The sequence below is a fragment of the Paenimyroides baculatum genome, assembly GCF_008629655.1.
GTDB classification, from domain to species: Bacteria; Bacteroidota; Bacteroidia; order Flavobacteriales; family Flavobacteriaceae; genus Flavobacterium; species Flavobacterium baculatum.
Window position 1 is genome coordinate 273,380 of the sequence record NZ_VWSG01000003.1, and the last position, 57,671, is coordinate 331,050.

Below are 57,671 nucleotides of genomic sequence, written 5' to 3' on the forward strand. Positions count from 1 at the left end.
GCACGAAAAGTATCTGCTGCACCTAAAACCACGTTATGACCTGCTTTTTTGAACTGATACGCCAGTTTACCAATAGTTGTTGTTTTACCAACACCATTTACACCGACAACCATGATAACGTAAGGTTTTTTATCTTTAGGAACATCGAATTCTGTAGCTTCGCCCGATTTTGTTTCAGAAAGTAATCCTGAAATTTCTTCGCGCAAAATTTTGTTCAGCTCGTCGGTTCCCAAATATTTATCTTCGGCTACACGCTTTTCAATACGGTTGATAATCTTCAAAGTGGTATTCACACCTACGTCTGAGGTGATTAAGATATCTTCCAGATTATCTAAAACATCGTCATCTACTTTTGATTTTCCGGCAACTGCTTTTGACAGTTTATCAAAAAAAGATTCTTTTGACTTTTCAAGCCCTTTATCAAGTGTTTCTTTCTTTTCTGATGAAAATAAACGCTTAAAAAAACTCATATCTACAATTTTTAAGTAACAAATATACTGATATTAATTTTAGAATTTCTGATAAAAATCATTCCCTCTAAAATAAAAAAAAGCTACCTAATAATTTAGATAGCTTTTATGTGTATTTGGTGGATGATTATTTTTTTGCTAAAAATTCATCTACTAATTCAGGAGCCATAACTGACTCAACGAATGTGTAAGCACCTGTTTTTGGAGACTTAACCATTTTAATTGCTTTGGTTAATTTTTTTGAACTCCCCTGTAATGTTGCTACGGTTTTCTTTGCCATGACTAACTAAATTATTTAATTTCTTTATGAACTGTTACTTTCTTTAAGATAGGATTGAATTTTTTGATTTCCATTCTATCTGGAGTATTTTTCTTGTTTTTTGTAGTAATATAACGTGATGTACCTGGTAATCCAGTTGCTTTATGCTCAGTACATTCTAAAATCACTTGAATTCTATTTCCTTTTGCTTTCTTTGCCATTGTGATGGAATTTTAATGGTGAACTGAATTACTTTAATAATCCGTTTGCTTTAGCTTCTTTCAAAACTGCTGCAATACCTTTTTTGTTAATTGTTTTTAATGCAGATGTAGATACTTTTAAAGTTACCCATCTGTCTTCTTCAACTATGTAGAAACGTTTCTTTACTAAATTCACAGAAAACTTTCTCTTAGTTTTGTTCATAGCGTGAGACACGTTGTTTCCAACCATGGCTCTTTTACCTGTAATTTGACAAACTCTTGACATTATTTCTTACTTTTAAAATCAGTGTGCAAAATAACAAATTAAAATTTATTAAAACAAATGTTATTGGTTATTTTTTAAATATTTATACAGAATTAACCATGTTTTTTCTACCGCTGCCTGTATTACCTTATTTCTTGGCTGACCAAAATTAAAAGTGAAGGACTCTACTTTATCGTTAAAAACAAATGCCATGCAAACAGTTCCTACTTCTGCATCGCCATCGCCTTTTAACGGACCTGCATTTCCAGTAGTTGAAATAGCCAAATCGGTTTTGAAAATTCTTTTTGCACCAAGAGCCATTTCGCGCGCAACTTCTTCGCTTACTACACTAAATGTATCAATAGTTTGCTGCTGAATACCTAAAATATTTACTTTAGATTCGGTTGCATAGGTTACGGCACTTCCTTTAAAATATCCTGAAGATCCTTCTACCGATGTTAATTTTTGAGCAATGCTTCCACCTGTACAACTTTCGGCAGTTGCAATTGTCAAGCCGCTTTGTTTTAAAAGCAACACAACTTCGTTAAACAGCGAATCGGCATTTGTTATTCCGATAAAAAATTCAGGAATCAATAGTTGCAATTCTGAAGTTTTATTGATGATCTCGGCTTCAATTTCATCAACAGAACTTCCGGTTTTACTTAATCGTAAACGCACCAAACCAAATTGAGGCAAATACGCCAAATGGATGTTTAAAAGCTGTAAACTATCTTCCCATTTTTCAATCTTTTCTGCCAATAAACTTTCGCCGATTCCAACAGTTAAAACAGTTTTATGAACGATTGCTTCTAACTTAAACTGTTCTTTTATATAAGGAAGTAATTTTTCGGTAACCAGATATTTCATTTCGTAAGGCACACCCGGTAACGACACAAAAGTTGTTTGTTCTTTTACCATTAACATTCCCGGAGCTGTACCAACTTCGTTAAACAAAACCGTACAATTAGACGGAACATAAGCCTGCTGACGGTTCATTTCGGTAATTGGGCGGTTGTAATAACCTTCGATCAGCTTTTTTACGTGAAGATAGACCTCATCGTTAAAAACCAATTCATCATTAAAATAATGTGCTAACGTTTTTTTGGTAACATCATCTTTTGTCGGACCCAAACCGCCGGTAAGTACAACCAGATCAACCTGATTTTGATACCTATTTATTGTATTGGTAATAACTTCAATGGTATCAGAAATTGCTACTTTTTCTAAAACTGAACAACCAATTGCCTCTAATTCCTGACCTATAAAAACACTGTTGGTATCAATTACCTGTCCAATTAACAGCTCATCTCCTATTGTTACAATTACCGCTTTCATTATAAAACTTTAAAGCCAAACATTTTTTTATCTTCTAAGAAACCTTCCAACACATCGCCGCTGTTCACTTTTGATACACCGCTTGGTGTTCCCGTAAAAATAATATCGCCTATTTTCAACGTAAAAAACTGCGATATGTACGAAATTAATTCATCAATCTGCCACAACATATCCTGCGTGTTTCCGTTTTGAACAACTTCATCATTTTTCATTAATTGAAAAGATATATTCTGAACATTATCAAACTGATCTTTATCAACAAATTCACCTATAACCGTTGCGCCATCAAATCCCTTTGCAATTTCCCAAGGCAAACCTTTTTCTTTTAGTTTAGATTGAACATCGCGCGCGGTAAAATCAACGCCCAACCCAATTTGATTATAATATTTATGAGCGAATTTTGGACTGATGCTTTTACCCACCTTGCATATTTTAACCAAAACTTCTACTTCGTGATGTACATCGTTTGAAAAATCGGGAATAACAAACGGAAACGTTTTTAGTAAAACCGATGTATCAGGCTTCATAAAAAGTACCGGTTCTGTCGGTTTTTGGTTAGAAAGCTCATTGATATGATCAATATAATTTCTGCCTACACAAATAATTTTCATATTAAAACTTATTGGTTAGTTTGCGCAATTTTATTCCTGTCAGTACTTTTTTGGTGTATAATGGAAAATCGGCGTTTTGTATCCAGCCAAAATAACCTGGTTCGCGATCTAAAACATCATCAACCAAAGCACCTTTATGCTTACCGAATGTAAAAATTTCTTCTCCGTTATCATTCAAGGCGATAAATCCTGCAAAATCGACCGATTTTTTACGAGTAGTAAATACAGAAAGTGCTTTCATATCGTTCTCTAAATCTTCGTAACGATCTAACTGCGCCTTTAAAATTTCATATGTAGCTTCGGTATCGGCTGCTGCAGAGTGTGCATTTTCAAGCGACTGATTACAATAAAACTTTAAAGCTGCACTTAATGTACGTTCTTCCTTTTTATGAAAGATCGTTTGCACATCAACAGAAACTCGATTTTTCATATCGAAATCAACTTCTGCGCGCAATAATTCTTCAGCCAATAAAGGAATATCAAATCTATCTGAATTGTATCCGGCCAAATCGGCATCTTTAATCATGTTGTAAACCTGACCTGCCAATTCTTTAAAAGTTGGCTCGTTTGCTACTTTTTCATTGGTAATTCCGTGAACAGCCGTTGCATGCGCAGGAATTGAAACCGTTGGGTTTACGAGCCACGTTTTACTTTCTTTGTTTCCGTTTGGGAAAATTTTTAATATCGATATTTCTACAATCCTGTCTTTTGCTACATCAATTCCCGTTGTTTCTAAATCGAAAAAACAAATAGGACGGTTTAATTTTAATTCCATATTTTTTGTTTAAGGTTTAATGTTTCAAGTTAAAATCAATCTTAAAACACTTACTTTAATTATTTAATTTCTATAACCAAAAATCTGTTCGGCACATTTAATTGCGCATTTTTCTCCATCGATTGCTGCAGAAATAATTCCGCCCGCATAACCTGCGCCTTCGCCACAAGGATACAGTCCTTTTATTTGCAAATGCTCCAACGTATCGTCGCTTCTTGGGATACGAACCGGCGATGATGTTCTACTTTCTGGCGCATGTAAAATAGCATCATTCGTAAAATAACCTTTCATGCTTTTACCGAATTCCTGAAAACCCTGACGCATGATTCCTGTTAGAAACTTTGGAAAAACATCGCCTAATTCTGAAGAAACAACTCCGGGAACATACGATGTTTTAGGTAACGATTCGGAAACTTTTTTGTTTGAAAAATCGACCATTCGCTGTGCCGGAACTTCTTGCGTTTTACCTGCAACTTTCCATGCGGTGTTTTCAATTTCTTTCTGAAAATACATTCCTGCCAACGCACCGTGTTTTTCGTACGGTTTAAAATCCTCTAGCTTTAATTCTACTACAATTCCCGAATTTGCTGTGATTTGATCTCGTTTTGAAGGCGACCAACCGTTTGTAACAACTTCTTCAACATCGGTAGCACAAGGCGCAATAACTCCACCCGGACACATACAAAACGAATACATACCGCGACCGTTTACCTGTTTTACAATAGAATACGGCGCTGGCGGAAGAAAATCGCCACGGAAATCGCATGAATACTGAATACTGTCTATCAAAGACTGCGGATGTTCTGCACGAACGCCCAATGCAAAAGGCTTGGCTTCTATAAAAATATTTTTTCGATCTAATAATTCAAAAATATCGCGAGCCGAATGTCCGGTTGCCAAAATAACCTGATTTGCCGCAATGGTTTCGCCTGTGTGCAACACCGCACCTTTTATTTCGTTGCTTTTAACATCAAAATCAACCACACGTTTATCAAACAAAACCTCCCCACCAAATTCGGTAATTTTATGACGCATATCTTCCATGATTTTCGGCAGTTTGTTGGTACCTATATGCGGATGCGCTTCAACCAAAATATCTTGCGATGCACCAAAAGCAACTAAAAGTTCTAAAATACGGTTTACATCGCCCCGTTTTTTCGATCGTGTGTATAACTTTCCATCTGAATACGTTCCTGCACCACCTTCGCCAAAACAGTAATTGGAATCGGGATTTACAATATGATCTACATTAATTGCCTTTAAATCTCTACGGCGACCACGAACATCTTTTCCACGTTCCACAACAATAGGTTTTACGCCTAACTCTATCAGTTGCAATGCCGCGAAATATCCTGCAGGTCCTGCCCCAACTACAATTGCTACCGGTGCATCTTTCACATTTTTATAATCTGGAAACGACACCGATCTGTGCTGCACATCTTCTCCTTGAAAGAAAACTTGAACTTTAAGATTGATCTTCACTTGTTTTTGTCGGGCATCGATCGATCTTTTTAAAATGGTAACATGCTGAATTTCGTTTGAAGGCGTGTGCGTTAATTTGGCAACGTAATCTACCAGCAAATGATTTGTAGCTGCAATTTCCGGAAGGACTTGTAATTGTATTTCTTGAGGCATTTTGTTATAAAGCAAATTTGAAACTACAAAAATACATTAATTATAGATTTGTTTAAAAGGATGTTTTAAATTTACTGAAATTTGACAAAATGGAACGACAGATAAAATTAATCTGGGATTTTAGAGGTCCCGATGCTTTAAAAACAGCCGAACATCAGGAAATTCATTTAAAAGAATTTATTGTTATTGAACAACTACCGATCTCGATTTCGGGTTTTCAGCAGATAAATGAGTTTCATTCGATTGCTTTTATTGTGGTAAACGACGAAATGATGCGAAAACTGCGCGATGTTTTAAAACCGCACCGTGGTGAGTTATATTCTGATATTGCATAAAAAAACTCCTTAGTAATTAAGGAGTTTTTTTTAATTCGCTACTTCGCTGATAAACTTTATACGCATTAATCGAAGTTCTTCTATATCATAATCGCCATCGAATTCTTTTAAAGCTGCTTTTATAGAATCGTTTTCGGCATCCATAAAATATTCTTTGATTTCTTCCTGCTGATCTTCATCCAAAACATCATCAACCCAATAATTGATATTCAGTTTAGTTCCAGAATACACAATCTGCTCCATTTCTTTCAACAAAGAATCCATATTCATACTTTTGGCAGCCGCAATATCTTCTAGCGATAATTTACGATCCACACTTTGAATAATAAACAGTTTTAAGGCAGAATTTGCTCCGGTTGATTTTACAACCAAATCATCTGGGCGAATAATATCGTTTTCTTCAACATACCTTGTAATTAAATTGATAAAATCTTTACCGTATTTTTTTGCCTTACCTTCACTTACACCATGAACATTTGCCAGTTCATCTAACTTAACAGGATATTTCAACGCCATATCTTCTAAAGACGGATCTTGAAAAACTACAAACGGCGGAACATCCATTTTCTTGGCAACTTTTCTGCGTAAATCTTTCAACATACTAACCAAAACTTCGTCGGCAACATTAGATGCTTTTGCATTTGTAATGATGGTTTCGTCGTTGGTATTTTCGTAATTATGATCTTCGGTCATCATAAAAGAAGTAGGATTTTGCAGAAAATCTTTTCCTTCTTTTGCCATTTTCAATACACCGTAACTTTCGATATCTTTAGATATTAAGTTTGATACCAAAACCTGACGAATCAATGCCATCCAGAATTTATCGTTAAACTCTTTTCCTGCACCAAAAACGCTTTGTGCATCGGTTTTGTAGGATTTTATAACGGCATTTATTTTACCCAATAAGGTAAGTACAATTTCTTTTGATTTATAAATCTGCTTGGTATCCTGAATGGTTTTCAACAATAGTTCCACCTGATCTTTCGCTTCTTTTTTGGATTTCGGATTACGTGAATTATCATCCATATCGGCACCGTCGCCATTCACTTCATCAAATTCTTCGCCAAAATAATGCAATAAAAATTTACGTCGCGAAACCGATGTTTCTGCATACGCAACCACTTCCTGTAACAAAGCAAAACCTATTTCCTGCTCTGCCAACGGTTTGCCAGCCATGAATTTCTCCAGCTTTTCAATATCTTTATAAGAATAGTAAGCCAAACAATATCCTTCGCCACCATCGCGACCAGCACGACCGGTTTCCTGATAATAGCTTTCTAAAGATTTTGGTATATCGTGATGAATCACAAAACGCACATCGGGCTTATCAATTCCCATTCCAAAGGCAATAGTAGCCACAACCACATCTACATCTTCCATTAAAAACATATCTTGATGTTTGGCGCGTGTTTTAGCATCTAAACCTGCATGATATGCCACTGCCGAAACTCCGTTTACCTGTAAAACCTGTGTTATTTCTTCAACCTTTTTACGGCTTAAACAGTAAATAACACCCGATTTTCCTTTAAACAGATTGATGAATTTGATAATGTCCGATTCTACATTCTTGGTTTTCGGACGAATTTCGTAATATAAGTTAGCTCGGTTAAACGAAGCTTTAAAAGTATTTGCATTGGCAATTTCCAAGTTTTTAAGAATATCTTCCTGAACTTTTGGTGTTGCAGTTGCCGTTAAACCTATGATTGGAATATCACCTAATTTTCTGATGATGTTTCGCAGGTTTCTGTATTCGGGTCTAAAATCGTGTCCCCATTCAGAAATACAATGCGCTTCATCGATCGCAATAAAAGACAAAGGCACAGAATTTAAAAATTCTACATATTCGTCTTTTGTTAAAGATTCTGGTGCAACGTACAAAAGTTTGGTAACACCTCTTTTGATATCTTCTTTAACCTGTGTAATCTCTGTTTTTGTCAATGACGAATTCAATACGTGTGCCACACCAATTTCGCTTGAAAGTGCACGAATGGCATCAACCTGATTTTTCATTAAAGCAATTAAAGGCGATACTACGATTGCGGTTCCTTCCAAAACTAATGCCGGCAACTGGTAACATAAAGATTTACCGCCGCCTGTAGGCATAATTACAAAAGTGTTGTTACCATAAATAATACTGTTTACAACCTGCTCTTGCAATCCTTTGAACTGACTGAATCCGAAATATTTTTTTAATTCTTTATATAAGTCAATTTCGATTGATTTCATGTTTTTAATAATGCTATTTTATCTAAATTTGCAATTATAAAGATATACAAATCTTTTAGTTTTATCAAAATTTACATAACACGTTTGTATTTTGGACATTAATTTTAACATATTAGCAGCTGCAAAAAGCACTTTAAAAGCTGAAAGCGATGCGATTACAAAGGCTATTGATTTTTTAAACGATGATTTTTTAAGATCGGCACAAGCCATATTTAACACAAAAGGAAGGCTGGTTATTACCGGAATTGGCAAGAGTGCACATATTGGTCAGAAAATAGTTGCTACTTTAAACTCTACCGGAACGCCGTCTTTGTTTATGCACGCTGCCGAAGCCGTTCATGGCGACTTGGGTATGATTACGAAAGACGACGTTGTTTTGTGTATATCGAAAAGTGGAAACAGTCCGGAAATTAAAGTCTTGGCTCCGTTATTAAAACGCGATGGAAATATTTTAATTGGAATGACCGGTAACGATTCTTCTTTTTTAGGAAAAAATTCAGACTTTGTTATTAATGCCTATGTTGAAAAAGAAGCCGACCCTAACAATTTGGCTCCTACAACAAGTACAACCGTTCAATTAGCTTTAGGCGATGCTTTGGCTGTTGCGTTAATTGAAATGAGAAACTTTACTGCAAACGATTTTGCTAAATTTCATCCCGGTGGTGCTTTAGGCAAGAAGCTGCTCCTTAAAATAAAAGATATTTTAGACGCTAAAAACAAGCCTGCGGTTACTGTAGAATCAACTATACAGCAAGTTATTTTTGAAATATCGAACAAGCGTTTAGGCGTTACTGCTGTTTTAGATGGATCAGAAATTAAAGGAATTATTACCGATGGCGACATAAGACGAATGTTAGAAAAAACAACCGATTTATCAGCAATCAAGGCAAAAGATATTATGACGGTGAATCCGAAATCAATAGAAATAAATTCAAAAGTAGAAGATGCTTTAAACATTATGGAATCGTTTGAAATTACGCAATTGGTAGTTACAGATAACAATCTATATGCCGGAATCATTCACCTACACGACATTTTAAAGGAAGGAATTGTATCGTGAAAAATAAAAACACCAACAAAGAAATGTCGTTCTTAAACCATTTAGAAGAATTAAGATGGCTTTTAGTACGCAGCTGTATTGCAATTTTAATAACATCGGTAGTAGCTGTTTTTTTTAATGAATTTATTTTCGATGTAATTATTTTCGGTCCAAAACAAGGCGATTTTGTTACCTATCAGTTTTTTTGTGATGTTGCAACAAAATTTGATTTGAACAAATCGTTCTGTGATAATGAACTACCTTTTGTAATTCAGAACCGAACAATGGACGGACAATTATCTGTAATGATATGGACGTGTATTACAGCTGGTTTTATTATGGCATTTCCTGTTATTTTATGGGAATTCTGGAAATTTATACGTCCGGCATTATATGAAAACGAACGTAAATACGCGAAATTGTTCATATTTATATCAAGCATTTTGTTCTTTTTAGGTGTAGTTTTCGGATATTTTGTATTGGTTCCATTATCAATCAATTTTTTAGCTAATTTTACCATAAGTAGTGTAGTTGAAAATCAAATAGATATCAATTCATATATCAGTCTGGTTAAAACAACATCGTTGGCAACTGGTTTGGTTTTTGAACTACCTATCATCATTTTCTTTTTAACTTACTTAGGTTTAATTACCGATAGTTTTTTAAGAGAATATAGAAGATATGCTTACGTTTTGATTTTGATTGTGGCAGCAGTTGTAACTCCACCCGATGTAATCAGTCAGCTAATTGTATCATTTCCGTTAGTAATTCTGTACGAATGCAGTATTGTTGTTGCTAAAGTAATTACAAAGCGTAATCTACAAAAAGAGAAAAATGCAGCTTTAACAAACAAATAAGCTATGAAGTTAAGAGCAGAAAATTTAATTAAAACATATAAAGGTCGAAAAGTTGTAAAAGGTATTTCGGTTGAAGTAAACCAAGGAGAGATTGTGGGTTTGCTGGGACCGAATGGTGCCGGAAAAACCACCTCTTTTTACATGATTGTTGGGTTGGTAAAACCTAATTCAGGAAATATTTTTCTAGATAATTTAAATATTACCAATTATCCAATGTACAAACGTGCACAAAATGGCATTGGTTATTTGGCACAAGAAGCATCGGTTTTTAGAAAGTTAAGCATAGAAGACAATATACTATCGGTTCTACAGCTTACAACATTATCAAAAAAAGAACAAGAAGCTAAAATGGAATCTTTGATTGATGAGTTCAGTCTACAGCATATCCGTACCAACCGTGGCGATTTACTATCGGGAGGCGAACGCAGAAGAACAGAAATCGCACGCGCTTTGGCAACAGATCCAAAGTTTATTTTGTTAGATGAACCCTTTGCAGGTGTAGACCCCGTTGCGGTAGAAGACATTCAGCGCATTGTGGCACAGCTGAAAAACAAAAACATTGGTATTTTAATTACCGATCACAATGTTCAGGAAACCTTGGCTATCACCGACAAGACCTATCTGATGTTCGAAGGAGGAATACTTAAAGCAGGTATTCCGGAAGATTTGGCTGAAGATGAAATGGTTAGAAAAGTATATCTTGGACAAAATTTTGAATTACGAAAAAAGAAATTAGAATTTTAGCATTAAATTTCGATTTAAAACTAAAAAACAATACTTTTGCGAAGCTAAAAGAAAATCTTATTTAAAATTGTTATGACTGTGTCAAAAAAAATACAGAAGAATTTTTCTCACTTGAAAACAATTCAATATCTGCCTCGATGGATTATTCTTTCTATTGATATTGCTATTGTAATTTTTTCTGCTGTTATAACACACTTTATCTTAAAAGGAATTGGTATTGATTTTCAACCAATTATACAAGCTCCTTTTGTATTTGCCCTTTTTCTTTTAGCTCATACCTCTCTATTTTGGTACTTTAAAACATACACCGGAATTGTTAGGCACACTACTTTAAACGATGCAGCGAAATTGTTTTTTGTTGAATTACTATGTTTTCTGTGCCTTTATATTATAAACACCGTTGTTGATCTAATTTACGACGGACGCTTATTTTTAAACACCCAACTGTTAATTAGTATTGCCATTACTTATGGTTTGCTCCTAATTTTCAGATTACTTGTAAAAATATGTTTCGATTTCTTTTCAGAGTACTCTAACGATAGTAACCAATACATAAAAACAGTAATTTACGGAAGTGACGACCGTGCCATTGCTGTAGCAAATGCAATTATTGCAGAAATACCAAAAAAATACAAATTGCAAGGATTCATAAATCCGCATGCAAAGAATTCGCACAACCGTATTTTAAATGTGCCTGTAATAGCTAAAACACGTAAAGTACCTGTTTTGGTTAGACTCTTAGGAGCAAAAACTTTAATTATTGCCGATGAAAATCTTACTAAAGACGAAAAGATAGAGATTATTGAAGACTGTTTAAATTACAACATTAAAGTTTACAATTTACCGCGTTTAACTGATATTAACGATCAGAAAAAGGTTGCTTCAAACATCAGAAAAATTAAAATTGAAGATCTTTTAGAACGCAAACCAATTGTAATAAACAACACCCAAATATCAGATCAAATTAAAGACAAAGTTGTTTTGGTTTCGGGCGCAGCAGGATCTATCGGAAGTGAAATTGTTTGGCAGATAGCGGCATTCAATCCAAAAAAACTGATATTATTAGACCAGGCCGAAACACCTTTGCACCACATTTCGTTAGAAATATCAAAATGTAATACCACTGCAGAAATTATCTGTATTATTGCTGATGTTCGAAATTACGATTCATTAGATCGCGTTTTCAATGATTACAACCCAGATATAGTTTATCACGCAGCTGCATACAAACACGTTCCTTTAATGGAAATGAATCCGCAACAGGCAATTTTCACGAATGTTTTGGGTAGTAAGTACATGGCAGATTTATCGCTAAAATACAAGGCAGAACGTTTTGTAATGGTCTCAACAGATAAAGCCGTGAACCCGAGTAATGTTATGGGAGCCAGCAAACGTATTGCCGAAAAATACGTACAATCGCTGGCGCAGAAACTTAAAAAAGAAAACAACACTACAACGAAATACATTACGACACGTTTTGGTAATGTATTAGGATCTAATGGATCTGTTGTTCCATTGTTTACAAAACAGATTGAAAATGGTGGACCAATCACGATAACACATCCTGATATTATCCGCTATTTCATGACGATTCCTGAAGCTTGTCAGTTGGTTTTGGAAGCTGGATCAATGGGTAACGGAGGTGAAATTTATATTTTTGATATGGGGAAACCTGTTAAAATTATTGACCTTGCCACAAAAATGATTAAATTAGCCGGTTTGGAACCGCAAAAAGATATTGAAATAAAAATTGTGGGCTTGCGTCCGGGTGAAAAATTGTATGAAGAACTGTTAAATGACGGATCAACTACCTTACCAACTCATCACGAAAAAATTATGATTGCGCAGGATATAAATGAAGATTACGATTTTATATCAACCCAAATAGAAGATTTAAAACATTTATCGGCAGCTTATTTAGTTTTAGATACTGTTGCAACGATGAAAAAGATTGTACCGGAATTTAAAAGCTTGAATTCTACTTTTGAAAAACTAGATTAAATATTTATGAAAAAAATAATTTTACCTATCGTAGTAACTACCGCCCTGTTAACTTCCTGCGCCTCAAGAGAAAAGATTGCTTATTATCAAAATATCGACAATACTGAAATCATCAACAAAAAGTTTGAAACTACCATTAAAACAGACGATTTGCTAATGATCATTGTTTCGGCTCAAGACCCTATAGCAGTTCAACCTTTCAACCTTACAACCAATTTAAGTGTTGACCCTGTGAACCAAGCAGGTGGCGGACAAATGCAACAGCAATTATATTTAGTTGATGATAATGGTGCGATTGACTTTCCCTCCTTAGGAAAAATCCAAGTAGGTAACAAAACAAAAGAACAGATTGTTCAAGATTTACAGACAAGAATATCAAAATACGTAAAAAACCCTATTGTAAATTTACGTATCATGAACTACAAAGTAACTGTTCAGGGCGAAGTAAAAATGCCGGGAACTCACCGTATAACATCAGAAAGAATTACTTTATTAGAAGCGATTTCATTGTCAGGTGATTTAACAAATTATGGTAAACGTGATAATATTTTGGTTTTACGTGAAGAAAATGGAGAAGTAAAATCTCACCGTGTAGATTTAACCAAAGCAGATTTCATAAATTCGGATTTTTACTATTTAAAACAAAACGATGTTGTGTATGTAGAACCAAACAAAGTCGCTGTAAATTCATCTGCTGTTGGTCCAAATATATCCATTTACTTATCCGCAGTATCTTTATTATTAACAACAGTAGCCATTATACTTACAAATTCAAACAAATAATGACAGAAGACAAAGACAATGTTATAAACTTAAAAGAAGAATTATTTAAGTATTTAGCACACTGGCGCTGGTTTATTTTAAGTGTTTTTGTAACACTTATATTGGCATTTCTTTATCTGAAATTCACTCCAAAAAGTTATAGTGTTGCTACAAAAATTTTAATTAAAGACGAAAAAAGCAATGATTTAGCTAATCAGTTGAGTGCTTTTTCTGAAATGAGCATGCTGGGTAATTCTAAAAATAATATTGAAAATGAGGTTGAAATTTTAAAGTCGAGAACTTTAATATACAACACCTTAGATTCGTTGAATTTAAACATTCAGTATTTAGATATTTCTGACGTAATAGAAAAAGATCTTTATAAAAAATCGCCTATTCAGGTTTTATGGAACAACGATCATATTACTAAAACAGTATCTATTGAATTAACTGACATTGACGGGAGTGCTTTTAATGTTTCTGTCAACGATACTAAAGTAGGAAAAGCTAGTTTCGGCAAAAACATATCGAGTGAATTTGGGGCGTTTGTTGTTAACAAGACCGGAGCTTTAAACGAATTGACGCAAGTAAGAATAAACATCTACCCTAAATTACAGCATGCAGAAACATACAGAAATATATTAAGTGTTGCACCCGCAAGTAAAACATCAAGCGTTATCGATGTTTCTATTATCGATAAAACACCTGAAAAAGCTGCTGATTTCTTAAACACGTTGGTTTACAATTACAATTTAGGCGGGATAAAAGACAAACGTTTTATTTCGGAAAGCACTTCTGATTTTATTTCAGATCGTTTAACGTTGATTGCTACAGAACTAGGTGATGTAGAATCGCAGGTTGAAGGTTATAAGAACACAAACAACTTATCGGATATTGAAACCGAAGTAAAACTGTATTTGGATAATTTATCCTCTTTTGAAAAATCTGTTTTAGAAAACGAAACTAAGATAAATATTGTAAACAGTTTAATAACACATATTAGCAGAGCAAAACAAGACGATTTGGTGCCGGGTGGTTTATTAACAGAAGACACCGGCTCTGAAAGCATTATTCAAGAAATTAACCAGTTGATTCTTGAAAAACAAAAAATGTCTGTTAGTGCTACTCCTGAAAATACTAATTACATTCGCTTGGAAGATCAAATTCGTTCGTTAAAATCGAATTTACTGGCAAGTTTACGTAGAAATTTAAGTTCGCTTCAAATTGTAAAAACCGATTATAAACGTCAGGAAAACGAAATGCAGTCGAAGCTTTCTCAAGTTCCACGTCAGGAAAGAGAATTCAGAATTATTGACCGTCAGCAAAAAGTAAAAGAAGCTTTGTATCTGTTTTTACTTCAAAAACGTGAAGAAACCAATATTACATTGGCAGCAACAGATTTGAATGCTAAGGTTATTGATAAAGCCATTCCAACAGACAAACCTGTTGCACCAAAAACAATGATTATCTTGTTGGCAGCCCTGGTTTTAGGAGCAATTATTCCATTTATAATTATCTATATAAAAAATCTTCTTGATACAAAAATTAAGACCCGATTTGATATTACTGACAATTCAGACATTCCGTTTTTGGGAGATGTACCAACATCAGACTCAAGCGGAGAATTAATGGAAATAGGCAGCAGATCAAGTGCAGCAGAAGCCATTCGTATTGTAAGAACCAATTTAGACTTTATTTTATCTGAAAAAGCTGAAGAAGAATGCAAAGTGATCTTTTTAACTTCAACCATTTCAGGTGAAGGTAAAACGTTTGTATCGGCTAATTTAGCTGCAACATTTGCTCTTTCTGGTAAAAAAGTATTATTAATTGGTTTCGATTTACGTAATCCTAAATTATATGAGTATGTTAAAGTAAACCCTTTAGGAGTTTCAAACTATATCTCATCTACCAATAAAACACTAAACGATTATATTGTTCCTGTGGAAGGTTATGAAAGTTTTGACGTATTATCGTCTGGTTCGATCCCTCCAAACCCGACAGAGATTTTAATGAACAAAAAGATTAAAGAAGTTTTTGACACATTAAAATCTCAATATGATTATATTATTGTTGATACCGCTCCGGTTAGTTTGGTTACAGATACCTTATTAATAAGCAAATATGCCGATGCTACTATTTATGTGGTTAGAGCTAACAAGATCGATAAAGATATGTTGAGAATACCTAACGAATTATATAAAGACAAAAAACTGAATAAACTTTCGTTGGTTTTAAATGATTCTGATGTAACCAAAGGTTACGGTTACGGCTATGGTTACGGCTATGGTGCACACGTAGAAAAGAAACCTTTTTGGAAGATTCTTTTAGGAAAGAAGTAAAAAAAACGGGACATTTAAAAATGTCCCGTTTTTTTTATTGTTTAAAGAAACTATTCTTGATTAAAAGAGCTTCAAACGTATCTATATTTTTGAGTTTTATTTCGGCGTTAAATGCGTTGATGTGTTTTTGATGATGCACATCGCTACCTGCAAAATCGTACATATTTTCTTTTAAAAGATAATCGGCAATAGCGGTAATACCACTTCCATAATAATTTGTACTGCTTAACATATTCATTTGAAACAAGCAGCCTGCATTTTTTAAGCGTTTAAAACTGTCGTAATCGTTTTTATAAAAGTTGTAACGTTCTGGATGTGCCAGTACTGGTTGATAACCTTGCGAATTCAATTCCATAATGATTTCATACAACTGTATTGGCGGATTGATGTACGACATTTCTATCAACACATAATTATCTTTCAGCGTCAACAATTTTTCGTTTTCTAATCGCTTTAAAAACGAATCATCAATTAAATATTCTGATGCTACTCTTAATTCGCTTTCAGACATGTTTAATTCTGTTCTAACTTTTTCGTACCGATCTAAAATCTGATCTTTTGTGTTTTCCCAAACTAAAGGAGTTGTGTGCGGAGTCGTGATAAACTGTGTAAAACCAAACGAATTTAAATCGGCAATTAAGCTTTTAGTTTCCTGTAATGATTTTGATCCATCGTCTAATCCATACAAAAGATGTGAATGAATATCAATGAAATTCTGTGGTATAAGTTCTTTAAGTGTTTTCTTCTTTTTAAAAAAACCAAACATGTGTTATTTTTTTAAGGTTTGCAAAGGTACTATTTGTTCATTTCTACGCAAAAACAATACCATTATATAACCCAAATTTAACACAATTAATGGTGCGGCAACCAAAATTAGTTCTAACCCCATAAATACCAAACTTATAGCCGTAAGAAGGATTGCTAAAATTAATATTTTTTTATTTTTCATTACCAATCCAATAAAGAATAGCGGATTAAAAAAAAGTATCAATGCGTTAAACTGTAGTTCAGCATGGTTACTATATACACTAACTGCTACTAAAAACAAGCTGAAAATTGCAGTTATGAAAAAGTATATCAGTATGCATTTTTTATTAAAGATGCCTATTAATGCAATTACAACAATAACCCATAAAGTGTAAATTGAGTTTAGTGAACTTTTAGTATTTGTATTATCTATCTTATTTATGATTTGTTCTGATTTTAAAATGTTTTTATTGAACGTAATTCCATCTTTTAATTTTATGGGTAAAAACATTAAATCGGCAGTTTTATTGGTTGAATATCCAAAAAGAAGATTAATTCCCAATTTTTCGAAATAATGATGATCTAATCCTTCATTCAAGATATATCTGTACGAATGATTGTTCGATGGAAAATCTGCACTTAATGGTTTTTCAACCGACTTATTTAGCACATCAACAACCTTTGTAGTACAGTTGTTTCTGATAAATCCGTAGGTATAATATCGATCATTCCCTTTTAACTGTCGATTTATTTCTACCCAAATTTTTGATTTTTCAGTAGATGACAAATTCAAAACCTGTTCAACCACTTCCCTATTATCAACCGTATAATTGTATAAAAAATCGTCAGACGAATCTATATCTAAATAATAAAGCAGGTTGCCTTTTACAAATTTTGCTAAAAAATTAGGCGTTCTAAAATCGAACATTCCCCAATTATAAACCACATCTAAATTTTGATCAACATCTTTAATTCGCAATGCCGTATGACCAAAAAGCGTGTGCATTTCGTTGGCAGTTCCGCAAGTTAATACACTAATTTCGGCATTTTCTGATAAGGTTTCGGGTTGTGCTGCAGCAGTTATAAAAGAAAAACAACAAATCAATAATACTATTTGCTGTTTAAATTTTGATACTAAATTATTCATTTGACTTTGTAAAAATTCCTAAATCTAATTTCAGTGAGAAGATGTTTGAGTAAAGTGATGCACTTTGATCGCCAATATCGGTTAACGCGTAATCTACCTGAATTCCTTTGTATTTAAATCCTAAACCAACGTTGGGCTGAAAGGTAACTTTTTCAGAATTATCGATCTGCATTTCGTTCTGAAAATTACCAACACCGGCACGTACAAAAACCATTTTATCGTATCCGAACTCAAAACCTGCCGATGGCTGAATACTGAAAGAAGATGTTGAAATTACTGCATTTGTCTGATAAAATTCGGTATGAAGCACAGCCGCAGCCGTTAAATTGAATTTTTCGGTCAAAGCAAAATCTCTGGCAACACCCAATTGTAATTTAGGCAAGGTAAGTTCGGTAGTTTCCGGTAACGTTTGATTTTGACCTTCAACCGCGCCTTTAATCTTTTCAAATTCGGCTTCGTTAATATTCCAAACATTGTAAGTTGTGGTAATATCGCGCGCCATTAATCCAAATTTCCATTTTTCGGTATGATACTGTAAACCAACATCTAAACCAAATCCCCACGATTTTGCAAAATCGCCAATTACCCGACGAACAATTTTTGCATTGGTACCTAACGATAAACCTTGAACCGACAATTTTCGGGCATACGATATATTAAAAGCATAATCGCCAGCAGAGAATAACGAAATTCTATTATAGTCGATGTTTCCGTTTTGATCGATCAATTCAGTCGTATTCATGATATCATCTACCCCAAAACGAATTGCAGAAATTGCCAGCGCACTTTTATCATCAATAGGCATCGCAAAGGCAGCATAATCGTACTGTGCTATGTTTGCAAAGTAACTTGCGTGCATTAAACTGATCTGTTTATCTTGCAAATGAATCAATCCTGCCGGATTCCAATAACCCGAATTCACATCGCCAGTTTGTGCAATAACGCTATTAGCCATACCAAATGATGCGGCATCAACCCCAATATTTAAAAACTCGTTAGAATATTTTCTTGCAGTTTGCGCCTGCGTTAAAGCCGTACCAAAAAGTAAAGGCAATAGTAAAAAACGTTTTTTCACGTAGATAATTTTTACAAATATTACAAAAATTTACAATATATAAACTCAAAATACTTACAACTTATTGTTTACTTTTGTTTTTATAATAAAATTATACAATTGATGACAATAAAAAAACACATTCCTAATGTAATTACACTTTTAAATTTATTATCGGGGTTAATTGCGTTAGTTTATGCTTTTGACGATAACCTGCAAATGGCTTTTTTCTGGGTTTGCTTGGGGATTTTCTTTGATTTTTGGGACGGATTTGCAGCACGCGTTTTAAAAGTTTCCAGTCCGTTGGGCGTTCAGTTAGATTCTTTGGCAGATATGGTAACATCGGGCGTTGTTCCTGGAGTTGTAATGTATCAAATGCTGGCACATATTCAGGAAAATTACGAACAATACACCATTACCGAAGATACTTTTTACATGAAACTGGTACCGTTTATTGGTTTTGTAATTACTTTGGGAGCTTGTATGCGTTTGGCAAAATTTAATATTGATACCCGCCAAACCGACAGTTTTATTGGCTTACCAACACCGGCAAATGCGTTGTTTATATTGAGTATTCCACTAATAATGAACACTACGGAAAGTGATTTTGTTTTCAACTTTTTCAGCAATCCGTATGTTTTGGTTGGAATAAGTTTATTTAGTGCATTTATTATGAATGCCGAATTACCACTTTTTTCATTAAAAACGAAGAACAAAAATTTAAGCGATAATAAATTAACGCTGTTGTTCTTGGGAATTTGTGCGTTACTGCTATTATTCTTTCGATTTGAAGCTATTCCGCTAATTATAATCTTTTATATTATACTTTCAGTTATTCTGAATAAAACAAAAAAATCGGTTTTATAACCGATTTTTTTGTTACTTAAATTGATAAAAAATATAAAAGCTGAAGATAAATCTTCAGCTTTTTGTTTTGTGGTACCTCCAGGAATCGAACCAGGGACACATGGATTTTCAGTCCATTGCTCTACCAACTGAGCTAAGGTACCGAGTATTAAACTCTGTAATTTTGTGGTACCTCCAGGAATCGAACCAGGGACACATGGATTTTCAGTCCATTGCTCTACCAACTGAGCTAAGGTACCGAGTAATTAAACTCTGTATTTTTGTGGTACCTCCAGGAATCGAACCAGGGACACATGGATTTTCAGTCCATTGCTCTACCAACTGAGCTAAGGTACCGTTTTGTTAGGTAAACTACCTCTCAAAAGCGATTGCAAATATAGTAGCTTTTTTTAAACATTTCCTAATCTTTTCAAAAAAAAATTTATCTACCTTTGTTGAAATATGCCTGATAAATTATGATTATTTGTATTGATGTTGGTAACACACGTACTAAAGTTGCTGTGTATGAAAACAGTACGCTGCAACAGTTAATTATTACCAATAACGAAAAATTGATAAAAAATATATCAAAACAGATTCAAGGAATAGAGAATTGTGTCGATATTATCTTGTCATCGGTTGGTGATTTATCTTTGGAAACTATTGAAGACCTTAAAAAACTGGGTAATTTAATTACTGTAACGCACGAAACGTTTCTTCCTTTTAAAAATTTATACAGTACACCTACCACTTTAGGAATCGATCGAATTGTTCTGGCAGCGGGTGCAACATTAAAATATCCAAACCAAAACAGACTGGTGATTGATGCCGGAACCTGTATTACCTACGATTTTATTAATAGTTCCAATCAGTACCATGGTGGTGCTATTTCTCCAGGCATCGGGCTTCGATATAAAAGTTTGAACGATTATACGGCAAATCTGCCTTTAGAAAAGATTTCAGAACTACATCCGTTCGTGGGAAATTCAACGGCTACCTCTATTCAATCGGGAGTTTTAAACGGCGTAATTGCAGAAATTGAAGCCTTTATAGATCATTTTAAACATCTCGATGAAAATTTAACAGTAATTTTAACGGGCGGAAATTCCGAATTTTTGGTAAACCGTTTAAAAAATAGCATCTTTGCCAATCCGAACTTCTTATTAGAAAGTTTATTTTTATTACATCAACACATTGTATCAAATGATTAAAAAAATTATATTGGGAGTAGCTTTAGCGGGTATATCAAATACTTACGCACAACAAGGTACCGCTTCTCCTTATTCTTACTATGGTTTTGGCGAGAAACATTTTAAAGGATCAAACGAAATAAAATCTATGGGTTCTTTAGCTGTTTTTACTGACAGTTTACACATAAACACGTTGAATCCGGCTTCATACTCGAAACTGCAAGCTACAACTTTCTCATTAGGTGCATCTTACAAATCAACCGACTTATCAAACGCAAACAGTAAAGAAAAAACTACAAGCGGGTCTTTTGATTATCTGACAATGGCTTTTCCGGCTGGCGATTTCAGGGTTGCTGTAGGTATTATGCCGTATTCTTTTGTGGGATATAATATTCAGAATACAAGCATTAACGACAAAGGAATGACTCAAGCAAATCAACTTATTGGCGAAGGTGGTTTAAACCGTACGTTTTTAGGTTTAAGTTATAAAATCAATAAAAATTTTAGTATTGGTGTTGATGGAGCTTATATTTTTGGTGATACCGAAACTAGCGCTATAACATTTATAACCGATAATGGCGAGGGTGTTCCTTTAGATCGCGGAAGCCGTTTACGTAAAAAAAACAATTATAGCGGACTTGCCGTTAATGCCGGTTTAAATTTTGAACAACCTTTAAACAACAAATTGTCTTTATTTGCAACTGCTACCTTTAGTCCTGAAATGAAGTTGAAAAACGATCAGGAAAGTATATTGGCAACCGTTAAAGCTGACAGCAATTTAGGTTTTGTTGAAATTGATTCTAGAACGACTACAGATTACGATGAAAAAATGTTGTTACCAATGAATTATTCTATTGGTGCAGGTATTGGCAATCATTTAAAATGGTTTGTTGGTGCAGAATACACGGCAACACAAACATCAAAATACAACAATTTCTACAAGTACGAAAACGCACGTTATAACGATTATATGAAGATTGGATTAGGTGGTTTTTACACTCCGAAATACAATTCATTTGAAAGTTATTTTGAAAAGATTTCGTACCGTGCCGGTGTAAATTACGAAAATACAGGTTTGGTTATAAACAATCAGGAAATTAAAGGTTACAACGCAAACATTGGTATTGGCTTACCTGTTCCTTTCAGTAAAACTATGATGAGTAATTCTAATATCAATATTGGTTTTGAATACGGACAAAAAGGTAATACGAATATGGGCTTGATTAAAGAAAATTACTACGGCGTTCACGTTGGTTTTTCTTTTAGCGATGTTTGGTTTAAACGCAGAAAATTTAACTAATTGAAAAAATATTTTGCACATATTATAGTATTTGCTTTTATATTTTCTGCTTGTAACAACGATTTAAAAGACATTCAGAATTTAAACAAAAAGCAATTGTACCCTACCGGCGAAGCAGATTCCATAAATGTTAAATACACGGATTCTGCCAAAATAAAAGCCGAACTTTATGCTGTAAAAATGTTAGATTACGGAAAGGCAAAGTATTCGTTTAACCACTTTCCAAAAGGTATAAAGGTTACGGTTTATGACAGTAACAGAAACAAAAATTTTATAGTTGCAAAACAGGCAACTGTTTATAATAAAACGGGAATTATTAATTTGGTGGGCGATGTTAAAATTACGTCGCACGACGGTAAAGTAATGCAAACACAGCAAATGTATTATGACCAAAAGAACAACTGGTTTTTCACCGAACATTACTTTAAGGTTACCGATAAGAATAAAAGTTTTTTTGAAGGAATCGGTGTTGATTTCGATCAAAATTTTAAAATTGTAAATGCACAGCAAAACCGTGCCGAACTAAAAGACGTTAAAGATGAAAATTTATAAAATTATAGCTTACATTTATTTAGTATTTGCCTTGTTTTTTATTTACGAAGCATACCGTGCATATAGCAGTGGCGAAGATTATTTAGTAAGACTTTTGTTAGCTGGTATTGCAATTTTTATGTTTATATTCAGGTTGCGAAGTATTAATCGTTTGCCTCAAAACAGACAATAGCTAAATGATAACTTTTGGATTTATATTTCTTAGTATTGCCGTATTAATCTGTTCTGGATTAATGGTTGCTTATTCTAACGCAAATAAAATCTACCTTAATTTAGAGTCTAAAAAAACAGACGCCGACAATCATTATTTAAAAACAGTTACCGAACAACCTCGATTATTTATCGGCGCTTTAAAAGTTGGTAACAGCATTTTTATAACCGTTTTAAGTCTGCTTTTTTTCACTACTTTTCTAAATTCGTATGAATTTGACGATTTATGGAAAGTATTACTTTTTCTATTTCTGCTGTATATTATTTCTAAATTTATTCCGCAAGCCTTTGTAAAACCGTTTGCTAACGAAATTATCCTGACAGCAAAACCGTTTATTCAGGTTATCTTAAAACTTTTCGGAACCATTGCACAGTTTTTTATTTCGATAAGCGAAAAATCTTTAGAACGAAAATATCCTTACGCAAAAGACACCGAATTCAACCTTTTAAGCACCGGCGATTTAGGTACTTACATTTCCCAACAGATACAAGCCAGCAGCCAGCAAGAGCAATTAGAAAACGAATTCGAAATTTTAAAAAACGCCTTGTCTTTTCCTAAAGTTAAGGTAAAAGAAATCATGACTCCGCGAAACGAGTTTGAATACATCAATGAAAATGACGACATTGAAATCATTCGTAAAAAGTTTGTAGACACAGGTTTTTCTAAAGTCTTGGTAATTAACGATACCAGCGAACACTTTATTGGCTATCTGCACACTTACGATTTACTGCAGCTGCAACAACCTATCGAAGATTTTATTCGTCCGTTCGTTTATGTTTATGATGATCTTTTAATTAAAGATTTGTTGAATACCTTAACCATTCGTAAAAAATCGATTGCGCTTGTAAAAAATACCGATAACGACATTATTGGTTTGGTTACTTTAGAAGATATTATCGAAGAACTTTTTGGTGAAATTACCGACGAACACGATGATACACTGATCGCAAAACAGATTTCGGATACCGATTTTATTTTTTCGGCAAGTTTGGACATAGACGATCTAAAAGAAAAATTCGATTTAGTAATTCCAGAATCAGAACATTATCATTCTTTAGGCGGATTTATCTTTCACTATTTAAAACGTCATCCAAAAGCAAAAGAAACAATTACTATTAAATCGTTCAAAATAAAAATTTTGGCAGCTACAAACACCCGAATTAAAACGGTTGCGCTAACTAAATTACAATAATGCATCAAAAAAAGATGCATTTTTTTTTATTCCCTTTTTTTATTTAACAGATAATTGTATTTTCGCTCATTGAAAAAATTACACATTATATAAAATGGCAGTTTTACAGAAAATTAGAGAGAAATCTGGTTTACTTATCGGAGTAATCGGATTAAGTTTATTCGCTTTTATTATTGGCGGTTTGTTTGAAGGAGGCATTAATTTTACTTCTCGCAATGTTGGTGAAGTAAATGGTGTTGCAATTTCGGCAGCCGACTATTCTAACAAAATTCAGAATTTAGAACAAAGTGGTCGTGGCAAAGGTTCGCAACTGCACAATCAGGTTTGGTCGAACGAAGTTCGTACTATTTTGTTTACCGAACAGTTAGATAAAGCTGGATTGCGTTTAGGAAAAGATCAATTGATAAATGTTTTAAAAACAGATCCAAGTTTCGCTCAAAATCCTCAATTCTTAAATGATGCAGGTAAGTTCGATATCAACAAATTCAACACCTTTTTAGCTCAAATGAAAGCACAAGGTCCACAACAGTGGAATGCTTGGTTAGCTTACGAAAAACAGTTAGAAACAGTTGCAAAAGAGCAAATGTACCTTAACATGATTAAAGGTGCAATTGTTACAACGACTGCCGAAGCTAAAATGGTTTACAAAAACGAAGCTACAAAAGTATCTTTTGACTATGTTACTATTCCTTTTTCTTCAATTAACGACGATCAGGCAAAAGTAACTAACGATGAGATCAACGCATACGTTAAAAAACACGCTAAACAGTTTAAAACTACACCTTCACGTAAGGTAGAATATGTTTTTGTTGCAAACAAACCTTCTCAAGAAGATGAAGCTGCATCAAAACAAATCATCGACGATTTATTGAAACCATCGATTGTTTTCAACAAAACAACAGGTAAAAACGACACCATTTCAGGTTTTGCAAAAGCTACAGATATTAAAGCATTCGTAAACCAAAATTCTGATGTTCCTTTTGATTCTACTTACTACGCAAAAGAGCAGTTACCGGTAGAACATGCAGAAAAATTATTCGCTGCACCAACAGGTTCAATTTACGGTCCGTATTTATTTAACGATTATTATGCGGTTTCTAAAGTTGTTGCGAAGAAAAACACAGCAGAAACTGTTGACGCTTCTCATATTTTAATTGCTTACAAAGGTGCAGACAGAGCAGACGCAGCAGTTACTTTAACAAAAGAAGAAGCAAAAGCAAAAGCGGAAGCTTTATTGAAACAAGCACAAGGAGGTGCAGATTTTGCTGCTTTAGCTACAGAAAACACAAACGATACCGGTTCTAAAGCAACTGGTGGTAAATATCCAAACATCAACAAAGGACAAATGGTTCCAAGTTTTGATCAGTACATCTTTAATAATCCGGTTGGAAAATTAGGAATGGTAGAATCTGATTTTGGTTTCCACGTTTTAAAAGTTGATAAAGTAAACGAAAAAGAAGGTGTTCAATTGGCAACTATCGCTAAAAAAATTGAATCATCTACAAAAACAGAAGACCGTATTTATGCACAGGCTAACAAGTTTTTAGAAAGTGTAGAAAGCAACAGCAACGATTTCGCTAAACAAGCAACAGCACAAGGTTTGGTTTCGTTCCCTGCTACAAAAATCGATCCTTTTGACGATCAGTTGACTGGTGTTGAAGGAACACAAGCTGAAGCTATCCGTTGGGCATCTAACAAAAAAACAAGCATTGGCAATGTTAAGAAATTTGATTCTGCAGACGGATATTTAGTTGTTAAATTAGTTAGCATCAACGATTCTGAAGTAATGGATGCTGATGATGCACGCCAAACTGTTGAGCCAATTTTAATTAAAGAGAAAAAAGCAGCGATTATTCGCAAGCAAATGGCAGGAAATACTTTAGAAGAAGTTTCTAAAAATGCGAAGGCAGGAATTGTAAATGCTATTGAAGTTACAGGTGCAAACCCAATGGTTAACGGTTTTCAAGAGCCTTTGGTTGTTGGTGTAGCGTTAGGTAAAAAGCCAAACGAAACATCAAAATTGATCGATGGCAGTAACGGAGTTTACATGGTTAAAACTAAAAATATTACTAAAGCAGTTGATTTGCCTAACTACTTAACTTACAAACAAAAAGTAAGAACAAACAACCGCCAAATGGCTCAAAACATGGTTTTCAGCGCATTGTATCAAAATGCAAAAATCGAAGACAACCGAGCTAAAGTTTTACAATAAAATTTAAGTGAGTATAACATATAAAAGTCCGTTTTAAAACGGACTTTTTTTTATCTATTAATTTGCTATTTTTGTAGCAACAAACTAATAACAAATGAAAGCATACGTATTTCCCGGACAGGGTGCCCAATTCGTTGGAATGGGTAAAGATTTATATGAAACATCGGCAGTTGCAAAAGAATTGTTCGATAAAGCCAATGAAATATTAGGTTTTAACATTACCGAAATTATGTTTAACGGTACCGATGAAGAATTAAAACAAACCAAAGTAACACAGCCTGCGGTATTTTTACACTCGGTAATTTTAGCAAAAACCTTAACCGATTTTAACCCAGAAATGGTTGCGGGACATTCGTTAGGAGAATTTTCTGCCTTGGTAGCAAACGGAACGCTTTCTTTTGAAGATGCTTTGCAATTGGTATCAAAACGAGCAATGGCAATGCAGAAAGCCTGCGAAATTACTCCATCTACCATGGCTGCAGTTTTAAATTTAGATGATAAAATAGTAGAAGATATTTGTGCGTCGATTGACGGTGTTGTGGTAGCAGCAAATTACAACTGTCCTGGACAATTAGTGATTTCAGGCGAAACAAAAGCGGTTGAGCTAGCTTGCGAAAAAATGAAGGAAGCCGGTGCAAAACGAGCATTGATTTTACCTGTTGGTGGTGCATTTCACTCACCAATGATGGAACCTGCACGCGAAGAATTGGCTGCTGCTATTGAAGCTACAACTTTTAATACACCAACTTGCCCAGTATATCAAAATGTAACGGCGAGTGCAGTTTCTGATCCTGCTGAAATCAAGAAAAACTTAATCACGCAGTTAACTGCTCCAGTTCGTTGGACACAATCTGTGCAGCAGATGATTGCCGACGGAGCTACATCGTTTACCGAAGTTGGTCCTGGTAAGGTTTTAATGGGCTTGATTAATAAAATCAATAAAGACGCAGAAACTATAAAAGCTTAAACTTAAAACGACTTCAAAAGCAGAAGTCGTTTTTTTATATCTTTAAATAAAAATAGTTATGAAGTTTTTAAGTTTGATATTTTTTCTTACATCAACTCTAACCTATTCTCAAACGATAGATTTAAGTAATTGGGTTGAAAGCAAAAAATCAATTGATAGATATAAACATCCGCAAAACGAAATATCTTATATAATTATCAATGACAGTCTTAATTACAGAATTTCGAAACAAACTTCACCAACAATAATAGGTGATTCAATACCTTTTTCAGATGAATTTATTGAAAGTAAAATAGGTAAAAACTATGGCGGTCGTATTGTCAAAAAAGTATTTAATGGCTATTTCCTCTCATATTTAAATGGAGAACATGGTAGTGATTTTTATTTCATTTCAAACGATGGAAAAAAAGCTTACGAAATGGAATCTATCAGACACGCGAAATATTTCTTTGAGTTAGAAGGTGAGTTGTTTGTTGCATGTGGGCTTTCACATTTAGCTTTATCACGAGGCTCTATTTATAAACTAAAATTTAAAAGAAAATGGAAAGCTACCTATGTTGAAAATTTAGAAGCTTCCCCTAAAATTGTCTTTAAACATCTTCAAAATACATATATTATAACTCATGAAAAGATGCTTACAATAAATCAAAACGCTTCTTTAAATACCATTTTAACCTTCCCTTTCAATATAGGAATATTCTATCCTACCTCATCGGTTATTATTAAAAATGATTTATATATTGCAGTGCGTTCTGGTGTTTTAAAAGTTAAGAACTTTAGTTACAAACCAACGTTTCATTGGCTTGAAGAAAAAGAATAAAATTTATATATGATCCCAAAATTACGAACTGTAACAGTTACCCGATATATTACGCCTTTGCGTGAAGGCGGCTCATTACCCGCTTTGGCTGAAGCGTGCGATGATTTTAAATATGTGATAAAATTTCGTGGTGCAGGTCACGGTGTTAAAGCGTTGATTTCAGAATTATTGGGCGGAATTATTGCCCAATATTTAGGACTACCTGTTCCCGAACTGGTTTTTATTGAATTAGACGAAGCTTTTGGGCAAACCGAAGGTGATGAAGAAATTCAAGATTTATTGAAATTCAGTAAAGGATTAAATTTAGGTCTGCACTACCTTTCAGGCACTGTTACGTACGATGTTGCTACAAACGATTGTGAGGAATTATTAGCATCAAAAATTGTGTGGTTAGACAGTTTTATTACCAATGTTGACCGTACGTTTCGCAATACCAACCTGTTGATCTGGCATAAAGAATTATGGCTGATAGATCACGGTGCATCGTTTTACTTTCAGCATTCATGGGATAATTGGAAGAAAACATCTGTAACGCCTTTTCCGTTAATAAAAAATCACGCGCTTATTAAAAAAGCAACCAAATTGCAAGAGGCGCATACCGAATTCATTGGGAAATTGAACAACAATGTACTGCGTGAACTGGTAAACATTATTCCCGATGAATTTCTAAACTGGCAGGAAGGTCCAAGCAACGAAGAAATTCGCGAAGTGTATTATCAATTTTTGTCGAACCGATTGGCGCATGCCGATATCTTTCTAAAAGCTGCTCAAGATGCAAGATAAAGTTGTTTACGAATATGCTGTAATTCGAGTTGTTCCAAAGGTTGAACGCGAAGAATTTATAAATATCGGTTTGATTTTATTCAGTAAAAGAAAACGATACATTAAGTTTGATTATCAAATTCCCGAAGAAAAAATAAGAAGTTTTTGCAACGAATTCGATTTAATTCAATTAAAAGAAAATTTAGAATCGTTTGCTAAAATTTGTTCAGGAGCTAAAGACGGCGGACCAATTGCTGCATTAGAAGCCGATGAAAAATTTCGATGGATTACTGCTGTAAAAAGTTCAAGCATTCAATCATCTCGTCCTCATCCTGGTTTATCGGCTGATTTAGATGCTACTTTTCATAATTTGTATAAAGAATTGGTTTTGTAACTTACATAAAAAAAAGTCCTCAATTGAGGACTTTTTTATGTTTTATTCTACTCTGAATGATACTTTACAGATAACACCATAAGTTGAAATTTTACCATCGTTTACGTGGCATTTCATATCTTTCACATAAACAGAATCAATATTTCTTATTGACTTAGATGCTTCTGCAACTGCTTGTTTAACTGCATCGTCAAAACTTATTTCAGATTGAGCGATTACTTCAATTACTTTTACAATACCCATTACAATTATTTTTTAAATTTATTAAATGTAATAAAAAATCAGAATATTATAATACAGTCATTAATATCTATCATAAAAAAACTCCTAAATAAATTTACTTTATCAGGAGCTTTTAAATTTTAAAATACTTTTTCTACTATTCTTCTACTACTTCAGCATCAGGTGCATTATTCATAACCGATTGGATACCGTTTTGGCAACCTGCCAATGATTCGTACATTTGGCTTGAACCAATGATTTGACCATTTGTAGCTTTTAAATTGAAATAATGTTTTCCGTTTTTAGCTTCTAAAGTTTCAAATTTACTTTCGTCTTGGCTGTTTTTCTTTACAGATTCAATACCATTCATACAAGCTGCTTTGGTTGTGTAACCTTCGCTCGATAAAATAATTTGTCCGTTAGTAGCCTTCAAATTAAATTGAAACTCTTCGTTTTTTCTTTTACTTACAACAAATTTGCCCATGTTTTTGTTTTTAAAATTAATAAATGAATTTGTTTTAAATCTTATTTAATAAAATCTAAAACCGTTGAAGTTATAAAATCAATCTGATCTTTTTCTAATTCGGTATGCATTGGTAAAGCAATAACCTGATCTGCAAACATATTGGTTACCGGAAAATCGGCATCGTTATAGCGAGCATCGGCATACGCTTTTTGTTTGTGCAACGGAATTGGGTAATAAATAGCACACGGAATTCCTTTTTCCTGCAAATGAGTTAAAAGTGCATCGCGTTTTCCGTTGGTAATTCTCATAACATATTGGTGAAAAACGTGATCGTCTCCATCAATATCAAATGCAGGTGTAATAATGTTTTCATTCACAGAAAAAGCATCGTTATAAGCCTTCGCAGCATTTTTTCGTGCCGTATTATATCTATCTAAAAGGGGTAATTTTGCATTTAAAACTACTGCCTGAATACTGTCTAAACGCGAATTCACTCCCACAACATCGTGATGATAACGTTCGTACATTCCGTGGTTTACAATTCCTCGAATAGTATGTGCCAAATTATCATCATTTGTAAAAATCGCTCCGCCATCGCCATAACATCCTAAATTTTTAGAAGGAAAAAACGACGTTGCGCCAACATGACCAATGGCTCCTACTTTCGTTTTGTTACCGTTTGCCGCCATATAATTTGCCCCAATTGCTTGCGCGTTGTCTTCTATCACAAATAAATTATGTGCTGCGGCAACTTCCATAATCGCATCCATATTTGCGGCACGACCGAATAAATGAACCGGAACAATTGCTTTGGTTTTTGCTGTAATAGCTTTTTTAATAGCTTCTACCGATATGTTCATAGAATCTTCTTCCACATCAACCAAAACGGGAATCAATCCTAACAACGCAACAACTTCAACCGTTGCAGCAAAAGTAAAATTAGCAGTAATAACCTCATCGCCCGGTTTTAAACCTAAGCCCATCATTGCAATCTGCAAAGCATCGGTTCCGTTGGCACATGGAATTACGTGCTTTACGCCCAAATACTGCTCTAAATTCTTTTGAAATTCATGAACTTTTGGTCCGTTAATATAGGTTGTAGTATCCAATACTTCCTGAATACCTGCATTTACAATTTCTTTTATATCATCGTATTGACTTTTTAAGTCAACCATTTGTAGTTTTTTCATTGTTGAAAATTTGTTACGCAAAGGTAAAAAAACCGCTCGAATTATTTTATAATTAGCCGTTTAAAACAACATTTTTTAAAGCTTCTAATGCTTTTGGATAGATGTTCTTGAAATAGTCTAAATATTCATCTATTACATCAATATCAACTGTAACTTTTGTGCTGCCATTACTTTCTGTAAAGGTATAATTTTCGTGACCTCCCGCCCATTTTTCGACCATTTCACCAGTGGTCACTTCGGTATCGCCCTGAACAAAACCATAATGGCGAACAGAAACAAATACTGCCGGATTGTTCTCTTCAACCTGCGAAATCATACCTGCCTTCTCTCCTTTTTCATCGGTTCCTACAAAATAAATCTTGCTACCTTTGTTCCAGCTGCCTTCGTAAGTTGATGTTGGATTAAAAACCGATGCCCAGCTTTCATAGGTGCTTTTATCTTTCAAACCAAGCATTGCTTCATAAACTTTCTGCGCAGATGCCGGGATATCAATTGTAAACTGTAATTTTTCCATAATATTATTTTTAAACGTTAAACTGACGTAAATGATGATCTAAATGTTTGTAATACATGGTATTCCATTCTTCGGCAGTCATTTTTCCGAACGAAAAATTTTCTTTTCCCTCAAAATGTGTCGATCCTAACTGTTGTGCCTTATTAATGTTGGCAATTAAAATGCTTTTTTCGTGTTCAAAATCGCGTTCGTTACTAATTACAAATGCAGGTGCTGTTTGTTCGTTTTGTTTATACGGTTTTGGACTTGTAACAATCTTTTTTACAAAATTTTTCATGATCAGTTTCATGAAAAAATTCGGCTTTTTAAACTTTTCAGGTTCAAAAGTGTACGCATACGGCACATTACAGTGCGCAAGCATTTGTGCAACATCCATTGTTCCCCATTGTCGCTGGGTTGTAGGCTGCAAATTGTTAATTCTGCCAATTATTTCATTCGTAACATCAACAGTAAAAATGTTCTTAATCATTGTTTTAGTTTTATTTCAAATATACAATTTAGTACGATTTGAAGTATTTCTTGAAAATAAATTTTAGATGATTTTTTAACGATCTGTGTCAGGTAAAGGATTTCGCTTAAAAACAAATTCTTACTTTTGTAAACAAATCATCCCGAATGAAATTTCTTTATCAGTTAGGCATCAATTTAGCGGCACTTTTACTGCCTGTTTCCCGATTTTTCAGTCCGAAAATGAAATTGTTTGTCGATGGCAGAAAGCAATCATTTGCTATTTTAGAGAATCAGATCGATAAAAATCAAGAATACATTTGGTTTCATGTGGCATCGTTAGGCGAATATGAACAAGGTTTGCCGGTGATGGAAGAAATCAAAGCGAAATATCCCGAATACAAATTATTACTGACATTTTTTTCTCCGTCTGGATTTGAAATCAGAAAGAACAATAAAATTGCCGATATTACTATTTATCTTCCGTTAGATACAAAGCAGAATGTGAAACGTTTTTCGGATCTTGTTCAGCCTAAAATGGTGTTTTTTATTAAGTATGAATTTTGGCCGAATTATCTGCGCGAATTAAAAAATCGCAATATTCCTACCTATTTAATTTCAGGGATTTTCCGTAAAAACCAATTGTTCTTTAAATGGTATGGTGGCTTTTACAGAAATGCTTTAAAAAGTTTCAATCACTTTTTTGTTCAGAACGATACATCTGCTCAACTGCTTAAATCGATCAATTTTACTAATTCAAGCGTAAATGGTGATACCCGTTTTGATCGTGTGGCACAAATTGTGGAACGCGTAGAGCCTTTAGATTTTATTGCAGAATTTAAAAACAACACCACAACAATTGTTATTGGCAGTTCATGGATCGATGATGAAAATGTTTATCTGCCCTACCTTAATAACAGTGAAAACATAAAATTTATTATTGCACCGCATAATATTAAGGAAGAAGAAATTACACGTTTGATTTCTAAAATTGATAAAAAAACGATTCGATACAACAATTACAAAACCGAAGATTTAAAAGATGCCGATGTTTTTATTATTGATACTATTGGAATTTTAACGCAGATTTACGCCTATGCCGATATTGCTTATGTTGGTGGTGCTTTTAAAACCGGATTGCACAATATTTTAGAACCCGCAACTTATGGAACGCCTGTAGTTATTGGTCCAAAGTATTCAAAATTTCAAGAGGCAAAAGATTTGGTTGCATTAGGAAGTTGCATTGTTGTGAACAATACAGAAGAATTATCAGCAACTTTTAATCGCTTAATTGCTGATGCTGATTACAGAAATGAGTTAGGTACAAAAAACAGGGAATTTGTATTGAAAAACAAAAATGCCACTAAAGTTATTATGGATTTATTGGAAATAAAAAAGTATCATTTTAAAAGTATATAGTAAAATTGACATTCCGCCAGCAACAACCACAAAATTATATTTTTTAAAAAACCAGCTTATTATCTGAATAACAAAAAAGAAAATAGAACTGTTAATACAAAAGCTTAACATCTTTAATTTTTCATCTGAATATAATTCTTTATCAATTTTTGCTAACATCAGATGATTATAAATTTGATACAACTGTATTAAAATTACAATAATCAAGACAAAATTTAAAATCAAACTTATTACAGCGTATTTTTTATTAACGTATAGCATTTTTGCGTTTTGAATAATAATGTATTAAATAAAATATCGATGAAAAAAGAGGGATTATAAAGAAAGAAACAAAAACTAAAAGTTTAATACCTAAATTCTCTCTTTGATCTTTAGCTAACACAATCATAGCCCAAAAAGCAGTAATTAAACCCAAAAGAATAAAAAGTTGCCAAACAAACATTATAGTACCAATACTAAAATCGTTAATTAATTTTTCCATAATTTTAAGTTTATTTTCAAAGATATGATAAAATTCGAACTATTAAAAACCGAAACCATTCCTGCAATTGTAAACCTAATGATTGATTTTTATGCAATTGACGGTTATCCGATCAATAAAGAAACCACTACAAACCTGTTTTTAGAATTTGTAATTAAACCAGAAGCCGGTAAATGTTTTGTAATTACATACAACAACGAAATTTGCGGTTATACCATTTTGGTTCAGGTTTTTAGTTTTGAAATGAGCGGAAATGTGTTGTTGTTGGATGAATTGTATATCGACAATAATTACCAGGGAAAAGGAATCGGTAAAAAAGCAATGGAATTTATCAAACAATTCGCACAAGAAAACAACTATAAAAAAATTGTTTTAGAAGTTGAGCCGCACAATCTACGCGCCATTCAGTTATATGAAAAAGAACAGTTTAAAAAACACAAACGCGATTTAATGATTTTTCCGTAGATCTTTATCCAGCAAAAACAAGAACCCAAAACCAATTACATAACAAAGTAGATCCCACCAAGAGAACGATGTTCCTATAACAATTCGCGCTAGCTTATTATCTTGTAAACCTAAAACGTTTACCAGTTTAAAATACTGACCAATTTCTACAGCAAAAGAAAAAGCCAAAGTAAACAACGTAATGTAAATAGGCTTGCAGTTTACAAAAGCCCTTATAAAATAATACACAAACCAAACTACAATAATGTCGCCAACAAACGGACGAATAAAATTATCGTGTACAAAAAGTGCAATGCAAACTTCTACCGCAAAAATGACCAGCATTAGTGTAAAATAGCGCAAATTAAATCTTAAAAACTTCATAAATGCAGGCTAATAAACATCAAACATAAAAAAATCGTTTTAAAATTCGTACCTTGGGCATTCAAATTTTTCACTCTTTTAACAAATCTAAAAAATGAAAAAATTACTACGAGCTATCGTATTATTAGTTTCGTTTCCAATTTTTGCCCAACAAGGCGGCATGTGGGTTCCTTCTTTATTAAAAGGAATGAACGAAAAGGAAATGAAAAGCCTTGGAATGAAAATGTCGGTTGCCGATATTTACGATGTTAACAACTCCAGTTTAAAAGATGCTGTTCCGCAATTTAACGGCGGCTGTACTGCAGAAGTTATCTCATCTAAAGGATTATTGCTTACAAACCACCACTGTGGTTACGGCGAAATTCAATCGCATTCAACGGTAGAACATGATTACTTACAAGACGGTTTTTGGGCAAAATCTTACGAGGAAGAATTACCAAACCCCGATGTTGAAGTTACTTTCATTGTAAGCATTCACGATGTTACCAAAGAAATAATGAACAGTGTTGACGCTATAAACGGCGAAGCTGAAAAGAAAGCAGCGGTTCAGAAAAACATCAACGATTTACAGAAATCATACAAACGCGAAGCTTGGCAAAGCGTTATGATTCGTACTTTTTTTGAAGGAAACCAATATATGTTGTTTGTAACCGAATCTTTTGAAGATATTCGTTTGGTTGGCGCACCGCCATCATCAATCGGGAAATTTGGATCGGATACGGATAATTGGGTTTGGCCACGTCATACCGGCGATTTTTCTTTGTTTAGAATTTATGCCGATAAAAACAACCGACCTGCAAAATATTCAAAAGATAATGTGCCTTACACGCCGAAACACTTTTTACCAGTTTCGATTAACGGTGTAGAACAGAACGATTTCACAATGGTTTACGGTTATCCGGGCAGAACGCAGGAATACCTTCCGTCTTTTGCTGTGGAACAAATTGTGAACGATTTAAATCCGGCAAAAATTGAAATCCGTGATAAAGCCTTAAAAGTTGCTGATGGATTTATGCGTCAGGATCAGGCAATCAAAATTCAGTATGCTTCAAAATATGCAGGAATTGCAAACTATTGGAAAAAATGGATTGGCGAAAGTCAAGGTTTAAAAAAATCGAATGCCATTGCTGTTAAAAAATCGTTCGAACAAGAGTTTTTAAAACGTGCACAAGAAAAAAATAAAATGAACGAATATGGTAATCTATTGCCACAGTTCGAAAAAATCTATAAAGACATTACTCCTTATACATTAGCACGCGATTATTTCCAGGAAGTTACCTTACGTAATAACGAATTGCTTTCGGTAGGTTTCCGTCTGTATCAGTTAGAAAACGCTTTTACAAAAGGTGGCGAACAAGCTTTTAACGATCGTAAAGATAATTTAATTAAAGGGTTAGAATCTTTATATAAAGACTATAATAAAGATGTTGATCACGGAATTTTCAACGAAACAGTGAAATTGTACGGAACAAAAGCTCCGGCAAACCTTACGCCTGCTTCAATTAAAGATAAAGATTATGTTGCTTTAGGTAATGATATTTATAGTAAATCGGCATTGACATCTTACGACGGATTAAAGAAATTAATGAATGGAAAAGCTGCTGATGTTGTTAAAAACATGCAGAAAGATCCGGGTTATGTATTAGCAAAAAGTTTAGCAGCAAATTATTTTGATAATGTTGCACCAAGCTACGATAAAATGGCGTTGGAATTAGAAAGTTTGCAGCGTACTTATATGAAAGCACAATTGGAATTGTTTCCAGATGCACGTATTTTCCCAGATGCAAACTCAACTTTACGTGTTACTTACGGAAAAGTAAACGGCTATCAACCAAGCGACGCCGTTACTTACAGCCATGTTACTTATTTAGACGGAGTGATTGAAAAATATGTTCCGAATGATTATGAGTTTGATGTTCCGCAAAAACTGATTGATTTATATAACACCAAAGATTTTGGATCGTATGCAGATAAAAACGGAAAATTACCTGTAAACTTTATTGCAACAAACCATACAACTGGCGGAAATTCTGGTTCGCCGGCAATTGATGCTCATGGTAATTTAATAGGTTTAAATTTTGACCGTGTTTGGGAAGGAACAATGAGCGATATTCATTACGATCCGGCTATTTGTAGAAACATTATGGTTGATGCACGCTATATTTTGTTCGTTATTGATAAATATGCGGGAGCAAAACATCTGATTGATGAGATGAAAATAGTAAAACCTAAAGAAACAAAGAAAACAAAGCGCTAAGACACAGCTTTTTACACACCAAAAATATTTTATAAAAAAAAATACAAAAAAATATTGTGGTATTAAAAAATTCATATCTTTGTAGAGAATTAATAATTAACTTTTATAATTAAAAAAATGAAAAAATTAGCATTATCATTAGTATTAGTAGCTTCAGTTGCATTCGTATCTTGTAAAGATACAGCTAAAGAAACTACAACTGAAGAGACTACAGTTGAAACTACAACTACAGAAGCTCCAGTTGTTGAAGAGGCTCCAGTTGTTGAAGAAACTACTACTACAACAGAAACTACTACTGAAGCTGCTCCAGCTACAGAAGCTCCAGCTACAGAAGCTCCAGCTACTAAGTAATTTCTAGTTAAGATAGAAAACTAATTAAGCCTTGCATTGCAAGGCTTTTTTTTTGCTTTATAATTTAGGTTTACTAAATCAATTAGTTGATTGTTTTATATCTGCTTACTAAATCTATCTAAAAAAAGATTCTTCACTTCGTTCAGAATGACAAAAAAATCAATTTAAAAGATTATAGGAATTTTCAATTTCAAATCTATCCCTAAATAAAAAAGGATGTTTAAATTTAAACATCCTTTTTTATTAGTTAACCGTTGTGGGGTTTAACGGTATTGCCAAATCTTGTTTGATAAATTCACCACCAATCATTGGTATGAATAAGCGGTTGTATTTTTCACCTTCTGTTTTAGAATGTAATACACCACGCGTTGTGTTCATTGTAAACATTGCTAATTCTTGTAATAATCCTTTTGGTAAAATTAACTGCTCTCCTTTAACGAAGAACTCCCATCCTGCAGGTTCAAATTCAAATTCGCAAGAAACAGCTACATCAATAACTTCAACTTTGTCTAATAAAAATTTGAATTTAGCAATGGTTTTTACAAACTTCTTGTCATTGTTAACGCCAAACTGAAAATCAAAATTTAAGTCTAAAGTTCCGTTTTCTGTATCAACTTCATTTACTTTAAAATCTTCTGTTGTAATATTAATTAATCTGAAATTAATATTTACCGGTTGTTCACTCATATTATTTATTTGATATTTAATTATTCAACTCAATTAACTGTTCTAAATAAGAACGATCATTAGATAAACGCGGAATTTTATTTTGTCCGCCTAATTTATCTTTTTTGCTCAACCATAAATGAAAAAGGTCTGGCTGTGCCACATTTAAAACCAATTCATTCAAGGTCATGCTATTGTAACGTTTGGCTTCGTAATCAGAATTTATTGTCTGTATATTTTCATCGAGCCTTTTTGTAAAAGCCTTTAAATCATCAGGATTCTTTTTAAATTCAATCATCCATTCGTGCCCACCTTTTTCTTTATCCTTCATAAAAACAGGTGCTACAGTGTACTCCACGATATCAACATTAAACTCTTTCGCCGTTTTTGCTATGGCTGTATCGGTATTTTCGATCATTAATTCTTCTCCAAAAACATTAATATAATGCTTTGTTCGACCCGTAATTTTAATTCGATACGGACTTAACGACGTAAAACGAACGGTATCGCCAATTAAATAACGCCATAAACCGGAATTTGTGGTTATTACTACGGCGTAACTTTTATTGATTTCAACACCCGCTAAAGATACTGTTTTTTGATTAGATGTACCAAAAGTATCCATTGGAATAAATTCATAAAAAATTCCATAATCCAACATTAGCAGCATATCGTCGGCATTATTTCGATCCTGAATGGCAAAAAATCCTTCGGAAGCGTTGTAATTTTCGTAAAAACGAAACGAATCTTTAGGAAACATTTTTTTGTACTGATCGCGATACGGTTCAAAACTGATCCCGCCGTGGAAATAAACTTCTGCATTTGGCCAAAGTTCCAGCAAATTATTCTTTCCGGTATCTTGCAAAACATTATTTAGCAAAACCATTAACCAAGATGGCACGCCAAGTAAACTGGTAACATTCTCGTTTTTTGTTTCTTTAACAATGGCTTTCATTTTCTCTGCCCATTCGTTCATTAAAGAAATTTTATTGCTTGGTGTTGATCCCAATTCTGCCCATAACGGTAAATTATCGATCAATATTGCAGACAAATCACCAAAAACGGTATTGTTGTCTTCATACAACTGCTTGCTTCCGCCCAAACGTAAACTTTTACCTGTAAAAAGCTGCGATTCTTCGTTATTGTTCAAATACAAACAAAGCATGTCTTTGCCGGCTTTGTAATGGCAATTCTCTAAAGCATCTGAACTTACGGGAATAAACTTACTTTTTGCATTGGTTGTTCCGCTAGATTTTGCAAAGTACTTAATAGGTTCGGGCCAGTAAATGTTGGTTTCGCCTTTACGGCTGCGTTCAATCAGTGGCTCTACATCTTCATAAGCAGCAACCGGAACACGGTCTGCAAACTGTTCATAGGTTAAAACAGATGAAAAATCGTACTTCTTCCCTATTTCGGTATACTTTGCCCGCTGAACTAAATTCAACAGCAATTCGTTTTGCACTTCGTGCGGATATTTCATAAACAATTCAATCTGATGAATACGTTTTTTTAAAATCCACGAAACAATAGAGTTAATAATAGATAATGCCATGTGCTTTTAATTGTGCTAAAATGCAAAATGAATAGATTACTTTGTATTTTTACAATTCATTCAAAAATATAAAAAATCTAATGCAATACGAAGGAGTTTTAAATAAAATGCACACCGAATTTTTAAATCCTATACAATATTATTTGGTTTTTGATCAGGCTTTTATCAACATGAACCAGGTGATTAACAAACAAATTGAAATTCAGCATATTGGCTATCAATGTTTAAATTGCAAAAAAGAGAAAAAAATCTTTAGACAAGGTTTTTGTTACGATTGTTTTATGAAGAGTGCTGCTGCCGGCGATTGGATTATGCGTCCAGAATTAAGCACGGCACATTTAGGAATTGAAGATCGTGATTTAGCGTATGAGCAAAAAGTACAACTGCAACCTCATATTGTTTATTTGGCTGTTGCCAGCGATTTAAAGATTGGTGTTACCAGAAAAACGCAGGTTCCTACAAGATGGATTGATCAAGGTGCATCGTTTGCGATTGCAGTTACCGAAGTTCCAAACAGATATTTGGCAGGAATTACCGAAGTTTCTCTGAAAAATCATTATACTGATAAAACCAACTGGCGAAAAATGTTGACAAATCAAATTTTGAATGTTGATTTGAACGAGGCTGTTAAGAACATTGAGCAGTTTTTACCTGACGAGATTATTCCTTATTATAAAGAAACCAATCACGAAATTTACGAGTTGAATTATCCGGTTGAAAAATATCTTACAAGCTGTAATAGTTTGAATTTAGATAAAACTCCGAATTATTCAGGCAAATTAATCGGTATTAAAGGTCAATACCTACTTTTTGAAGACGGAACGGTTTTTAATGTTAGAAGCTACGAAGGTTTTAAAGTAAATGTGAGTGTTTTGTAATTTAAAAATTTACTCAATAACCAACGCCCTTTACAATTTGTAAAGGGCGTTGGTTTTAACTAACACTCAACTATTTAATATTTAAATGATAAGGCATCATTGCTTGAATACCTTTACTTTGTTTAAGATAATTCATACGTTGTAGTAATTCATAATTTTCTGTACCGATTTCACTTTTAATAGCATCTTCTTTAACGCTTGATACCGACATTCCTAAAAATTTGCGGAATAAATCAGCTAATTCTACTTCATATTCTGGGTATAATGAAACTTTGTAATCATCTGTTTTAACTAATTTGGCTGCATAAGTAATAGCATCATCTAAACTTCCTAATTCATCAACCAAGCCTAATTGTTTAGCCATAGTTCCTGTCCAAACTCTACCTTGAGCCATTTCATCAACTTTAGCTTTATCCATTTTTCTACCTTCAGCCACACGTGAAATAAAAGTATCATAAATAATTTCGATGCTCTCTGTAAGTGTCTGCTTATACTTTGGCGACATCTCTTCAAAAACACTGTAACCAGTTGCGTTTTCGTGTGTTTTAACTGCTTCGGCATTAACTCCAAATTTATCTGCTACCTTTTTAAAGTTCGGCACCATACCAAAAACTCCGATAGATCCTGTAATTGTTCCCGGTTCTGCAAAAATTTTGTTGGCATTACACGCAATATAATATCCGCCCGATGCCGCAACATCTCCCATTGAAACAATTACCGGTTTTACTTTTTTGGTAAGTTCAATTTCTCTCCAGATAATATCAGAAGTTAAAGCACTACCTCCCGGTGAATTAACACGTAAAACAACCGCTTTAATTTTATCGTTTTTACGCGCTTCTTTCAATGCACGGTTTATTGATCCTTCGCCGATGGTATTTACATTTCCTTCACCACCTTGAATTTCGCCTTGAGCAAAAATTACTGCAATTTGATCTTTAGCCGAAAATTTCTTAATATTTAAATTTACATCTTTAATATAATCTAAAATATCAATTTCGTTAATATCGTCATCATACTTAATATCCAACGCTTTTTTTATTCCGTTTTGATATTGATCAATGTAAGCAATTTTATCGATCAATTTATTCTGAAGCGCCAAATTTGCATTTCTAGCATCTAAATTCGTTGCGATATTATTTAATGTTTCAACCGAAATTTTACGGTTTTTAGAAATATCGCCAACATAAGATTCCCAGATCGAATTTAAAAGAACGGTTAACTGTTCACGGTTTTCATCACTCATAGTTTGCTGTAAAAATGGTTCAACAGCACTTTTATATTTTCCGTGACGAATCACTTCCATGTGAATTCCAGTTTTTTCCTGCAGATCCTTCATATAAAGAACTTCAGAAGCCAAACCTTTAAAATCGATGCTTCCCATTGGGTTCATGTAAACCGTATCGGCTACCGACGCCAAATAATATTCGCCTTGTGAATAATAATCGGCATAAGCAACAACAAACTTTCCTGTCTTTTTAAATTCGGCCAACTTATCAACAATTGCCTTACGCTGTGTTGATCCTAAACTTGTGGCATTATTTTCAATTGAAATTCCTTTGATTTTATCATCGGTTTTTGCATAATCAATCGCCTGTAAAACGTTAATCAATCCGTCATTATTCGTTTCTTTATAATCGAAATCTTCAATATAAATACTTCCGCCGTAATCGTTAGAAACGTTTTCTAAATCTAATTTAATTATCGAATTGCTTTTGGTTGATTTCCCTGAAGACGAACTACCTGCCGATGCAACCACGCCAATTATCAGCAATAAGAAGAAAGACATCATACAAAATAGGATGATTCCTACAAATGTTGCCAGTACGTTTTTTATAAAATTCATTTTAATTGTTTTAATCTATATTTAGGTTAGTATGCAGAATGTAGAAAATGTTACAAAAATTTTAAAACATTGTCTATTTTTGCATCATGCACACGTACAATAAAGTAGTTTTAGCTTTAGGAAGCAATTTAGGGAACAAGAAAGAACACCTGCAAAACGCCATAAACCACATACACAACCACATTGGTTTTGTAGCGCAGGCATCGGCAATTTACGAAACGCCTTCGTGGGGTTTTGAAAGTTTTCCGTTTTATAATATGTGCATCTTAATCCACACAAATTTATCGCCCGAAAAACTTTTGGTTGAACTAAAAAAGACTGAAAAAATATTGGGTAGAACAACAAAAAACACCGAAAATTATGAAGCAAGAACGGTTGATATTGATATTGTTTATTTTAACGATTTGATTTTTAATTCGACTGATTTACAGATTCCTCATAAAGAACTTCAAAACAGAAAATTTGTTTTGGTTCCTTTAAACGATTTGATTTTCGATTGGAAACATCCCATTTTACAGAAATCAACACAAGAATTATTAGTGATTTGTGATGATGAATCTGAAATAAAACAAATTGATTATATTGATTTACCGAAAGACGATTTTGCTATTGGAAATATAAAATTCTTGGCTATTGAAGGAAACATCGGATCTGGAAAAACATCTTTAGCTGAAAAAATTGCCCAAGATTTTAATGCAAAACCTATTTTAGAACGCTTTGCAGATAATGCTTTTTTGCCAAAATTTTACGAGGATCAGTTGCGATATGCTTTTCCGTTGGAAATGTCGTTTCTTGCAGATAGATATTCGCAATTAAATCAAGGTTTGGGACAGTATAATTTATTTAATGATTTTATAGTTGCCGATTATTACATATATAAGTCGTTAATTTTCGCTCAAGTTACGTTAGATACAGACGAAGCATTCCTCTACAGGTCCATTTTTGATGTAATGAACAAAGAAACCACAAAGCCCGATTTGTATGTTTATCTGCATCAAAACACAGAAAATTTGCTTCAAAACATAAAAAAACGCGGGAGAACTTACGAGGAAAATATTCAAGCAGCCTATTTAGACAACATCAACCAAAGTTATAGCGAGTTTATTAAAACCCTAACACAAGAAAATGTGTTAATTATTGATGTTTCTAAAAAAGATTTTGTTGAAAATCACGAAGATTATTTAGAAGTATTGAAGCTTATAAATAATAAAATAAAGCAAATTGAAAATTAATTTGCTTTATTAAACTTTCATTTTCTGAAAAATATCCCAAATTACAATTCCGCCGCTTACAGATACATTTAAAGAATGTTTGGTACCTAATTGCGGAATTTCAATAACTGCATCACTGCTGTCAATAACCTGTTGGTTGACACCTTTTACTTCGTTACCAAAAAACAATGCGTATTTAACATCGCTTTCAACAGTAAAATTGTTCAGCATTATAGACCCTTCTACCTGCTCTACCGAAAGTATTTTTACGTTTTCTTTTTTTAAACAATCAACCACCTGCATAACCTCTTTCTCATATTCCCAAGCAACGGTTTCGGTTGCGCCTAAAGCTGTTTTATGAATTTCTTTGTTGGGCGGTGTTGCAGTAATTCCGCACAAATAAATTTTCTCAATTAAAAAAGCATCGCACGTTCTAAAAAAAGATCCAATATTGTGTAAACTTCTAATATCATCAAGCACAACGATAATCGGAGTTTTTTCTGCCTGTTTAAATTCTTCGGTATTTTTGCGGTTTAAATCGTCTAAAATTAATTTTTTCATTATAAAATTTTAAAGCCCTAAAGATACCATTTTATAAAACTTCCGCACAACTATTTCAATTTTGAAAGTAACTTTTGTCTTAAAAAATATTCTTGCGATTTTCTTTTTTATCTGTTTTTCAGACAATACCTTTGCACAAAAAATCTAAAATATGTTCGCTAACGTTGTAAAACATATTATTACGTCGCAAATTATCATATATACCGTTCGGTGTTTGTTGGGCTTTTTAATTGGATATTTCCTAATGATAAAATTTCCGAAATTTGAATTATTCTGGACATTATTATCGATCCTTTTAGTGATTTCACCCGAAGGAAAAGATTCCCAAAAACTGACTATTGACCGTGTTCGATCTAATTTTATAGGATCTATCGTTGGATTATTATGTCATTTAATTTATTCAACAAACCTGTATGTTTTAATTGGAGGAATCATATCAACCGTAATTATCTGTTATCTTTTTAAAGTAATGAATATGAGTCGTGTTGCAATTGTTGCGTTTTTAATCGTTATGTTGCAATCACACACTTTAGATGAATCCATCGCACCTATTTTTAGATTTTTAACGGTTGCAGGCGGCTGTCTTATTGGTTTAACTATTACGGTTTCCACCTCAATCGTCATTAAAAAGTTACGCAAACATTATAACATCAATTCTTTATCAAAAATTTAATAAAAAATTACACAACCTGTTTAAGTTGCATTCTTTTTGTGTTTTAGATATGGTATATTTGTAATCCTATAAAATTTAGAACAATGTCTACAAAGGAAAAAGAGAAAAAAGAAACGCCGTTAATGCAGCAATACAACCAGATTAAAGCGAAATATCCCGATGCTTGTCTGCTTTTTCGTGTGGGCGATTTTTACGAAACCTTTGGCGAAGACGCTGTTCGTACCGCAAAAGTTTTGGGCATTACCTTAACAAAACGCGGCGCAGGATCCAGCAGTGAAACCGAACTGGCTGGTTTTCCACATCATTCCTTAAATGTGTACTTGCCTAAATTGGTAAAAGCGGGTTTACGTGTGGCTATTTGCGATCAGTTAGAAGATCCTAAAACCACCAAAACCATTGTAAAACGTGGCGTTACAGAATTGGTTACTCCTGGTGTTGCTATTAACGATGAAGTGTTGCAATCTAAAAGCAACAACTTTTTGGCGGCGTTGCATTTTGGTAAGAAAAATATTGGAATTGCCTTTTTAGATGTTTCAACAGGCGAATTTTTAACGTCACAAGGAAACGAAGAATATATTGACAAATTACTTCAGAATTTCAAACCGAGCGAAGTTTTGGTTCAAAAAGGAAATAAAAATCATTTTCTGCACAATTTTGGTAGCGATTTCAATCTGTTTTATTTAGAAGATTGGGTTTTTAAAGACGATTACGCTAACGAAAGTTTAACCAATCATTTTAAAACCAATTCGTTAAAAGGTTTTGGAATTGATGAATTGCAGGAAGGAATTATTTCGTGCGGAGCCATTTTATATTATCTTTCTGAAACACAGCACAATAAAATTCAGCACATAACCAATATTCAGCGAATTGCCGAAGATGCGTATGTTTGGATGGATCGATTTACGATTCGAAATTTAGAGTTGTACGGTTCTGCAAACGAAAATGCCACTACCCTTTTAGATGTGATTGATAAAACGTTGTCGCCAATGGGCGGACGTTTACTAAAACGCTGGCTGGCTTTGCCTTTAAAGGATATTGATGCTATTAACAAGCGTTTTGATGTGGTTGATTATTTTAAATCGAACACCGAAGTTTTACAGAATTTTCAGTATCAAATCAAACAGATTTCTGATTTAGAACGATTGATTTCAAAGTTGGCTACCGGGAAAATATCGCCTCGTGAATTTGTTATTTTGAAGGAAAGTTTAGATGCGATTATTCCGCTGAAAGAAACGGCTTTGAAATCTAAAAATGATGCGTTGAAAGTTATAGGCGATAATTTACATGCCTGCGAATTGCTTCGGGAAAAAATCGCTACAACTATTTCTGCCGATGCTCCCGTTGCCTTGAACAAAGGGAATGTGATTGCTAACGGAATAAATGAAGAATTAGACGAGTTGCGAAATATATCGCATTCCGGAAAATCGTTTTTAGAGGCAATTGAAAAAAGAGAAAGCGAAATCACGGGAATTACTTCGTTGAAAGTCGCTTTTAACAACGTTTTCGGTTATTATATCGAAGTTAGAAACACGCACAAACACAAAGTTCCCGAAACTTGGATTCGAAAGCAAACGCTGGTTAATGCCGAACGATACATTACGGAAGAACTAAAAGAATACGAAGCAAAAATTTTAGGTGCCGAAGAACGCATTTCTAAAATTGAAGCAGATATTTATGAAAAATTCATGATGTGGTGTTCGCAGTACATTCAGCCGGTGCAGATGAATGCCAATTTGGTTGCACAGTTAGATTGTTTGCAATCGTATACGCAATTGGCTATCGAAAATAATTACGTTCGTCCGGCTTTAGAAGACAATCACGTTTTAGAAATAAAAAATGGTCGCCACCCAGTGATCGAAAAACAGCTTTCGGTTGATACACCTTACATTGCAAACGATGTTTATTTAGATACCGATTCGCAACAAATAATCATGATTACCGGACCAAATATGTCGGGTAAATCGGCAATTTTACGTCAAACTGCATTAATTGTTTTGTTGGCGCAAATGGGTTGTTTTGTTCCGGCAAGCTCCGTGAGAATGGGCGTTGTAGATAAAATTTTTACTCGTGTTGGTGCATCAGATAATATTTCAATGGGCGAATCAACCTTTATGGTAGAAATGAACGAAACGGCATCTATCCTAAACAATTTAACCAACCGCAGTTTGGTTTTGTTAGATGAAATTGGTCGCGGAACATCAACCTACGATGGAATTTCTATTGCTTGGGCTATTGCAGAATACATTCACGAACATCCGCAAAAAGCAAAAACCTTGTTTGCAACGCATTATCATGAATTAAACGACATGCATGAGCAATTCAACCGTATTAAAAACTTCAATGTTTCGGTTAAAGAATTAAAAGACAATGTGTTGTTTCTTCGCAAATTAGTTCCGGGCGGAAGCGCACACAGTTTTGGTATTCACGTTGCAAAAATGGCAGGAATGCCTAATTTGGTGGTTCAAAAAGCGCAGAAAATATTAAAGAAATTAGAAGCCAGCCATAAAACTGAAGGAACTGCCGAAGCATTAAAACAAGACGATTTACAACTTTCGATTTTTAAACTGGATGATCCTATTTTGGAAGAAATACGCGATGAAATCACCAATTTAGATATCAATACGCTGACTCCGGTTGAAGCTTTGATGAAATTAAACGAAATCAAAAAAATGGTTTCCAAAAAGAAGTAGTAATATAGTTTTTAGTTGTTAGCTTTAAAACTTTCGACTTTAAGACTTTTGACTTTATAATATGTCGATCAAAAAAAACAAAACCTACCGTAGAACGCGTTATTTGCTTTACAAAGAAACGTTAGTTGATTTTAAAGAACATTTTTGGGCTTTTGTAGGATCTTTCGTTGGTTTGGGAACCATAAGCTTTTTACATTTTGAAGGATTATCAAAATACGACCTTACTTTGATGATTGGATCTTTCGGAGCAAGTTGCGTATTGATTTACGGCGCAATTGGAAGTCCGTTGGCGCAACCCAAAAACCTTTTTAACGGACATTTAATTTCTGCAATTATCGGCGTTACCTGCTATAAAATTTTAGGCGATTATGTTTGGATTGCAGGTCCTTTGGCAGTTTCACTTTCAATTATCGGTATGCAAATGGCAAAATCACTGCATCCGCCTGGTGGTGCAACGGCTTTAATTGCCGTGACCGGTGGTCCGTCTATCACTAATTTGGGTTATGAATATGTTTTTTCGCCCGTGTTTACCGGCGTGTTTATTTTATTTATTGCCGCAATAATTTTTAATAATATTCCGCATAAAAGACAGTATCCCGTAAAATCATTTCCGAGTTTATATAGAAGAAAAGCAAGAAACAAATAAGTTCTTGCTTTTTTTGTTTGAACTATTTAGGACTATTTTTCTTACTTTTAATTAAAAAAATCAAATTCACATTTAAACTTGTCATTCCGGACTTGATCCGGAATCTCAAATATGATTAAAACAATGAGAAGCTGAAACAAGTTCAGCTTGACAAATTGGTTGATAACCTACAATCTCATTAAAAAAGTTCAAAATGAATTTCACAAAATTAGTACCCAACATATTCTACGAAAACATACAAGACGGCATTGAACTTTTTGTAGACTGCTTAACGTTTACAATGGGTTACAGCGATTTAAACTCTGACAATCCTTGCTGTATTGTGGAAAAAGATAATTTACAGGTTTTTCTACATCAGAATAAAGAATATGCCGATAAAGATCGACCTGAAATAAGATTACATACCAACAATATTGACGAAGTTTACGAAAAAGTCGCAAATACACACAAAAAGTTCCTACATCCAAATTTAAAAGGTGTAACCATGCGACCTTGGGGTGCAAAAGAATTTGCTTTGTTAGATGCCACCAACGTTTGCATAATTATTCAGCAGTGGTAATTTCTTTACTTAAATAAGAAAGCAGAAACCCGATAGATTTCTGCTTTTCTGTATGTTTATCTAATCAACAAAAGTATTATAACGACTTACAATATTTTGGTAACCATTTTGAATTTCTGATGCCTGACCTTCTGTAATAGTCTTACTAGTTTCGGCTTCGCGTAAAACTTTACGTAAAGTTGCCAAGAAATTATCGCCTTCTTTATTAAAGCTTTCGTAATAACCTTTTTTGCTTTGTAAAGAAGTTTCGCTTACTTTAAATTCTTTGGCAGTATTGGCTTTAATTTCTTTTTCTAAAACATCGTACTGTTTTTTAATAGCAGGAATATCGTACACATCTTCATTGTATTGATCGGTAACTGCAGTAGTTATATTTTGAGATAGCGTAAGCACTTTTTTGCTTCCTAAAATATAATCTTTCAGCGGATGATCTTTTAAAATAGTTTCTTCTGCGCCATCTCAATTGGCTGAATAATAGCACTTAACTTATCTTCGGCTACATAATAATCGTCTATAAGCTTCATTATTTCAGCTTTATATGTTTGTGCTTTTGCTCCCTTATCGTCTTTGTAATCTTCTGCTTTAATGTAAGTTACAAGCTCGTCGGTTTTCTTTTTAATGTCATCGATCTTTTTTGTAGAATCTGCTACAAGCGTTTTAACGGCTTCTTTATTTTTCCCAAGTGCATCGGGAGCTTCGGTTAATTTAGACATGCTTGGCATTGTGATCGGCGGAATCAAAACCGGAGTTTGTCCAGCAATGAAAGCATCCATACTTCCCAAATACCTTACTACACGTTCTAAATTAGATCGGTTCTTTGAACTTTTCTCAATAAGCCCGTTATTGAACTCGATAATAGCATTGGCATCATCCATATTATCTACTGCAACAACTTCTTTTCCGTCTGCATTTACAGATGCATCTTTTTTACATCCAACAACGGTTAATCCTATACCGCACAGCAATAATGCGGGAAACAAAATCTTTTTCATAATACTTTTTGTTTTAATGATTTACATAATCTTAAAAATATAATTTTTAATTTGATATTCCATTTTTTCATCAAAAAAAATACTGTTGAAAATAACCACAAAAAATATTTCAAAATGGCAAAAAATCATCACAAATAATTTTCATTAAATCAATAACATATACTATTTTTGCAGCTTAAAAACAACGAACAACAATAATGAGTACATCTAAAAAAATTCAATCGGCATTAATTTCAGTATTTGATAAAAACGGATTAGAGCCAATTGTTAGAGAATTGCACAAAAACAACGTAACTATTTATTCAACAGGCGGTACCGAAACGTTTATTTTAGATTTGGGAATTCCGGTTGTGCCAGTAGAAGACGTTACTTCATACCCATCGATTTTAGGCGGACGTGTTAAAACGTTACACCCGAAAATTTTTGGTGGAATTTTGAACCGTCAGGACAACGAAACTGATGTTCAACAAATGAAAGATTATGCAATTCCACAGATTGATTTAGTTATTGTTGATTTGTATCCGTTTGAAAAAACAGTTGCATCGGGTGCTGATGAAGCGGCTATTATTGAAAAAATTGATATCGGAGGAATTTCATTAATCCGTGCTGGTGCAAAGAATTTTAAAGACACCGTAATTGTTGCATCGGTTGAAGAATACGAAACATTCTTGAATTTTTATACAGAAGAAAACGGATCTACAACCTTGGCACAACGTAAATATTTAGCTGCTAAAGCGTTCCATACATCATCGCACTATGACGGAGCTATTTTCAATTATTTCAACCAAGAAATAAACGAACCGGTTTTAAAAATAAGTGAAAGCGAAGCGCAAACTTTACGCTACGGAGAAAACCCACATCAAAAAGGAATTTTCTACGGAAATTTTGACGAATTGTTTGATAAGTTACACGGAAAAGAGTTATCTTACAACAATTTATTAGATGTTGACGCTGCCGTTAATTTAATGAACGAATTTAAAGGCGATGCGCCTACATTTGCTATTTTAAAACACAACAACGCTTGTGGTGTGGCTCAAAAACCAACTATGAAAGAAGCTTATTTGGCAGCTTTGGCTGGTGATCCAACATCGGCTTTTGGTGGTGTTTTAATTGCAAACGGGAACATTGATAAAGAAACAGCAGAAGAAATTAACAAATTGTTCTGCGAAATTGTAATTGCACCAAGCTATGATGCCGAAGCTGTTACCATTTTACAAGAAAAGAAAAACAGAATTATATTAACAATTAAAGATATAAAATTACCAACAACACAGGTTCGTACGTGTTTAAACGGAATTTTATTTCAAGATAAAGACAACGTAACAGATACTAAAGAACATTTAACCAACGTTACTTCTTTAGTAGCTGATGCTGAACAAGTTGAAGATTTATTGTTTGCATCTAAAATTTGTAAACACACAAAATCGAACACTATTGTTTTGGCTAAAAACAAAGAGTTGTGTGCTTCGGGAACCGGACAAACATCTCGTGTTGATGCTTTAAAACAAGCTATTGACAAAGCAAATGCGTTTGGTATTGATTTAACAGATGCCGTAATGGCAAGTGATGCGTTTTTCCCTTTCCCTGATTGTGTGGAAATTGCTAAAAATGCAGGTATTAAAGCTGTTATTCAACCAGGCGGATCAATTAAAGACAATTTTAGCATTGATTATTGTAACGAAAACCAAATGGTTATGATAACCACAGGTATCCGTCACTTTAAACATTAAAAATATAACGGAATAATTTAACTTAATACCATTCTAAAAAATATATGGGATTTTTTGATTTCATGACCGAGGAAATCGCTATGGACCTTGGTACTGCAAATACTTTAATAATACATAACGGAAAAGTTGTAGTTGACAGCCCTTCTATTGTAGCTCGCGATCGCGTTTCGGGAAAAATAATTGCTGTGGGTAAAGAAGCTAGCTTAATGCAAGGTAAAACACATGATAACATTAAAACCATTCGTCCGTTAAAAGATGGTGTTATTGCAGATTTTGATGCATCAGAAAAAATGATCAGTCTGTTTATTAAAAGTATTCCTGCGTTAAAAAAGAGATTGTTTACACCTGCATTACGTATGGTGGTTTGTATTCCGTCGGGAATTACAGAGGTTGAAATGCGTGCGGTCAAAGAATCATGCGAACGCGTAAACGGTAAAGAAGTTTATTTAATACACGAACCTATGGCAGCAGCTATTGGTATTGGTGTTGATATTATGCAGCCAAAAGGTAACATGATTGTTGATATAGGTGGTGGTACTACCGAAATTGCCGTTTTGGCATTAGGCGGTATTGTTTGTGATAAATCGGTTAAAATTGCCGGTGATGTTTTCACAAACGATATTATCTACTACATGCGTACACAACACAATTTGTTTGTGGGTGAAGGAACTGCAGAAAAAATTAAAATTGAAATTGGTGCTGCTATCGAAGATTTAGATCAGGGACCAGAAGATTTAATGGTTCAAGGTCGTGACTTGTTAACTGGTAAACCAAAACAGGTAAACGTATCTTATAGAGAAATTGCGAAAGCGTTAGACAAATCTATTCAGCGTATTGAAGATGCCGTAATGGAAACATTATCGCAAACTCCACCGGAATTAGCTGCCGATATTTATAACACAGGTATTTATTTAGCTGGTGGTGGATCTATGTTAAGAGGTTTAGACAAACGTATCTCTCAAAAAACAGATTTACCGGTTTATATTGCAGAAGATCCTTTACGTGCTGTAGTACGCGGAACGGGTATCGTAATTAAAAATATAGAGAAATTCAAAAGCATCCTTATAAAATAATACCGCAAATTCAGTATGCAGCAAATCATATATTTTATAACAAAAAACAGTACTAAACTACTGTTTTTGCTGCTTTTAGTAGTTTCATTGTATTTAACGGTACAAACGCACTCGTATCATCAAAGTCAAATGCTGCACAGTGCTAATGTTGTTTCGGGTACGATCTATGAAAAAACCAATAGCATTACCGAATATTTACATTTAAAAGACGAAAACAATCGTTTGGCAGAAGAAAATGCCAAAATGAAACAGATTTTATACAACAGCCAACTGATTGTAGACAGTACGTTTGCGGTAAATCCGGAAATACGTATCGCCCAAGATTACAAGCTTTTTAATGCAAAAATCATTAAAAATTCGTTTTACAAAAAAGAAAACTACTTAACCATTAAAGGCGGTAAGGCTAACGGTATCAAGAAAGACATGGGTGTAATTAACTCTAAAGGAGTTATAGGCATTGTTGAAAATGTTTCTAAAAATTATGCTACCATACAAAGCATACTGAATACACATACAAAAATCAGTGCTAAAGTTAGCAATACCAACCATTTTGGAACGATTACATGGGACGGAAAAAACACGGGCTATGTACAGCTAATGGATATTCCAAAATTGGCAGCTCTGCGAAAAGGTGATTCTATTGTAACAGGTGGAATTTCGACTATTTTTCCTGAGAACGTACCGGTTGGAGTGGTTGACAAGGTATTTACATCTAAAAATTCGAATTTTTATACCATCAGCGTGCGTTTGTTTAACGATATGACCAATATTAGTTCGGTATATTTAATTGAACACGTGCATATTAAAGAGATTTTAGAACTTGAAGAACAAACAGTAAGCGATGAATAATACCACTATTTTAAATACGTTCCGTTTTATTGTTCTTGTATTCTTTCAGGTAACAGTATTTAATAACATTCATTTTTTTGGATTCGTAACACCGTACCCATACATTTTATTCATTCTGCTGTATCCTTTAAATACCAACCGACATCTGTTTTTAATTTTCAGTTTTCTGTTGGGATTAATTCTGGATATTTTTAATAATTCGGGCGGCGTACACACTACAGCGTGTATTACATTGGCATTTTTTCGGGAAAATCTGTTAAAAATGGCATTTGGTTACAGTTACGAATTTCACATGATGCGTATTACCGATAAGCTTTCGTCAGAATTGGTAACCTATGTTGTAACCAGCGTTTTAATTCATCATACCATATTAATTAGTTTAGAAGTTTTTAACTTTAGCTTTATTTTGGAGATTTTATTGCGCATTGTAACATCATCTGCCTTTACAATCATCCTTTTATTCTTAATCATCGGATTAATTAAATCGCCTCGAAAATGAGAAAACTTCTGTTTCCCATAATTGTACTTGCTGCTACTATAATCATTGTGGCAAGACTTTTTTATTTACAGATTGTCGATGATTCTTTCTTGAAAAAGGCAGATATGAACGCCTTGAAAATTGTGTATGAATATCCTGAACGTGGCTATATTTACGATCGTACCGGGCAGCTTATGGTGGCAAACCAACCAAGTTACGATATCATGGTTATTCCGCGCGAGGTTAAAAATATCGATACATTAGAACTTTGTAATATTTTAGAAATCACAAAAGATGAGTTTCTAAAAAAAGTTGAAAAAGCTAAAGTATATTCTCCCCGTTTACCATCGGTTTTTCTGGCACAGTTAACCAAGACTGAATTTGCTGCTTTTCAGGAAAAAATCCGTCATTTTAAAGGATTTTATATTCAGAAGAGAAATTTACGCGACTATCAGGTTGATTTTGGTGCGAATGTTTTTGGATACATCCGTCAGATCAACGAAATGGAGTTAGAGAAAAGACCTTACTACAAATCGGGTGAATTGATTGGTATGCGTGGTGTTGAACAGGCTTACGAAGAAGATTTACGTGGAATTAGAGGTGTTCATTACATTCAAAAAGATAAATTCAACAAAGAAATAGGTCCTTTTAAAGAAGGAATTTACGATACCGTTGCTGTAAAAGGAAACGACGTTACTATTACAATTGATAAAGATCTACAGAGATACGGCGAAGAATTAATGATTCGTAAACGTGGCGGTATTGTGGCAATTGAGCCTAAAACCGGAGAAATTCTAGCATTGGTTACCGCACCGTCTTACGATCCAAATTTACTTGTGGGACGCGATCGTTCAAAAAATTATGTAAAAATTGACAGTATTCCGGGTAAACCATTTTTTGATAAAGTATTGCAAGGACAATTTCCTCCGGGATCTCCTTTTAAAATTTTAACCGGATTAATTGGTTTACAAGAAGAAGTAATTGATACGCAAACCCGTTTTCCGTGTAGTCATGGTTTTTATTTAGGCGGTCGTTTTATAAAATGTCACGATGCCGGTAGTTGGAATCTTCACCCTGCAATTGCGCATTCTTGTAACACGTATTTTTCTCAAGCCTACTTGCGAATTGTTGCTAAATATCCAACATCAGCTCAAGGTGTTGACGCTTGGAAAACACACTTGGAAAGTTTTGGATTGGGGCAATATATGGGTTACGATTTACCATCGGGGCAAAAAGGAAGAATTCCGGGATCAGAACTTTATAACAAAGTTTACAAAGGCTGGAATTGGAAAGGATCAACCATTGTATCGAACGCAATTGGTCAGGGCGAAGTTGAAATGACACCTATTCAACTGGCAAATGTAATGTGTGCTGTAGCTAACGAAGGGTATTACTACACACCTCATATCATCAAAAAAATAGAGAATAAACAGATTGATAAATCGTTCATTCAGAAAAAACAAACAACTATAGACAAACAGCATTTCCGTCCCGTTATCGAAGGATTGGCAGAAGTTTACAAAACAGGAACCGCAAGCCGATTACAAATTCCAGACATTAATATTTGTGGTAAAACAGGAACGGTAGAAAACTTTGCAGTTGTTGACGGTGAAAAGGTAAAACTACAAGATCACTCGGTATTCTTGGCATTTGCACCTAAAGAAAATCCTAAAATCGTAATCGCAGTTTTTATTGAAAACGGTAGTTGGGGGGCAAGTTGGGCGGGACCGATTGCATCGTTAATGATCGAAAAATATCTAAAAAAAGAAATTACCCGTACCGATTTAGAAAAACGTATGTTCGCTGGTGATTTATCTGCAAATTATATTTTAAAAGATATTTCGGACAAACAAAAAGAAGAAAAAGACCGTTTAAAACGTTTAGAAAAAGAGCGTCAGTTAAAATTAAAAGCCAAGCAAAATGGTAAAAACTAAACATTTAGAAAACCAAAGCGTTATTGCCAATGTAGATTGGTTAAGCATATTTTTGTATGCCGTGCTTGTTCTTTTTGGTTGGATGAACATTTATTCGGCTTCTTTACCGCTAGAAGAAACTTCTATTTTTGATCTAAGTCAAACATACGGAAAACAGTTGTTGTTTGTAGGCTTAACTATTCCTATGATCATCGTGATACTTTCGTTAGATACCAAAGTATATGAAAAATATTCGCTTATTTATTACGTTATAGGTATTGTACTTTTAATGGGATTGTTCGTTTTTGGAAAAACAATTAAAGGGCAAACCAACTGGTATCAATTTGGTGGAATCAGTTTACAACCGTCAGAATTTGCTAAAATTGGCACCGCTTTGTTTCTGTCTAAATACATAACCGAAAGTCAGACTACCTTCCAAACACTTAAAGAACAAGCCATTGCAATGGGAATTATTTTTCTACCTGTTGCATTTATTATGTTACAACCCGATGCCGGTTCGGCAATGATTTTCGCTGTTTTATTCTTGGTATTGTACCGCGAAGGTTTCCCCGGTTGGTATTTATGGACCGGTTTTTTAGCTATAATACTGTTTATTCTGGCGTTGGTAATACAACCTGTTTTTTTAATTCTGTTGATAGTTTTAGGTTGCGGAATTCACTTTTTTTACAACAAAACCATTAGTAGAAACCCTTTTATCTACGCTATTTTGGCGGTTGTAATGAGCGGTTTTGTATTTTCTGTTGATTATGTTTTTGACAATGTTTTAGAAGCCCATCAGAAAGACCGTATCAATGTATTGCTTGGCGACGATGTAGATATGAAGAAAGAAGGTTACAACCTTAACCAGTCTATGATTGCAATTGGTTCGGGTGGATGGATAGGCAAAGGTTTTTTAGAAGGAACACAAACAAAAGGCGGTTTTGTACCCGAACAACATACCGATTATATTTTTACAACCGTTGGCGAAGAATGGGGTTTTGCCGGATCAATAGTCGTAATTACTTGTTTTATAACATTAATATTACGAATTGTTTATTTATCTGAAAAGCAGAAAAATACTTTTGCACGGATTTACGGATATTGTGTCGCCGCCATTTTATTTATGCATTTCTTCGTAAATGTATCCATGCTTATCGGAATTTTCCCAACCATCGGAGTTCCGTTACCGTTTTTCTCGTACGGCGGATCAAGTTTAATTGCCTTTACCCTTTTACTTTTCATCTTTTTAAAATTAGATGCCAATAAGGTAAACGAATGGTAACATGGCATAAATTTTGCATAATCATAATTAAATTTTAATTTTATAAAAAATATTTACAAAATGAAAAAAATTGTTTTATTCTCTTGGTTGTTAATGGGCACAAGTTATACAATTCAAGCACAGGTAAACACTACACCTCAACAAAATCAAATTAATACAACTACACAAGTTGCTAATGATACGCTTAAGGCTTTACCAGCTGTAAATACTGCTACAGCAACTACCGCAACGGCAACAGCCACAGCAGTTGCTAGCAAAGCTAATTACGAAGAAGAAATTCTAAAAGCTGAACAAGCTCGACAAAAAGCGGAAGAAAAATTAGCAAAACAAGAAGCAGATGCTGCTAAACGTGCAAAGAAAAAAGCAGAATCGGAAGCTAAAGCTGCACAGAAAAAGCAAAAAGCTCATGAAAAAGAGCAAAAACAAAAGATAAAAGCTGAAAAGAAAGCAGCCAGCAAAGAAAAAGCCATTGCAAAAGCAGAAAGCAATCTTAAAAAAGCAGAAAACGATTTACGTAAGGCTGAAATGAAATTTGAAGAATCTAAAAATGAATTTGAGCGTAAAAAACTTAAAAACAAAATGGATTTTGAAAAGGAAATTAAAGAGAAATCGAAGTTAGTAAAGATGGAAACAAAAATTTCAGAACTTAAACT

59 protein-coding genes and 3 tRNA genes (2 of these 62 running past the window's edge) are annotated in these 57,671 nt (G+C 33.9%); 34 read left to right on the forward strand and 28 right to left on the reverse strand.

The window, feature by feature from the left end; all coding sequences use genetic code 11:
* The 8 genes from ftsY to F0460_RS05910 all read right to left on the reverse strand — a co-directional run.
* Positions 1–470: the start of a signal recognition particle-docking protein FtsY gene (ftsY, locus tag F0460_RS05875; RefSeq protein WP_150011208.1), read on the reverse strand. The gene continues 484 nt to the left of window position 1, outside the view; 470 of the gene's 954 nt are visible here — the first part of the coding sequence; the start codon lies at positions 468–470; its stop codon lies beyond the left edge, outside the window.
* A gap of 127 nt (positions 471–597) precedes the next feature.
* Positions 598–750, reverse strand: a complete 153-nt coding sequence (locus F0460_RS05880; protein WP_150011210.1) for a DUF4295 domain-containing protein — start codon at positions 748–750, stop codon at positions 598–600.
* An 11-nt stretch (positions 751–761) separates the two neighbouring features.
* Positions 762–950: a 50S ribosomal protein L33 gene (rpmG, locus tag F0460_RS05885; protein ID WP_091521250.1), complete on the reverse strand. Its 189-nt coding sequence runs from the start codon at positions 948–950 to the stop codon at positions 762–764.
* Between the two features lie 28 nt (positions 951–978).
* Positions 979–1,215 carry a 50S ribosomal protein L28 gene (rpmB, locus tag F0460_RS05890; protein WP_124898804.1) on the reverse strand — a complete coding sequence of 79 codons (237 nt, stop codon included), beginning with the start codon at positions 1,213–1,215 and terminating at the stop codon, positions 979–981.
* A 60-nt stretch (positions 1,216–1,275) separates the two neighbouring features.
* Complete coding sequence (locus F0460_RS05895; protein WP_150011212.1) at positions 1,276–2,529, reverse strand: CinA family nicotinamide mononucleotide deamidase-related protein; 1,254 nt, start codon at positions 2,527–2,529, stop codon at positions 1,276–1,278.
* Positions 2,529–3,140 carry a fumarylacetoacetate hydrolase family protein gene (locus F0460_RS05900; protein WP_150011214.1) on the reverse strand — a complete coding sequence of 204 codons (612 nt, stop codon included), beginning with the start codon at positions 3,138–3,140 and terminating at the stop codon, positions 2,529–2,531. The genes F0460_RS05895 and F0460_RS05900 overlap by 1 nt, the downstream gene beginning before the upstream one ends.
* Position 3,141: 1 nt before the next feature.
* A complete protein-coding gene (locus tag F0460_RS05905) occupies positions 3,142–3,915 on the reverse strand; it encodes a 3'-5' exonuclease (protein WP_150011216.1) in 774 nt (257 codons plus the stop codon).
* Positions 3,916–3,978: 63 nt separating this feature from the next.
* Positions 3,979–5,550 (reverse strand): NAD(P)/FAD-dependent oxidoreductase, encoded by a 1,572-nt coding sequence (locus F0460_RS05910; RefSeq protein WP_150011218.1) that lies wholly within the window; start codon positions 5,548–5,550, stop codon positions 3,979–3,981.
* 89 nt (positions 5,551–5,639) lie between these two features.
* Here F0460_RS05910 and F0460_RS05915 point away from each other — a divergent pair, with 89 nt between their 5' ends.
* Positions 5,640–5,885 (forward strand): hypothetical protein, encoded by a 246-nt coding sequence (locus F0460_RS05915; protein ID WP_150011220.1) that lies wholly within the window; start codon positions 5,640–5,642, stop codon positions 5,883–5,885.
* A 30-nt stretch (positions 5,886–5,915) separates the two neighbouring features.
* Here the strand turns inward: F0460_RS05915 and F0460_RS05920 are convergent, their stop codons facing one another.
* On the reverse strand, positions 5,916–8,111 hold the full coding sequence (locus F0460_RS05920; RefSeq protein WP_150011222.1) for an ATP-dependent DNA helicase RecQ: 2,196 nt from the start codon (positions 8,109–8,111) through the stop codon (positions 5,916–5,918).
* Positions 8,112–8,202: 91 nt separating this feature from the next.
* On the opposite strand from F0460_RS05920, the gene F0460_RS05925 reads away from it, so the two are divergent.
* The 6 genes from F0460_RS05925 to F0460_RS05950 all read left to right on the forward strand — a co-directional run bounded on the left by F0460_RS05925 (position 8,203) and on the right by F0460_RS05950 (position 15,853).
* A complete protein-coding gene (locus F0460_RS05925; RefSeq protein WP_150011224.1) occupies positions 8,203–9,171 on the forward strand; it encodes a KpsF/GutQ family sugar-phosphate isomerase in 969 nt (322 codons plus the stop codon).
* A 23-nt stretch (positions 9,172–9,194) separates the two neighbouring features.
* Positions 9,195–10,007 carry a twin-arginine translocase subunit TatC gene (tatC, locus tag F0460_RS05930; protein WP_150011432.1) on the forward strand — a complete coding sequence of 271 codons (813 nt, stop codon included), beginning with the start codon at positions 9,195–9,197 and terminating at the stop codon, positions 10,005–10,007.
* A 3-nt stretch (positions 10,008–10,010) separates the two neighbouring features.
* Positions 10,011–10,751, forward strand: coding sequence for an LPS export ABC transporter ATP-binding protein (lptB, locus tag F0460_RS05935; RefSeq protein WP_150011226.1), 741 nt, complete (start codon positions 10,011–10,013; stop codon positions 10,749–10,751).
* A gap of 72 nt (positions 10,752–10,823) precedes the next feature.
* Positions 10,824–12,752 carry a polysaccharide biosynthesis protein gene (locus F0460_RS05940; RefSeq protein ID WP_150011228.1) on the forward strand — a complete coding sequence of 643 codons (1,929 nt, stop codon included), beginning with the start codon at positions 10,824–10,826 and terminating at the stop codon, positions 12,750–12,752.
* A gap of 6 nt (positions 12,753–12,758) precedes the next feature.
* Positions 12,759–13,535 carry a polysaccharide biosynthesis/export family protein gene (locus F0460_RS05945; RefSeq protein ID WP_150011230.1) on the forward strand — a complete coding sequence of 259 codons (777 nt, stop codon included), beginning with the start codon at positions 12,759–12,761 and terminating at the stop codon, positions 13,533–13,535.
* Positions 13,535–15,853, forward strand: a complete 2,319-nt coding sequence (locus F0460_RS05950; protein ID WP_150011232.1) for a GumC family protein — start codon at positions 13,535–13,537, stop codon at positions 15,851–15,853. Before F0460_RS05945 ends, F0460_RS05950 begins: the two co-directional genes overlap by 1 nt.
* 34 nt (positions 15,854–15,887) lie before the next feature.
* Here F0460_RS05950 and F0460_RS05955 read toward each other — a convergent pair whose 3' ends face one another.
* Genes F0460_RS05955 through F0460_RS05965 form a run of 3 tightly spaced genes read right to left on the reverse strand, consistent with a single transcriptional unit; the run spans position 15,888 to position 18,822 of the window.
* The gene (locus tag F0460_RS05955; RefSeq protein WP_150011234.1) at positions 15,888–16,619 is read right to left on the reverse strand and encodes a tyrosine-protein phosphatase; all 732 of its coding nucleotides are present in this window, start codon (positions 16,617–16,619) and stop codon (positions 15,888–15,890) included.
* A gap of 3 nt (positions 16,620–16,622) precedes the next feature.
* Positions 16,623–17,747, reverse strand: coding sequence for a lipoprotein N-acyltransferase Lnb domain-containing protein (locus F0460_RS05960; RefSeq protein ID WP_150011236.1), 1,125 nt, complete (start codon positions 17,745–17,747; stop codon positions 16,623–16,625).
* On the reverse strand, positions 17,740–18,822 hold the full coding sequence (locus tag F0460_RS05965) for a putative type IX sorting system protein PorV2 (RefSeq protein WP_223810775.1): 1,083 nt from the start codon (positions 18,820–18,822) through the stop codon (positions 17,740–17,742). The genes F0460_RS05960 and F0460_RS05965 overlap by 8 nt, the downstream gene beginning before the upstream one ends.
* A 108-nt stretch (positions 18,823–18,930) precedes the next feature.
* On the opposite strand from F0460_RS05965, the gene F0460_RS05970 reads away from it, so the two are divergent.
* Positions 18,931–19,668: a CDP-alcohol phosphatidyltransferase family protein gene (locus tag F0460_RS05970; protein ID WP_150011434.1), complete on the forward strand. Its 738-nt coding sequence runs from the start codon at positions 18,931–18,933 to the stop codon at positions 19,666–19,668.
* Between the two features lie 70 nt (positions 19,669–19,738).
* On the opposite strand, the gene F0460_RS05975 is transcribed toward F0460_RS05970, so the two are convergent.
* From F0460_RS05975 to F0460_RS05985, 3 genes are all read right to left on the reverse strand, one after another.
* A tRNA-Phe gene (locus tag F0460_RS05975) sits at positions 19,739–19,811 on the reverse strand.
* 23 nt (positions 19,812–19,834) lie between these two features.
* A tRNA-Phe gene (locus F0460_RS05980) sits at positions 19,835–19,907 on the reverse strand.
* A gap of 24 nt (positions 19,908–19,931) precedes the next feature.
* Positions 19,932–20,004: transfer RNA gene (locus tag F0460_RS05985), tRNA-Phe, on the reverse strand.
* A 119-nt stretch (positions 20,005–20,123) separates the two neighbouring features.
* On the opposite strand from F0460_RS05985, the gene F0460_RS05990 reads away from it, so the two are divergent.
* The 9 genes from F0460_RS05990 (at position 20,124) to F0460_RS06035 (ending at position 29,247) form a co-directional block, all read left to right on the forward strand.
* A complete protein-coding gene (locus F0460_RS05990; RefSeq protein ID WP_150011240.1) occupies positions 20,124–20,858 on the forward strand; it encodes a type III pantothenate kinase in 735 nt (244 codons plus the stop codon).
* On the forward strand, positions 20,851–22,137 hold the full coding sequence (locus F0460_RS05995; RefSeq protein ID WP_150011242.1) for a hypothetical protein: 1,287 nt from the start codon (positions 20,851–20,853) through the stop codon (positions 22,135–22,137). Before F0460_RS05990 ends, F0460_RS05995 begins: the two co-directional genes overlap by 8 nt.
* A complete protein-coding gene (gene lptC, locus F0460_RS06000; protein WP_223810776.1) occupies positions 22,138–22,689 on the forward strand; it encodes an LPS export ABC transporter periplasmic protein LptC in 552 nt (183 codons plus the stop codon).
* 176 nt (positions 22,690–22,865) lie between these two features.
* Positions 22,866–24,092 (forward strand): transporter associated domain-containing protein, encoded by a 1,227-nt coding sequence (locus tag F0460_RS06010; RefSeq protein ID WP_150011246.1) that lies wholly within the window; start codon positions 22,866–22,868, stop codon positions 24,090–24,092.
* Between the two features lie 94 nt (positions 24,093–24,186).
* On the forward strand, positions 24,187–26,304 hold the full coding sequence (locus F0460_RS06015; protein WP_150011248.1) for a peptidylprolyl isomerase: 2,118 nt from the start codon (positions 24,187–24,189) through the stop codon (positions 26,302–26,304).
* A 94-nt stretch (positions 26,305–26,398) separates the two neighbouring features.
* On the forward strand, positions 26,399–27,271 hold the full coding sequence (fabD, locus tag F0460_RS06020; RefSeq protein WP_150011250.1) for an ACP S-malonyltransferase: 873 nt from the start codon (positions 26,399–26,401) through the stop codon (positions 27,269–27,271).
* A 58-nt stretch (positions 27,272–27,329) separates the two neighbouring features.
* Complete coding sequence (locus F0460_RS06025) at positions 27,330–28,091, forward strand: hypothetical protein (RefSeq protein ID WP_150011252.1); 762 nt, start codon at positions 27,330–27,332, stop codon at positions 28,089–28,091.
* Positions 28,092–28,100: 9 nt separating this feature from the next.
* The gene (locus tag F0460_RS06030; RefSeq protein ID WP_150011254.1) at positions 28,101–28,874 is read left to right on the forward strand and encodes a HipA family kinase; all 774 of its coding nucleotides are present in this window, start codon (positions 28,101–28,103) and stop codon (positions 28,872–28,874) included.
* Positions 28,864–29,247, forward strand: a complete 384-nt coding sequence (locus F0460_RS06035) for a DUF3037 domain-containing protein (RefSeq protein WP_150011256.1) — start codon at positions 28,864–28,866, stop codon at positions 29,245–29,247. Before F0460_RS06030 ends, F0460_RS06035 begins: the two co-directional genes overlap by 11 nt.
* 42 nt (positions 29,248–29,289) lie before the next feature.
* Here F0460_RS06035 and F0460_RS06040 read toward each other — a convergent pair whose 3' ends face one another.
* From F0460_RS06040 to F0460_RS06060, 5 genes are all read right to left on the reverse strand, one after another.
* Complete coding sequence (locus F0460_RS06040; protein WP_150011258.1) at positions 29,290–29,490, reverse strand: dodecin family protein; 201 nt, start codon at positions 29,488–29,490, stop codon at positions 29,290–29,292.
* Positions 29,491–29,626: 136 nt separating this feature from the next.
* Complete coding sequence (locus tag F0460_RS06045; protein ID WP_150011260.1) at positions 29,627–29,953, reverse strand: YegP family protein; 327 nt, start codon at positions 29,951–29,953, stop codon at positions 29,627–29,629.
* A 41-nt stretch (positions 29,954–29,994) separates the two neighbouring features.
* A complete protein-coding gene (locus F0460_RS06050) occupies positions 29,995–31,125 on the reverse strand; it encodes a DegT/DnrJ/EryC1/StrS family aminotransferase (protein WP_150011262.1) in 1,131 nt (376 codons plus the stop codon).
* A gap of 52 nt (positions 31,126–31,177) precedes the next feature.
* Positions 31,178–31,639 carry an SRPBCC family protein gene (locus tag F0460_RS06055; RefSeq protein ID WP_150011264.1) on the reverse strand — a complete coding sequence of 154 codons (462 nt, stop codon included), beginning with the start codon at positions 31,637–31,639 and terminating at the stop codon, positions 31,178–31,180.
* A 10-nt stretch (positions 31,640–31,649) separates the two neighbouring features.
* Positions 31,650–32,108 (reverse strand): DUF1569 domain-containing protein, encoded by a 459-nt coding sequence (locus F0460_RS06060; protein WP_317132138.1) that lies wholly within the window; start codon positions 32,106–32,108, stop codon positions 31,650–31,652.
* Positions 32,109–32,254: 146 nt separating this feature from the next.
* Between F0460_RS06060 and F0460_RS06065 the strand changes: the two genes are divergently transcribed.
* Positions 32,255–33,505 carry a 3-deoxy-D-manno-octulosonic acid transferase gene (locus tag F0460_RS06065; RefSeq protein ID WP_190304103.1) on the forward strand — a complete coding sequence of 417 codons (1,251 nt, stop codon included), beginning with the start codon at positions 32,255–32,257 and terminating at the stop codon, positions 33,503–33,505.
* Between the two features lie 247 nt (positions 33,506–33,752).
* On the opposite strand, the gene F0460_RS06070 is transcribed toward F0460_RS06065, so the two are convergent.
* The gene (locus tag F0460_RS06070; RefSeq protein ID WP_150011266.1) at positions 33,753–33,986 is read right to left on the reverse strand and encodes a hypothetical protein; all 234 of its coding nucleotides are present in this window, start codon (positions 33,984–33,986) and stop codon (positions 33,753–33,755) included.
* A gap of 24 nt (positions 33,987–34,010) precedes the next feature.
* Here F0460_RS06070 and F0460_RS06075 point away from each other — a divergent pair, with 24 nt between their 5' ends.
* Entirely contained in the window at positions 34,011–34,451 is a 441-nt protein-coding gene (locus tag F0460_RS06075) for a GNAT family N-acetyltransferase (RefSeq protein WP_150011268.1), read from the forward strand.
* Here F0460_RS06075 and F0460_RS06080 read toward each other — a convergent pair.
* Complete coding sequence (locus F0460_RS06080) at positions 34,434–34,775, reverse strand: ribosomal maturation YjgA family protein (RefSeq protein ID WP_223810777.1); 342 nt, start codon at positions 34,773–34,775, stop codon at positions 34,434–34,436. The genes F0460_RS06075 and F0460_RS06080 overlap by 18 nt on opposite strands.
* 133 nt (positions 34,776–34,908) lie before the next feature.
* Between F0460_RS06080 and F0460_RS06085 the strand changes: the two genes are divergently transcribed.
* Together F0460_RS06085 and F0460_RS06090 are read left to right on the forward strand one after the other, a co-directional pair.
* A complete protein-coding gene (locus tag F0460_RS06085; RefSeq protein WP_150011270.1) occupies positions 34,909–37,071 on the forward strand; it encodes a S46 family peptidase in 2,163 nt (720 codons plus the stop codon).
* A gap of 117 nt (positions 37,072–37,188) precedes the next feature.
* The gene (locus F0460_RS06090) at positions 37,189–37,422 is read left to right on the forward strand and encodes a hypothetical protein (protein ID WP_150011272.1); all 234 of its coding nucleotides are present in this window, start codon (positions 37,189–37,191) and stop codon (positions 37,420–37,422) included.
* A gap of 243 nt (positions 37,423–37,665) precedes the next feature.
* Here the strand turns inward: F0460_RS06090 and F0460_RS06095 are convergent, their stop codons facing one another.
* Both F0460_RS06095 and F0460_RS06100 read right to left on the reverse strand, forming a co-directional pair.
* Complete coding sequence (locus F0460_RS06095; RefSeq protein WP_150011273.1) at positions 37,666–38,109, reverse strand: hypothetical protein; 444 nt, start codon at positions 38,107–38,109, stop codon at positions 37,666–37,668.
* 16 nt (positions 38,110–38,125) lie between these two features.
* On the reverse strand, positions 38,126–39,640 hold the full coding sequence (locus F0460_RS06100; RefSeq protein ID WP_150011275.1) for a GH3 auxin-responsive promoter family protein: 1,515 nt from the start codon (positions 39,638–39,640) through the stop codon (positions 38,126–38,128).
* A gap of 80 nt (positions 39,641–39,720) precedes the next feature.
* Here F0460_RS06100 and F0460_RS06105 point away from each other — a divergent pair, with 80 nt between their 5' ends.
* Positions 39,721–40,518, forward strand: a complete 798-nt coding sequence (locus F0460_RS06105) for a DUF2797 domain-containing protein (protein ID WP_150011277.1) — start codon at positions 39,721–39,723, stop codon at positions 40,516–40,518.
* 70 nt (positions 40,519–40,588) lie between these two features.
* On the opposite strand, the gene sppA is transcribed toward F0460_RS06105, so the two are convergent.
* Complete coding sequence (gene sppA, locus F0460_RS06110; RefSeq protein WP_150011279.1) at positions 40,589–42,361, reverse strand: signal peptide peptidase SppA; 1,773 nt, start codon at positions 42,359–42,361, stop codon at positions 40,589–40,591.
* An 86-nt stretch (positions 42,362–42,447) separates the two neighbouring features.
* On the opposite strand from sppA, the gene folK reads away from it, so the two are divergent.
* Positions 42,448–43,593 (forward strand): 2-amino-4-hydroxy-6-hydroxymethyldihydropteridine diphosphokinase, encoded by a 1,146-nt coding sequence (gene folK, locus F0460_RS06115; RefSeq protein ID WP_150011281.1) that lies wholly within the window; start codon positions 42,448–42,450, stop codon positions 43,591–43,593.
* 9 nt (positions 43,594–43,602) lie between these two features.
* Here the strand turns inward: folK and F0460_RS06120 are convergent, their stop codons facing one another.
* Positions 43,603–44,133 (reverse strand): RNA methyltransferase, encoded by a 531-nt coding sequence (locus tag F0460_RS06120; protein WP_150011283.1) that lies wholly within the window; start codon positions 44,131–44,133, stop codon positions 43,603–43,605.
* 151 nt (positions 44,134–44,284) lie between these two features.
* On the opposite strand from F0460_RS06120, the gene F0460_RS06125 reads away from it, so the two are divergent.
* From F0460_RS06125 to F0460_RS06140, 4 genes are all read left to right on the forward strand, one after another.
* On the forward strand, positions 44,285–44,806 hold the full coding sequence (locus tag F0460_RS06125) for an FUSC family protein (RefSeq protein ID WP_150011285.1): 522 nt from the start codon (positions 44,285–44,287) through the stop codon (positions 44,804–44,806).
* 83 nt (positions 44,807–44,889) lie between these two features.
* Positions 44,890–47,496 (forward strand): DNA mismatch repair protein MutS, encoded by a 2,607-nt coding sequence (mutS, locus tag F0460_RS06130; protein ID WP_150011287.1) that lies wholly within the window; start codon positions 44,890–44,892, stop codon positions 47,494–47,496.
* Between the two features lie 61 nt (positions 47,497–47,557).
* The gene (locus F0460_RS06135; RefSeq protein WP_150011290.1) at positions 47,558–48,142 is read left to right on the forward strand and encodes an HPP family protein; all 585 of its coding nucleotides are present in this window, start codon (positions 47,558–47,560) and stop codon (positions 48,140–48,142) included.
* Between the two features lie 193 nt (positions 48,143–48,335).
* Positions 48,336–48,701: a VOC family protein gene (locus F0460_RS06140; protein WP_150011292.1), complete on the forward strand. Its 366-nt coding sequence runs from the start codon at positions 48,336–48,338 to the stop codon at positions 48,699–48,701.
* 60 nt (positions 48,702–48,761) lie between these two features.
* On the opposite strand, the gene F0460_RS06145 is transcribed toward F0460_RS06140, so the two are convergent.
* Positions 48,762–49,094 (reverse strand): hypothetical protein, encoded by a 333-nt coding sequence (locus tag F0460_RS06145; protein WP_150011294.1) that lies wholly within the window; start codon positions 49,092–49,094, stop codon positions 48,762–48,764.
* Between the two features lie 41 nt (positions 49,095–49,135).
* The gene (locus F0460_RS06150; protein WP_150011296.1) at positions 49,136–49,693 is read right to left on the reverse strand and encodes a DUF3829 domain-containing protein; all 558 of its coding nucleotides are present in this window, start codon (positions 49,691–49,693) and stop codon (positions 49,136–49,138) included.
* 197 nt (positions 49,694–49,890) lie between these two features.
* On the opposite strand from F0460_RS06150, the gene purH reads away from it, so the two are divergent.
* The 7 genes in view from purH to F0460_RS06185 are tightly spaced (at most 60 nt apart) and all read left to right on the forward strand, a layout consistent with a single transcriptional unit that may run on beyond the window.
* Positions 49,891–51,423, forward strand: coding sequence for a bifunctional phosphoribosylaminoimidazolecarboxamide formyltransferase/IMP cyclohydrolase (gene purH, locus F0460_RS06155; protein WP_150011298.1), 1,533 nt, complete (start codon positions 49,891–49,893; stop codon positions 51,421–51,423).
* A 44-nt stretch (positions 51,424–51,467) separates the two neighbouring features.
* Positions 51,468–52,496 (forward strand): rod shape-determining protein, encoded by a 1,029-nt coding sequence (locus tag F0460_RS06160; protein ID WP_150011300.1) that lies wholly within the window; start codon positions 51,468–51,470, stop codon positions 52,494–52,496.
* A 15-nt stretch (positions 52,497–52,511) separates the two neighbouring features.
* Positions 52,512–53,345 (forward strand): rod shape-determining protein MreC, encoded by an 834-nt coding sequence (gene mreC, locus F0460_RS06165; RefSeq protein ID WP_150011302.1) that lies wholly within the window; start codon positions 52,512–52,514, stop codon positions 53,343–53,345.
* Positions 53,338–53,844, forward strand: a complete 507-nt coding sequence (locus F0460_RS06170; RefSeq protein ID WP_150011304.1) for a rod shape-determining protein MreD — start codon at positions 53,338–53,340, stop codon at positions 53,842–53,844. The genes mreC and F0460_RS06170 overlap by 8 nt, the downstream gene beginning before the upstream one ends.
* Complete coding sequence (mrdA, locus tag F0460_RS06175; protein ID WP_150011306.1) at positions 53,841–55,757, forward strand: penicillin-binding protein 2; 1,917 nt, start codon at positions 53,841–53,843, stop codon at positions 55,755–55,757. The genes F0460_RS06170 and mrdA overlap by 4 nt, the downstream gene beginning before the upstream one ends.
* Positions 55,744–57,018 (forward strand): rod shape-determining protein RodA, encoded by a 1,275-nt coding sequence (gene rodA, locus F0460_RS06180; protein ID WP_150011308.1) that lies wholly within the window; start codon positions 55,744–55,746, stop codon positions 57,016–57,018. Before mrdA ends, rodA begins: the two co-directional genes overlap by 14 nt.
* A 60-nt stretch (positions 57,019–57,078) precedes the next feature.
* On the forward strand, positions 57,079–57,671 hold the 5' portion of the coding sequence (locus F0460_RS06185) for a hypothetical protein (protein WP_150011310.1). The gene runs 49 nt beyond the window's last position; only the first 593 of its 642 coding nucleotides appear in the window; it begins with the start codon at positions 57,079–57,081; its stop codon lies beyond the right edge, outside the window.

What these genes read in the sequence shown, in the direction of transcription:
- F0460_RS05880 (WP_150011210.1), bottom strand. Translation starts at nt 750, where the DNA reads ATGGCAAAGAAAACCGTAGCAACATTACAGGGGAGTTCAAAAAAATTA.
- rpmG (WP_091521250.1), bottom strand. Translation starts at nt 950, where the DNA reads ATGGCAAAGAAAGCAAAAGGAAATAGAATTCAAGTGATTTTAGAATGT.
- rpmB (WP_124898804.1), bottom strand. Translation starts at nt 1,215, where the DNA reads ATGTCAAGAGTTTGTCAAATTACAGGTAAAAGAGCCATGGTTGGAAAC.
- F0460_RS05895 (WP_150011212.1), bottom strand. Translation starts at nt 2,529, where the DNA reads ATGAAAGCGGTAATTGTAACAATAGGAGATGAGCTGTTAATTGGACAG.
- F0460_RS05900 (WP_150011214.1), bottom strand. Translation starts at nt 3,140, where the DNA reads ATGAAAATTATTTGTGTAGGCAGAAATTATATTGATCATATCAATGAG.
- F0460_RS05905 (WP_150011216.1), bottom strand. Translation starts at nt 3,915, where the DNA reads ATGGAATTAAAATTAAACCGTCCTATTTGTTTTTTCGATTTAGAAACA.
- F0460_RS05910 (WP_150011218.1), bottom strand. Translation starts at nt 5,550, where the DNA reads ATGCCTCAAGAAATACAATTACAAGTCCTTCCGGAAATTGCAGCTACA.
- F0460_RS05915 (WP_150011220.1), top strand. Translation starts at nt 5,640, where the DNA reads ATGGAACGACAGATAAAATTAATCTGGGATTTTAGAGGTCCCGATGCT.
- F0460_RS05920 (WP_150011222.1), bottom strand. Translation starts at nt 8,111, where the DNA reads ATGAAATCAATCGAAATTGACTTATATAAAGAATTAAAAAAATATTTC.
- tatC (WP_150011432.1), top strand. Translation starts at nt 9,195, where the DNA reads ATGTCGTTCTTAAACCATTTAGAAGAATTAAGATGGCTTTTAGTACGC.
- lptB (WP_150011226.1), top strand. Translation starts at nt 10,011, where the DNA reads ATGAAGTTAAGAGCAGAAAATTTAATTAAAACATATAAAGGTCGAAAA.
- F0460_RS05940 (WP_150011228.1), top strand. Translation starts at nt 10,824, where the DNA reads ATGACTGTGTCAAAAAAAATACAGAAGAATTTTTCTCACTTGAAAACA.
- F0460_RS05945 (WP_150011230.1), top strand. Translation starts at nt 12,759, where the DNA reads ATGAAAAAAATAATTTTACCTATCGTAGTAACTACCGCCCTGTTAACT.
- F0460_RS05950 (WP_150011232.1), top strand. Translation starts at nt 13,535, where the DNA reads ATGACAGAAGACAAAGACAATGTTATAAACTTAAAAGAAGAATTATTT.
- F0460_RS05955 (WP_150011234.1), bottom strand. Translation starts at nt 16,619, where the DNA reads ATGTTTGGTTTTTTTAAAAAGAAGAAAACACTTAAAGAACTTATACCA.
- F0460_RS05960 (WP_150011236.1), bottom strand. Translation starts at nt 17,747, where the DNA reads ATGAATAATTTAGTATCAAAATTTAAACAGCAAATAGTATTATTGATT.
- F0460_RS05990 (WP_150011240.1), top strand. Translation starts at nt 20,124, where the DNA reads ATGATTATTTGTATTGATGTTGGTAACACACGTACTAAAGTTGCTGTG.
- F0460_RS05995 (WP_150011242.1), top strand. Translation starts at nt 20,851, where the DNA reads ATGATTAAAAAAATTATATTGGGAGTAGCTTTAGCGGGTATATCAAAT.
- F0460_RS06010 (WP_150011246.1), top strand. Translation starts at nt 22,866, where the DNA reads ATGATAACTTTTGGATTTATATTTCTTAGTATTGCCGTATTAATCTGT.
- F0460_RS06015 (WP_150011248.1), top strand. Translation starts at nt 24,187, where the DNA reads ATGGCAGTTTTACAGAAAATTAGAGAGAAATCTGGTTTACTTATCGGA.
- fabD (WP_150011250.1), top strand. Translation starts at nt 26,399, where the DNA reads ATGAAAGCATACGTATTTCCCGGACAGGGTGCCCAATTCGTTGGAATG.
- F0460_RS06025 (WP_150011252.1), top strand. Translation starts at nt 27,330, where the DNA reads ATGAAGTTTTTAAGTTTGATATTTTTTCTTACATCAACTCTAACCTAT.
- F0460_RS06030 (WP_150011254.1), top strand. Translation starts at nt 28,101, where the DNA reads ATGATCCCAAAATTACGAACTGTAACAGTTACCCGATATATTACGCCT.
- F0460_RS06035 (WP_150011256.1), top strand. Translation starts at nt 28,864, where the DNA reads ATGCAAGATAAAGTTGTTTACGAATATGCTGTAATTCGAGTTGTTCCA.
- F0460_RS06040 (WP_150011258.1), bottom strand. Translation starts at nt 29,490, where the DNA reads ATGGGTATTGTAAAAGTAATTGAAGTAATCGCTCAATCTGAAATAAGT.
- F0460_RS06045 (WP_150011260.1), bottom strand. Translation starts at nt 29,953, where the DNA reads ATGGGCAAATTTGTTGTAAGTAAAAGAAAAAACGAAGAGTTTCAATTT.
- F0460_RS06050 (WP_150011262.1), bottom strand. Translation starts at nt 31,125, where the DNA reads ATGAAAAAACTACAAATGGTTGACTTAAAAAGTCAATACGATGATATA.
- F0460_RS06055 (WP_150011264.1), bottom strand. Translation starts at nt 31,639, where the DNA reads ATGGAAAAATTACAGTTTACAATTGATATCCCGGCATCTGCGCAGAAA.
- F0460_RS06060 (WP_317132138.1), bottom strand. Translation starts at nt 32,108, where the DNA reads ATGATTAAGAACATTTTTACTGTTGATGTTACGAATGAAATAATTGGC.
- F0460_RS06065 (WP_190304103.1), top strand. Translation starts at nt 32,255, where the DNA reads ATGAAATTTCTTTATCAGTTAGGCATCAATTTAGCGGCACTTTTACTG.
- F0460_RS06070 (WP_150011266.1), bottom strand. Translation starts at nt 33,986, where the DNA reads ATGGAAAAATTAATTAACGATTTTAGTATTGGTACTATAATGTTTGTT.
- F0460_RS06075 (WP_150011268.1), top strand. Translation starts at nt 34,011, where the DNA reads ATGATAAAATTCGAACTATTAAAAACCGAAACCATTCCTGCAATTGTA.
- F0460_RS06080 (WP_223810777.1), bottom strand. Translation starts at nt 34,775, where the DNA reads ATGCTGGTCATTTTTGCGGTAGAAGTTTGCATTGCACTTTTTGTACAC.
- F0460_RS06085 (WP_150011270.1), top strand. Translation starts at nt 34,909, where the DNA reads ATGAAAAAATTACTACGAGCTATCGTATTATTAGTTTCGTTTCCAATT.
- F0460_RS06090 (WP_150011272.1), top strand. Translation starts at nt 37,189, where the DNA reads ATGAAAAAATTAGCATTATCATTAGTATTAGTAGCTTCAGTTGCATTC.
- F0460_RS06095 (WP_150011273.1), bottom strand. Translation starts at nt 38,109, where the DNA reads ATGAGTGAACAACCGGTAAATATTAATTTCAGATTAATTAATATTACA.
- F0460_RS06100 (WP_150011275.1), bottom strand. Translation starts at nt 39,640, where the DNA reads ATGGCATTATCTATTATTAACTCTATTGTTTCGTGGATTTTAAAAAAA.
- F0460_RS06105 (WP_150011277.1), top strand. Translation starts at nt 39,721, where the DNA reads ATGCAATACGAAGGAGTTTTAAATAAAATGCACACCGAATTTTTAAAT.
- sppA (WP_150011279.1), bottom strand. Translation starts at nt 42,361, where the DNA reads ATGAATTTTATAAAAAACGTACTGGCAACATTTGTAGGAATCATCCTA.
- folK (WP_150011281.1), top strand. Translation starts at nt 42,448, where the DNA reads ATGCACACGTACAATAAAGTAGTTTTAGCTTTAGGAAGCAATTTAGGG.
- F0460_RS06120 (WP_150011283.1), bottom strand. Translation starts at nt 44,133, where the DNA reads ATGAAAAAATTAATTTTAGACGATTTAAACCGCAAAAATACCGAAGAA.
- F0460_RS06125 (WP_150011285.1), top strand. Translation starts at nt 44,285, where the DNA reads ATGTTCGCTAACGTTGTAAAACATATTATTACGTCGCAAATTATCATA.
- mutS (WP_150011287.1), top strand. Translation starts at nt 44,890, where the DNA reads ATGTCTACAAAGGAAAAAGAGAAAAAAGAAACGCCGTTAATGCAGCAA.
- F0460_RS06135 (WP_150011290.1), top strand. Translation starts at nt 47,558, where the DNA reads ATGTCGATCAAAAAAAACAAAACCTACCGTAGAACGCGTTATTTGCTT.
- F0460_RS06140 (WP_150011292.1), top strand. Translation starts at nt 48,336, where the DNA reads ATGAATTTCACAAAATTAGTACCCAACATATTCTACGAAAACATACAA.
- F0460_RS06150 (WP_150011296.1), bottom strand. Translation starts at nt 49,693, where the DNA reads ATGAAAAAGATTTTGTTTCCCGCATTATTGCTGTGCGGTATAGGATTA.
- purH (WP_150011298.1), top strand. Translation starts at nt 49,891, where the DNA reads ATGAGTACATCTAAAAAAATTCAATCGGCATTAATTTCAGTATTTGAT.
- F0460_RS06160 (WP_150011300.1), top strand. Translation starts at nt 51,468, where the DNA reads ATGGGATTTTTTGATTTCATGACCGAGGAAATCGCTATGGACCTTGGT.
- mreC (WP_150011302.1), top strand. Translation starts at nt 52,512, where the DNA reads ATGCAGCAAATCATATATTTTATAACAAAAAACAGTACTAAACTACTG.
- F0460_RS06170 (WP_150011304.1), top strand. Translation starts at nt 53,338, where the DNA reads ATGAATAATACCACTATTTTAAATACGTTCCGTTTTATTGTTCTTGTA.
- mrdA (WP_150011306.1), top strand. Translation starts at nt 53,841, where the DNA reads ATGAGAAAACTTCTGTTTCCCATAATTGTACTTGCTGCTACTATAATC.
- rodA (WP_150011308.1), top strand. Translation starts at nt 55,744, where the DNA reads ATGGTAAAAACTAAACATTTAGAAAACCAAAGCGTTATTGCCAATGTA.